General features: G+C 41.3%; 52 protein-coding genes and 2 pseudogenes (1 of these 54 cut by a window edge). 48 read left to right on the top strand and 6 right to left on the bottom strand.

Annotated elements, in window-relative coordinates; all coding sequences use genetic code 11:
• On the bottom strand, nucleotides 1-90 hold the 5' end (the start) of the coding sequence (locus HSISS3_RS09815) for a magnesium transporter CorA family protein (RefSeq protein ID WP_021152575.1). Its footprint begins 855 nt before the window's first position; 90 of the gene's 945 nt are visible here — the first part of the coding sequence; its start codon is at nucleotides 88-90; its stop codon lies beyond the left edge, outside the window.
• 303 nt (nucleotides 91-393) lie between these two features.
• On the opposite strand from HSISS3_RS09815, the gene uvrA reads away from it, so the two are divergent.
• The 13 genes from uvrA to nusB all read left to right on the top strand — a co-directional run bounded on the left by uvrA (nucleotide 394) and on the right by nusB (nucleotide 9,592).
• Nucleotides 394-3,219 (top strand): excinuclease ABC subunit UvrA, encoded by a 2,826-nt coding sequence (uvrA, locus tag HSISS3_RS09810; protein ID WP_021152574.1) that lies wholly within the window; start codon nucleotides 394-396, stop codon nucleotides 3,217-3,219.
• Between the two features lie 94 nt (nucleotides 3,220-3,313).
• The gene (locus HSISS3_RS09805) at nucleotides 3,314-3,556 is read left to right on the top strand and encodes a DUF3923 family protein (RefSeq protein WP_021152573.1); all 243 of its coding nucleotides are present in this window, start codon (nucleotides 3,314-3,316) and stop codon (nucleotides 3,554-3,556) included.
• 241 nt (nucleotides 3,557-3,797) lie between these two features.
• A complete protein-coding gene (locus tag HSISS3_RS09800; protein WP_021146487.1) occupies nucleotides 3,798-3,998 on the top strand; it encodes a hypothetical protein in 201 nt (66 codons plus the stop codon).
• A 205-nt stretch (nucleotides 3,999-4,203) separates the two neighbouring features.
• Nucleotides 4,204-4,338 carry a bacteriocin gene (locus tag HSISS3_RS11825; RefSeq protein WP_021152572.1) on the top strand — a complete coding sequence of 45 codons (135 nt, stop codon included), beginning with the start codon at nucleotides 4,204-4,206 and terminating at the stop codon, nucleotides 4,336-4,338.
• A gap of 37 nt (nucleotides 4,339-4,375) precedes the next feature.
• A complete protein-coding gene (locus HSISS3_RS12045; protein ID WP_021152571.1) occupies nucleotides 4,376-4,525 on the top strand; it encodes a hypothetical protein in 150 nt (49 codons plus the stop codon).
• A 12-nt stretch (nucleotides 4,526-4,537) separates the two neighbouring features.
• Complete coding sequence (locus HSISS3_RS12040; protein ID WP_021152570.1) at nucleotides 4,538-4,690, top strand: hypothetical protein; 153 nt, start codon at nucleotides 4,538-4,540, stop codon at nucleotides 4,688-4,690.
• Between the two features lie 137 nt (nucleotides 4,691-4,827).
• A complete protein-coding gene (locus HSISS3_RS09790; RefSeq protein WP_021152569.1) occupies nucleotides 4,828-5,649 on the top strand; it encodes an ABC transporter ATP-binding protein in 822 nt (273 codons plus the stop codon).
• The gene (locus tag HSISS3_RS09785; protein ID WP_239499722.1) at nucleotides 5,639-6,361 is read left to right on the top strand and encodes a hypothetical protein; all 723 of its coding nucleotides are present in this window, start codon (nucleotides 5,639-5,641) and stop codon (nucleotides 6,359-6,361) included. The genes HSISS3_RS09790 and HSISS3_RS09785 overlap by 11 nt, the downstream gene beginning before the upstream one ends.
• A gap of 132 nt (nucleotides 6,362-6,493) precedes the next feature.
• Nucleotides 6,494-7,555, top strand: a complete 1,062-nt coding sequence (locus tag HSISS3_RS09780) for a M24 family metallopeptidase (protein ID WP_021152567.1) — start codon at nucleotides 6,494-6,496, stop codon at nucleotides 7,553-7,555.
• Nucleotides 7,556-7,573: 18 nt separating this feature from the next.
• Nucleotides 7,574-8,029: a deoxycytidylate deaminase gene (locus HSISS3_RS09775; protein WP_008535587.1), complete on the top strand. Its 456-nt coding sequence runs from the start codon at nucleotides 7,574-7,576 to the stop codon at nucleotides 8,027-8,029.
• A 115-nt stretch (nucleotides 8,030-8,144) separates the two neighbouring features.
• Entirely contained in the window at nucleotides 8,145-8,705 is a 561-nt protein-coding gene (gene efp, locus HSISS3_RS09770; protein WP_002889261.1) for an elongation factor P, read from the top strand.
• Between the two features lie 70 nt (nucleotides 8,706-8,775).
• Entirely contained in the window at nucleotides 8,776-9,165 is a 390-nt protein-coding gene (locus HSISS3_RS09765) for an Asp23/Gls24 family envelope stress response protein (RefSeq protein WP_021152566.1), read from the top strand.
• Entirely contained in the window at nucleotides 9,158-9,592 is a 435-nt protein-coding gene (gene nusB, locus HSISS3_RS09760) for a transcription antitermination factor NusB (protein WP_002889259.1), read from the top strand. Before HSISS3_RS09765 ends, nusB begins: the two co-directional genes overlap by 8 nt.
• Nucleotides 9,593-9,683: 91 nt before the next feature.
• On the opposite strand, the gene HSISS3_RS09755 is transcribed toward nusB, so the two are convergent.
• Together HSISS3_RS09755 and HSISS3_RS09750 are read right to left on the bottom strand one after the other, a co-directional pair.
• A complete protein-coding gene (locus HSISS3_RS09755; RefSeq protein WP_021146484.1) occupies nucleotides 9,684-10,649 on the bottom strand; it encodes a LacI family DNA-binding transcriptional regulator in 966 nt (321 codons plus the stop codon).
• A gap of 8 nt (nucleotides 10,650-10,657) precedes the next feature.
• Nucleotides 10,658-12,099, bottom strand: a pseudogene (locus tag HSISS3_RS09750) (sucrose-6-phosphate hydrolase).
• Nucleotides 12,100-12,286: 187 nt separating this feature from the next.
• Between HSISS3_RS09750 and HSISS3_RS09745 the strand changes: the two are divergent.
• The 13 genes from HSISS3_RS09745 to HSISS3_RS09685 all read left to right on the top strand — a co-directional run bounded on the left by HSISS3_RS09745 (nucleotide 12,287) and on the right by HSISS3_RS09685 (nucleotide 26,970).
• Nucleotides 12,287-14,188 carry a sucrose-specific PTS transporter subunit IIBC gene (locus tag HSISS3_RS09745; protein ID WP_021152565.1) on the top strand — a complete coding sequence of 634 codons (1,902 nt, stop codon included), beginning with the start codon at nucleotides 12,287-12,289 and terminating at the stop codon, nucleotides 14,186-14,188.
• A gap of 175 nt (nucleotides 14,189-14,363) precedes the next feature.
• The gene (scrK, locus tag HSISS3_RS09740; protein WP_021146481.1) at nucleotides 14,364-15,257 is read left to right on the top strand and encodes a fructokinase ScrK; all 894 of its coding nucleotides are present in this window, start codon (nucleotides 14,364-14,366) and stop codon (nucleotides 15,255-15,257) included.
• 234 nt (nucleotides 15,258-15,491) lie between these two features.
• On the top strand, nucleotides 15,492-15,842 hold the full coding sequence (locus HSISS3_RS09735) for a hypothetical protein (protein ID WP_021146480.1): 351 nt from the start codon (nucleotides 15,492-15,494) through the stop codon (nucleotides 15,840-15,842).
• 177 nt (nucleotides 15,843-16,019) lie between these two features.
• Entirely contained in the window at nucleotides 16,020-18,569 is a 2,550-nt protein-coding gene (gene secA / locus HSISS3_RS09730; protein WP_008535577.1) for a preprotein translocase subunit SecA, read from the top strand.
• A gap of 23 nt (nucleotides 18,570-18,592) precedes the next feature.
• Nucleotides 18,593-19,627, top strand: a complete 1,035-nt coding sequence (locus HSISS3_RS09725; RefSeq protein ID WP_002889248.1) for a 3-deoxy-7-phosphoheptulonate synthase — start codon at nucleotides 18,593-18,595, stop codon at nucleotides 19,625-19,627.
• Between the two features lie 81 nt (nucleotides 19,628-19,708).
• A complete protein-coding gene (locus HSISS3_RS09720) occupies nucleotides 19,709-20,734 on the top strand; it encodes a 3-deoxy-7-phosphoheptulonate synthase (RefSeq protein ID WP_021152564.1) in 1,026 nt (341 codons plus the stop codon).
• 9 nt (nucleotides 20,735-20,743) lie between these two features.
• Nucleotides 20,744-21,097: a holo-ACP synthase gene (acpS, locus tag HSISS3_RS09715; RefSeq protein ID WP_008535572.1), complete on the top strand. Its 354-nt coding sequence runs from the start codon at nucleotides 20,744-20,746 to the stop codon at nucleotides 21,095-21,097.
• A gap of 27 nt (nucleotides 21,098-21,124) precedes the next feature.
• The gene (gene alr / locus HSISS3_RS09710; protein WP_021152563.1) at nucleotides 21,125-22,228 is read left to right on the top strand and encodes an alanine racemase; all 1,104 of its coding nucleotides are present in this window, start codon (nucleotides 21,125-21,127) and stop codon (nucleotides 22,226-22,228) included.
• A gap of 124 nt (nucleotides 22,229-22,352) precedes the next feature.
• Nucleotides 22,353-24,371, top strand: a complete 2,019-nt coding sequence (gene recG, locus HSISS3_RS09705) for an ATP-dependent DNA helicase RecG (RefSeq protein ID WP_042772006.1) — start codon at nucleotides 22,353-22,355, stop codon at nucleotides 24,369-24,371.
• A 218-nt stretch (nucleotides 24,372-24,589) separates the two neighbouring features.
• Nucleotides 24,590-24,889, top strand: a complete 300-nt coding sequence (locus tag HSISS3_RS12445; RefSeq protein WP_237705769.1) for a hypothetical protein — start codon at nucleotides 24,590-24,592, stop codon at nucleotides 24,887-24,889.
• Between the two features lie 619 nt (nucleotides 24,890-25,508).
• Entirely contained in the window at nucleotides 25,509-25,946 is a 438-nt protein-coding gene (locus HSISS3_RS09695) for a hypothetical protein (protein WP_021152561.1), read from the top strand.
• Between the two features lie 193 nt (nucleotides 25,947-26,139).
• Nucleotides 26,140-26,748 (top strand): DUF2975 domain-containing protein, encoded by a 609-nt coding sequence (locus HSISS3_RS09690; RefSeq protein ID WP_021152560.1) that lies wholly within the window; start codon nucleotides 26,140-26,142, stop codon nucleotides 26,746-26,748.
• A gap of 9 nt (nucleotides 26,749-26,757) precedes the next feature.
• A complete protein-coding gene (locus HSISS3_RS09685; RefSeq protein WP_002889236.1) occupies nucleotides 26,758-26,970 on the top strand; it encodes a helix-turn-helix domain-containing protein in 213 nt (70 codons plus the stop codon).
• A 40-nt stretch (nucleotides 26,971-27,010) separates the two neighbouring features.
• Here HSISS3_RS09685 and HSISS3_RS12035 read toward each other — a convergent pair whose 3' ends face one another.
• The gene (locus tag HSISS3_RS12035) at nucleotides 27,011-27,163 is read right to left on the bottom strand and encodes a hypothetical protein (protein ID WP_021152559.1); all 153 of its coding nucleotides are present in this window, start codon (nucleotides 27,161-27,163) and stop codon (nucleotides 27,011-27,013) included.
• Between the two features lie 3 nt (nucleotides 27,164-27,166).
• Nucleotides 27,167-28,123: an asparaginase gene (locus HSISS3_RS09680; protein WP_042772005.1), complete on the bottom strand. Its 957-nt coding sequence runs from the start codon at nucleotides 28,121-28,123 to the stop codon at nucleotides 27,167-27,169.
• 83 nt (nucleotides 28,124-28,206) lie between these two features.
• Here HSISS3_RS09680 and HSISS3_RS09675 point away from each other — a divergent pair, with 83 nt between their 5' ends.
• From HSISS3_RS09675 to addA, 15 genes are all read left to right on the top strand, one after another.
• Nucleotides 28,207-29,592 (top strand): Cof-type HAD-IIB family hydrolase, encoded by a 1,386-nt coding sequence (locus HSISS3_RS09675; RefSeq protein ID WP_008535564.1) that lies wholly within the window; start codon nucleotides 28,207-28,209, stop codon nucleotides 29,590-29,592.
• A 192-nt stretch (nucleotides 29,593-29,784) separates the two neighbouring features.
• Complete coding sequence (locus HSISS3_RS09670; RefSeq protein WP_021152557.1) at nucleotides 29,785-30,942, top strand: DUF6574 domain-containing protein; 1,158 nt, start codon at nucleotides 29,785-29,787, stop codon at nucleotides 30,940-30,942.
• A gap of 49 nt (nucleotides 30,943-30,991) precedes the next feature.
• A complete protein-coding gene (locus tag HSISS3_RS09665) occupies nucleotides 30,992-32,722 on the top strand; it encodes a zinc ribbon domain-containing protein (protein ID WP_021152556.1) in 1,731 nt (576 codons plus the stop codon).
• A 218-nt stretch (nucleotides 32,723-32,940) separates the two neighbouring features.
• Nucleotides 32,941-33,387: a LytTR family DNA-binding domain-containing protein gene (locus tag HSISS3_RS09660; protein ID WP_008535556.1), complete on the top strand. Its 447-nt coding sequence runs from the start codon at nucleotides 32,941-32,943 to the stop codon at nucleotides 33,385-33,387.
• 18 nt (nucleotides 33,388-33,405) lie between these two features.
• On the top strand, nucleotides 33,406-34,086 hold the full coding sequence (locus tag HSISS3_RS09655) for a hypothetical protein (RefSeq protein WP_042772004.1): 681 nt from the start codon (nucleotides 33,406-33,408) through the stop codon (nucleotides 34,084-34,086).
• A gap of 346 nt (nucleotides 34,087-34,432) precedes the next feature.
• Nucleotides 34,433-36,031 carry an Hsp70 family protein gene (locus HSISS3_RS09650; protein WP_021152554.1) on the top strand — a complete coding sequence of 533 codons (1,599 nt, stop codon included), beginning with the start codon at nucleotides 34,433-34,435 and terminating at the stop codon, nucleotides 36,029-36,031.
• Nucleotides 36,028-36,540, top strand: coding sequence for a hypothetical protein (locus HSISS3_RS09645; RefSeq protein WP_021152553.1), 513 nt, complete (start codon nucleotides 36,028-36,030; stop codon nucleotides 36,538-36,540). The genes HSISS3_RS09650 and HSISS3_RS09645 overlap by 4 nt, the downstream gene beginning before the upstream one ends.
• A 9-nt stretch (nucleotides 36,541-36,549) precedes the next feature.
• Nucleotides 36,550-37,335 carry an ATP-binding cassette domain-containing protein gene (locus HSISS3_RS09640; protein WP_021152552.1) on the top strand — a complete coding sequence of 262 codons (786 nt, stop codon included), beginning with the start codon at nucleotides 36,550-36,552 and terminating at the stop codon, nucleotides 37,333-37,335.
• An 8-nt stretch (nucleotides 37,336-37,343) separates the two neighbouring features.
• Entirely contained in the window at nucleotides 37,344-38,159 is an 816-nt protein-coding gene (locus HSISS3_RS09635; RefSeq protein ID WP_042767130.1) for an ABC transporter permease, read from the top strand.
• Nucleotides 38,160-38,420 carry a hypothetical protein gene (locus HSISS3_RS09630; RefSeq protein WP_021152551.1) on the top strand — a complete coding sequence of 87 codons (261 nt, stop codon included), beginning with the start codon at nucleotides 38,160-38,162 and terminating at the stop codon, nucleotides 38,418-38,420.
• Nucleotides 38,421-38,429: 9 nt separating this feature from the next.
• Nucleotides 38,430-40,184: a DUF6287 domain-containing protein gene (locus HSISS3_RS09625; protein ID WP_021152550.1), complete on the top strand. Its 1,755-nt coding sequence runs from the start codon at nucleotides 38,430-38,432 to the stop codon at nucleotides 40,182-40,184.
• Nucleotides 40,185-40,696: 512 nt separating this feature from the next.
• Nucleotides 40,697-42,007 (top strand): Sensory transduction protein kinase, encoded by a 1,311-nt coding sequence (locus tag HSISS3_RS09620; RefSeq protein WP_021152549.1) that lies wholly within the window; start codon nucleotides 40,697-40,699, stop codon nucleotides 42,005-42,007.
• A 36-nt stretch (nucleotides 42,008-42,043) separates the two neighbouring features.
• On the top strand, nucleotides 42,044-43,417 hold the full coding sequence (locus tag HSISS3_RS09615; protein ID WP_042772003.1) for a GHKL domain-containing protein: 1,374 nt from the start codon (nucleotides 42,044-42,046) through the stop codon (nucleotides 43,415-43,417).
• A 250-nt stretch (nucleotides 43,418-43,667) separates the two neighbouring features.
• Nucleotides 43,668-46,988 (top strand): ATP-dependent nuclease subunit B, encoded by a 3,321-nt coding sequence (rexB, locus tag HSISS3_RS09610; RefSeq protein WP_021152547.1) that lies wholly within the window; start codon nucleotides 43,668-43,670, stop codon nucleotides 46,986-46,988.
• Complete coding sequence (gene addA / locus HSISS3_RS09605) at nucleotides 46,978-50,631, top strand: helicase-exonuclease AddAB subunit AddA (protein ID WP_021152546.1); 3,654 nt, start codon at nucleotides 46,978-46,980, stop codon at nucleotides 50,629-50,631. The genes rexB and addA overlap by 11 nt, the downstream gene beginning before the upstream one ends.
• Nucleotides 50,632-50,984: 353 nt before the next feature.
• Here the strand turns inward: addA and HSISS3_RS09600 are convergent, their stop codons facing one another.
• Nucleotides 50,985-51,716 (bottom strand): DUF554 domain-containing protein, encoded by a 732-nt coding sequence (locus tag HSISS3_RS09600; protein WP_002889226.1) that lies wholly within the window; start codon nucleotides 51,714-51,716, stop codon nucleotides 50,985-50,987.
• Nucleotides 51,717-51,989: 273 nt separating this feature from the next.
• Between HSISS3_RS09600 and HSISS3_RS09595 the strand changes: the two genes are divergently transcribed.
• The 7 genes and pseudogenes from HSISS3_RS09595 to HSISS3_RS09565 all read left to right on the top strand — a co-directional run.
• Nucleotides 51,990-52,721: an ABC transporter ATP-binding protein gene (locus tag HSISS3_RS09595; RefSeq protein ID WP_021152545.1), complete on the top strand. Its 732-nt coding sequence runs from the start codon at nucleotides 51,990-51,992 to the stop codon at nucleotides 52,719-52,721.
• Nucleotides 52,722-52,723: 2 nt separating this feature from the next.
• Entirely contained in the window at nucleotides 52,724-54,313 is a 1,590-nt protein-coding gene (locus HSISS3_RS09590) for a hypothetical protein (RefSeq protein WP_021152544.1), read from the top strand.
• Nucleotides 54,314-54,430: 117 nt separating this feature from the next.
• Nucleotides 54,431-55,234, top strand: coding sequence for a glutamate 5-kinase (gene proB, locus HSISS3_RS09585; RefSeq protein ID WP_008535530.1), 804 nt, complete (start codon nucleotides 54,431-54,433; stop codon nucleotides 55,232-55,234).
• Between the two features lies 1 nt (nucleotide 55,235).
• Complete coding sequence (locus HSISS3_RS09580; RefSeq protein ID WP_021152543.1) at nucleotides 55,236-56,486, top strand: glutamate-5-semialdehyde dehydrogenase; 1,251 nt, start codon at nucleotides 55,236-55,238, stop codon at nucleotides 56,484-56,486.
• A 94-nt stretch (nucleotides 56,487-56,580) separates the two neighbouring features.
• Nucleotides 56,581-56,973 carry a DUF805 domain-containing protein gene (locus HSISS3_RS09575; RefSeq protein ID WP_021152542.1) on the top strand — a complete coding sequence of 131 codons (393 nt, stop codon included), beginning with the start codon at nucleotides 56,581-56,583 and terminating at the stop codon, nucleotides 56,971-56,973.
• Between the two features lie 98 nt (nucleotides 56,974-57,071).
• Nucleotides 57,072-57,215 (top strand): annotated as a pseudogene (locus tag HSISS3_RS11820) (DUF805 domain-containing protein); the annotation flags it as partial.
• 70 nt (nucleotides 57,216-57,285) lie between these two features.
• Nucleotides 57,286-57,671, top strand: a 386-nt coding sequence (locus HSISS3_RS09565) for a helix-turn-helix domain-containing protein (protein WP_167546247.1), incomplete at its 3' end; no start/stop codon positions are given.

The following is a 57,671-nucleotide window of genomic DNA, read 5'->3' as shown; positions in this document are numbered from 1 at the left end:
AGAAGGGTTTACCAAATGAATCCAAGCACCCGGCTCGAATGTCTCAATTTCTTTGAATTCTTTTCCAGTGGATAAGAACATTTGTTTCAATGGGAACCCCTCCTTTGTCATTCGTTAAGTGTTGGCATGTTTATCTCAAAATGTCTTGTCCGTTCTTGGACCAGAAAAAGTCAGATAAATCAGCAGCACTTAGCTTTTTAGTGATGTCAATTGAGGCCTAGAGACGATGTTCTTTGCCTATTTTACATACTCAACCATTATACTACATTTGAAACATTTTTGGGCTGGATAAATTGAAATTTTGTTATAATATGAGAGAAAGTCGGGATGGCGTTTCCATCCGTCTGTAGAAAGGAGTGGCAGTGGCTTTAGGGCTGGGGCCTCTTGAAAAATATGCAAGATAAGTTAGTGATTCATGGAGCAAGAGCTCACAATTTAAAAAATATTGATGTGGAGATTCCTCGTGACAAGCTCGTCGTCGTAACGGGGTTGTCGGGGTCTGGTAAGTCTTCTTTGGCTTTTGATACCATTTATGCAGAGGGTCAACGCCGTTATGTGGAGAGTCTTTCAGCTTATGCCCGTCAGTTTTTGGGAAATATGGAGAAACCTGATGTGGATTCGATTGACGGTCTTAGTCCTGCCATCTCCATTGACCAGAAAACAACGAGTAAGAACCCTCGATCAACTGTAGGGACAGCAACGGAGATTAATGATTATCTTCGTCTTCTTTATGCTCGTGTGGGTGTTCCCTATTGTCCTAATGGACACGGAGCTATTCAGTCATCCTCTGTGGAACAGATTGTAGATGAGGTTTTAGCCCTTCCTGAACGGACACGTATGCAGATTTTGGCGCCGATTGTTCGTCGCCGAAAGGGGCAACACAAGTCTATTTTTGAGCGCGTGCAAAAGGATGGGTATGTTCGTGTTCGTGTGGACGGTGAGATATATGACGTGACGGAAGTCCCTGAATTATCTAAGTCTAAGATGCACAACATCGAGGTGGTTGTAGACCGCTTGGTGAATAAGGATGGTATCCGTAGCCGACTCTTTGATTCAGTAGAAGCAGCCCTTCGTTTAGCAGATGGCTACTTGATTGTGGATACTATGGATGATAATGAGTTGCTTTACTCAGAACATTATTCTTGTCCGGTTTGTGGCTTCACAGTGCCTGAGTTGGAGCCTCGTCTCTTTTCATTCAATGCGCCATTTGGCTCTTGTCCGACCTGTGATGGTTTAGGTAATAAACTAGAAGTTGATATGGATTTGGTTATCCCTGATGCTAGTAAGACCTTACGTGAAGGTGCTCTGGCGCCTTGGAACCCTATTTCGTCCAACTACTATCCAGCCATGCTTGAGCAGGCTATGGAGCAGTTTGGCGTGGATATGGATACGCCATTTGAAAAACTGAAAAAAGAAGAACAAGATTTGGTCCTCTACGGATCTGGGGATCGTGAATTCCATTTCCATTATGTTAATGATTTTGGTGGGGTGCGTGATATTGACATTCCTTTTGAAGGGGTTGTGACTAATATTAATCGTCGCTACCACGAGACCAATAGTGATTTCACTCGCAATGTCATGCGAGGTTATATGAATGAGCTGTCATGTCCAACTTGTCATGGCTATCGTCTCAACGAAGCGGCTCTCTCGGTTCGTGTTGGTGGTGAGAATGGCCTAAATATTGGTCAAATCTCTGATTTGTCTATTTCAGATCATCTTGAGGAAATCGATAGCTTGGAATTGGGTGAAAATGAAGGAATGATTGCCCGTCCAATTATCAAGGAAATCAAGGATCGTTTGACCTTCCTAAATAATGTCGGCCTTAATTACTTGACCCTTTCTCGTATGGCTGGTACCCTCTCAGGTGGTGAGAGCCAACGTATCCGTTTGGCGACACAGATTGGTTCTAACCTTTCTGGAGTCCTATATGTTTTGGATGAGCCTTCTATCGGGCTTCATCAGCGTGATAATGACCGCTTGATTTCAAGTCTTAAGAAAATGCGTGACTTGGGCAATACCTTGATTGTGGTAGAGCACGATGAAGATACCATGCGTGAAGCTGACTGGCTCATTGACGTGGGACCTGGTGCTGGTGCCTTTGGTGGGCAAATCATGGCCTCGGGAACCCCAGAGGAAGTGGCTAAAAACAAAAAATCAATTACTGGTCAATACCTGTCAGGTGCTAAATCAATTCCTGTACCGACGGAACGCCGTGTAGGGAATGGTCGTTTTATCGAAGTTAAGGGTGCCAGTGAAAATAACCTTAAAAATGTGTCGGTCAAATTCCCACTTGGGAAATTAATCTCAGTGACAGGTGTCTCTGGTTCAGGAAAATCGACTTTGGTTAATGGTATTCTCAAGAAAAAAATTGCCCAAGAGCTGAATCGAAATAGTGAGAAACCTGGAAAACACAAATCCGTGACTGGCATCGAGCATATCGAGCGCTTGATTGACATTGACCAAAGTCCAATTGGCCGTACACCTCGTTCTAATCCAGCCACTTATACAGGTGTTTTTGACGATATCCGTGACCTTTTTGCTCAAACCAATGAGGCCAAGATTCGTGGTTACAAGAAGGGGCGTTTCTCTTTCAATGTCAAGGGTGGCCGTTGTGAAGCCTGCTCTGGTGATGGTATTATCAAGATTGAGATGCATTTCTTGCCCGATGTTTATGTGCCTTGTGAGGTTTGTCATGGCACACGCTATAATTCTGAGACTTTAGAGGTTCGTTATAAGGGAAAAAATATTGCTGAAATTCTGGATATGACAGTTGATGATGCGGTTGATTTCTTTGCGGCTATTCCTAAGATTGCTCGTAAGGTGCAGACTATCAAGGACGTGGGACTTGGCTATGTGACCTTGGGACAACCCGCAACAACCCTATCAGGTGGTGAAGCCCAACGTATGAAGCTGGCTAGTGAGTTGCACAAGCGTTCTACTGGGAAGTCTTTCTACATTTTAGATGAACCTACGACTGGTCTTCATACCGATGACATCGCACGTCTTTTGAAGGTGCTTGAGCGTTTTGCGGACGATGGTAACACAGTTCTCGTGATTGAGCATAATCTGGATGTTATCAAGACCGCAGACCATATCATTGATTTAGGTCCTGAAGGTGGTGTTGGTGGCGGTACCATCGTAGCTACAGGTACCCCCGAAGAAGTAGCAGCTGTTCCAGAAAGCTACACAGGACAGTATTTGAAAGAAAAATTGAAATAAAAGAAGAAGGCTCTCTGAGTCTTTTTTGCTTTAGGCTGGTTTAAGTTGAGTTTGCTATTCTCTTGTTAAGAAAAAAACATACAGGAGTCAGACTATGGTAAAAAAGCGTTTTTTCATAGGGTTTAACGGTATTCTTCTAGCTCTATTTTTGGATATTTGTCTTTTAATCAGTATTCGCACAGTGGATCATCATGGTCATTTTCAATCAACTACGGATAAATGGGAAACCTTACTTTATGTTATAGGTATTTATGTTAGTTTCCTCCTTTTTGAGATGATTTTGTTTCTTATTATGAGATACCGTAAAAGTAAACACATTTTAGGACAAGTCTTATAGCGACTGGTCCTTATCATGTCTGATTATGGTGACATTTATGTCACTATTTTTTTGAAACAGGAGGTTCTATAATAGAGGCAAGCCCTGTAAAGCTAACTGCTAAAGGTTAGAAAATTAAGAGAGTAGCCGTATCTTTCGGCTTCAAATCTTATCTAAAAAATTGCTCAAGAACAGCTGTTTTTAGAGTTATTAGGGGTTAGAATGACCAGCTTTGAAAGGACCAGATATGGAGAAGAAAAATATGGATAAACAAAAAGCAAATCTTATTAATGGGTTGACCCTTGTTATTGTGATTGTATGGCTATTTATTGTAATGATGAACGCTACTTTAAGTTTTACAGAAGGCATCGCTTTTATTGACCATAGCCTTGTCTGGGCAACTCTTTCATTGGCTGTCTCTTTGTTTGCACTTAGACTAGCTAGTAAGGACAAAGAAAGATGATTTTCGCTAGTTACCTCTATAAGCTTAGACTGAGCTCATTGGCTCAGTTTTTTTGTGTCTTGCATTATTCTAGTGGGATGGTGACATTTATGTCACTATTTTTTCTTTGGATTCGCTTATATAATGAATTCATAGCTTAAACAAGGTTGTAAAGGCCTTGATGAAAGAGCTAACTTTATGGTTTAAATTAGAAAGGAGTTTTGCAATGTTAGAGGAAAAACAATTATTTAAGGTGTTATCCGATGCCGACTTGGAGCAAATTACCGGTGGTTTTAATCCGGTAAAATATGGCAAGTACGTTATTAATGAATTTGTAAAAGGTTTTCGTCAAGCGTGGTAGGTAGTCGAAGTCAATTAAATAAAGAATAGGAGAAAACATGAAAAATACATTTCAAAAAATTGATATTAAAGATTTAGCAATTGTAGTTGGTGGAAGTATTTACTCATCTGTGGGATATGGAGTCGGAGTAGTTACTCACACGGTTTATGATTTTGGTCGTGGATTTGTAGATGGATTTAGAGGTTAAGGGGAATTTTATATGGATGTAATGACAATGAATAGATTTGATTGTTTGTCTATTGATCAGCTTTCTGAAATTGTTGGAGGAAATGTAGCATATGACATTGGTTATGGAGTTGGACAAGTAAGTTATATTGCAGTTGAGATTTTAAAACTGAGAAAAATAAGATAGCAGGTTATTAAATAACTCTTATTTTCATGAGAGTCAAAAAGAATTAGCGTTATAAGTTTTCATCGTCCAAGTGAACTATTCACTTGGATGTTAAAGATTTATATTAGAAATATATTTAAACAAAGAAAGGTAAATACATGACAGTACTAGAGGTGATAGGGTTAAACTATAGTTTTGGGAAGCAACCTGTCTTGGATGATATCTCGTTAACCTTGGAAAAGGGGGATATTGCTGGGCTGATTGGCAATAATGGTGCAGGAAAGACGACCTTAATGAAATTAATTTCGGGTATCTTAGAGAGGACTAATGGAACTATTGACTTAAAAACCCAAACTGTGGGTGCCTTGATTGAGGCTCCAGCCTTATATCCCAACATGACGGTTGAAGCTAACCTTAAGTTTTATTGCAGACTTTATCATAAAGATTATTCATTGATTGATTGCTATAAAGAAGATTTGGAGGTAGCAACCTATCTCAAGCGTAAGGCTTCAAAGTTGTCCTTGGGGATGAAGCAACGTGTAGGTTTGTTTATCACTTTAATTGCATCAGACGAATTTATCCTTCTTGATGAACCTACTAACGGTCTGGACCCTAATGGTATCAATAGTCTTCTGGCCTTGATTGAAAGGTTAGCTAAAAATCATGGTCTAACTTTTATCATTTCTAGCCACATCCTATCCAATCTAGAACAGGTTTGTACAAAAAACTATTTGTTGAAGAATCACAAATTGACTTGTTTGGACGATGATGCAAATGCCAAATATAAAATTTACACTGAGGATTTAAGTTTGAAGTCATTAATATCTCTGTTCAAATTAAATGGTATACCTTTTGAACGACAAAAGCATGACATCTTAGTCAAAGGATTAGCAGCTGTTAAGCAGGTTATGGATCGGGAGGGAATTCCTTTTACTTATGAAAAAGAAGGATTAAGTGAGGTGCTATTCAATGAAAAGTAAATTGAGAACGGTATTTTTAAAGCAGGAATGTGTGACAAGGAGTGTCTTTATTTGTCTTGGATTGGTAGCCTTGATTGGTGCAATTGTAGTCTTATGTGATGGCTATAAGGGAGATTACCTTGGGCCATCAGCGATTATAGCCAGTTATTCCTTTATCGTGGATATCGTCTTTGCTTATCTAGCAGTATCTAGTCTTGGACGAGAATTTCAGAATCGAACAATTAATATGATTCGTGTGTCTTCCTTATCTGGACGCGAGGTTATTCTTCGAAAACTCTTAAGTTTCCTTGTGTTGTCTATAGTTGCTGCTACTATTTTGGTTTTGGAGTTGGCCTTCTACAAATATTCTGTGCAACATGTAGATTTTCCTTTGTGGGATTATATTAGAAACATCTATATTGATTTCCTACTCTATGGAGCCTTTATTTATATGATTTCCTCTTTGCTTGTTTTGTTTGTGAAGAATACCTTAACTGCCTTTGTAACGGCTTATTTTGGAGTAACAGGAATGACTTTCTTCACGCTCTATTTGGCTAGTTTAGGGGATACCATGACTAAGCTGATGACTTATGTGCCATTTAGTTTTATGCGAGCAGTCTTTACTAGTGGTCAAGAGTTCTTTAATCTTCGCGAAGCCCTTGTTTTGTTTGTTTGGACTTTGGTTTTGCTCCTTTTTATGCCAACTATCTACGAAAAGCGAGCCTTTGTGTAATGCTAATAAAGTCAGAGTTTGATCTGGCTTTTTCTTTATGACCTCAAAAAAACAAGCTAAAATGTCAATTTAATCCTTTAAAATCTGAAAATTTGGTATAATTAACCTAAAATACCAAAGGAGTAATTCATAATGCAACGTAGACTTGAACGATTTGATGCTAAACTTGCCCAATCAGGGCTTGATGCCTTGCTTGTGACAGGACAAAATAATATTTACTATTTGACGAATTTCTGGGGAACAAATGCGACTGTTTTCATTACGAAAAATCGTCGTCTCTTTTTAACAGATTCACGTTATACGCTTATTGCTAAACAATCTGTGCATGGTTTTGATATTATTGAAAGTAAAGACCCCCTTAAAGATATTGTTAAACTGATTGAAGCTGACAAACTTGAAACAATCGGTTTTGATAATCAGGTGTCATTCGCTTATTATCAAGGGCTCCAAGCTATTTTTGAAGGTTACACTTTGTCACCACAAAATAACTTTATGGAAGAGTTACGTATGATTAAGGATGATAAAGAATTGGCGACTATACGTAAGGCTTGTTCTATTTCAGACCGTGCTTTCACAGATGTTCTTGATTTTATTAAGCCGGGTCAAACGACTGAACTCCAAGTGGCTAACTTCCTTGATTTTCGTATGCGTGAGTATGGGGCTTCTGGAACTTCCTTTGAGTCTATCATTGCTTCAGGCTATCGTTCAGCCATGCCTCACGGTGTAGCTTCAGAAAAGGTTATTCAGTCAGGTGAGACCTTGACGATGGACTTTGGTTGTTACTACAATCACTATGTTAGTGACATGACTCGTACCATCCATATTGGGGACACGACTGATGAGGAGCGTGAGATTTACGATATTGTTTTACGTTCTAATCAGGCTTTGATTGATGCTGCTAAGGCTGGTATGACACGTCGTGACTATGATAAGGTTGCGCGTGACGTTATTGTTGAAGCGGGCTATGGTGCCCACTTTACACATGGTATCGGACACGGTATTGGCCTTGACATTCACGAAATTCCTTACTTTGGAAATTCTGATGAGACCATTAAGGCTGGTATGGTCTTGACGGATGAACCAGGTGTCTATTTGGCTGATAAATATGGTGTTCGTATTGAAGATGACATTATTATCACTGAGAATGGTTGTGAGTTGATTACACTTGCACCTAAGGAATTGATTGTGCTCTAAGATTTGGAGGAAAGATTTATGCCAAACCGTCTTTCTTGGCAAGACTATTTTATGGCTAATGCTGAGCTAATTTCTAAACGTTCTACCTGTGATCGTGCTTATGTTGGGGCTGTTTTGGTCAAGGATAATCGTATTATTGCTACTGGTTATAACGGTGGGGTTTCTGAGACTGATAACTGTAACGAAGTAGGTCACTATATGGAAGATGGCCACTGTATCAGAACGGTTCACGCAGAGATGAATGCCCTCATTCAGTGCGCTAAAGAAGGTATTTCAACTAAAAATACAGAGATTTATGTGACGCATTTTCCTTGTATAAACTGTACTAAAGCTCTCTTGCAGGCTGGTATCGTTAAGATTACTTATAAGGCCAACTATCGTCCTCATGGCTTTGCTATGGAACTGATGCAGCAAAAGGGTGTTTCTTATGTCCAACATGATGTTCCAGAGGTTCGTTTGGGAATGGATGACTAGTTCTTTTCTTTGTAAAGAGCTTAGGGCTAGGGCCTGATTCTATAAAACATTTGAGCCCTACTGTCATTTATGGTAGAATAAACTGATAATAATTTTTACAAAGAGGTATTTAATAATGATTGAAGCAAGTAAACTCCGTGCGGGTATGACTTTCGTAACTAATGATGGCAAATTGATCAAAGTTCTTGAAGCTAGCCACCACAAACCTGGTAAAGGTAATACTATCATGCGTATGAAATTGCGTGATGTGCGTTCTGGGTCAACATTTGACACTAGCTACCGTCCAGAAGAAAAATTTGAACAAGCAATCATCGAAACAGTACCAGCACAATACTTGTACCAAATGGATGATACTGCATACTTCATGAATACTGAAACATATGACCAATATGAAATTCCAGTAGCTAACGTTCAAGAAGAATTGAAATACGTCCTTGAAAACTCAGACGTCAAAATTCAATTCTACGGAACAGAAGTTATCGGTGTTCAAGTACCAACAACTGTTGAATTGACTGTTACTGAAACACAACCTTCAATCAAAGGTGCGACAGTTACAGGTTCAGGTAAACCTGCAACACTTGAAACTGGTCTTGTGGTTAACGTTCCAGACTTTATCGAAGCTGGTCAAAAATTGGTTATCAACACAGCTGAAGGTACTTACGTATCACGTGCCTAAGCCTAACTAAGTCTTTCAAATCACTGGTTTGAAGGCCTTATTTTCCAAACTAACGGAAAGGAAACATGGGATGACTACAGAAAATATCGGTGAAATCGTTATTGCCCCTCGTGTGCTTGAAGTGATTACAGGTATCGCTGCAACTAAAGTGGAAGGTGTTTACGCCCTTCAAAACAAAAATGTCACTGACAGTCTTAGCAAAACAAGCTTGGGCCGTGGTGTTTACCTCCAAACGGAGGAAGATGGTACAGTAAACGCTGATATCTACGTTTCTCTTCAGTATGGCGTTAATGTTCCTGCGGTTTCGATTGAGATTCAAAAAGCAGTCAAAGCCGCTGTCTATGATATGGCCGAAGTGGCAATTTCAGATGTTAACGTCCACGTTGAGTCTATTGTCACTGAGAAATTACAAAAACCAGACTTGGCTGAATTGTTTAACGAGGATTTTTTGAATGACTAATATCTTTAAAGATTCACGTCGTGACCTTCGTGAGCGTGCTTTTCAAACGCTCTTTGCTCTGGAATTTGGTGGTGAAGTCCTAGAACAAGCGCATTTTGCTTATACCTTTGACAAACCAATTGGGGAAGAAACTGAAGTTGATGTACCAGCTTTTCTTCTTAACTTGGTTACTGGTGTTCGAGGAGATTTGGCTCAACTTGACAGTCAGATTGAAGCAAAATTGAAAGAAGGTTGGAGTCTCTCACGTCTGATTGTGACTGACCGTACCCTTCTTCGTTTGGGACTCTATGAAATCACGTCTTTTGAAGAAACACCAGGACGTGTGGCTATTAATGAAATTATTGAAATTGCTAAAAAATACTCTGATGAAACATCTGCTAAGTTCATTAACGGTGTGCTTAGCCAGTTTGTGACAGATGAAGCCTAAGACAAGGAAGTTGAAGCACTGTTTCAACTTCTTTTTTCTACAAATTAGACAAGAAAAAAATCGCAAGTGGAGATTTCTTGCGATTTTTTCTTTATATACTACCACCAGAAATGAGGTTTACTGGTAGTACATAATCACGATTAACGGGTTCGCCTTTAATTTTCTTTAGGAGAATTTCCACACACAACTTGGCGATTTCTTCCAAGGGTTGCTGGATAGTGGCCAGTTCGGAGTGGAAGTGACGGATAAAGGCAGTACCGTCATAACCAATGATTTTTAAATCATCTGGAATAGAAAGTCCTAGATGCTTCGCCACCTTCATAACTAGGATAGCTGTTAAATCATCAGAAACAAAGATGCCATCTGGTTTTTCACGAGAAATAATCGATTTGATTTCCATCTCACGACGCATGAGCGACAAATCATTTGGAACAGGACAGATAATACCTTGTTTGTCCAATTTATAATTAAAACCAAGCTGTCGAAGTCCCGTTGGAGAGTCAGAATTATCATAGCCTGTAATCATGACAATACGCTGACAGCCAGCCTTTAGCAGAGCTCTTGCGGCTAATTTTCCCCCTTCAAAGTTATCGGATGAGATAATGGGGATCTTTGGAGCCAGATTACGGTCGAAGGCGACAATAGGAGCTTCAACCTTCTCATAATCTTCGATACCAAGATTGTGACTGGACGAGATGATGCCATCACATTGGTTGGCGGCAAGCATCTCCAAATAGTCTTTTTCCTTGTTAGGATCATGCTCACTGTTACAGATGATTGTTTTGTAACCTTGTTTAAAGAGTTCGTCCTCAAGGCGTTCGATAAGCTCAGCATAAAATATATTGGAAATATTTGGGAAAATCAAACCAACAAGTTTGGCCGACTTTCCTTGAAGACCTCGAGCTAAATTATTAGGTTTATAGTTGAGTTCTTGCATAGCAGCGTGAACCTTGTCAATGGTCTTTTGTGAGAGGTAGCCCTTTTTGTTTATGACGCGGGAAACTGTGGTTGGGCTTACACCAGCAAGTTCGGCAACGTCAGTAAGCTTTGCGACCATAAATCACCTTAGTATTTTAAATCGAAGTAGTGACCAGAAACCTTTCCTGATACCACTTTGATACCAGTTTGTTCTGCACTTGGGAAGACACGGCTGGTGAAGACCTTTTCACCTTTGTTAAAGAAGATTTCAATGATTGAATTATCTACAAAGATGTTTGCTGTTGCAGCTTGACCGGCCTCAAGAGTACATTCACGGCTTGTGCCAAAGTCTGTAGCATACTGTTCACCAGCTTTAGAACGGTCAAGAATAACTTTTCCGTTTTCAGTATCAACGATAAGTGACAAGCCATTTCCTTCTTGGTCTGCGAAAAGAACAAGCTCGGTTTGACTATTAGCTTGGAAGTTAAGTTCAAGCTCGTAAGTATTAGTTGTAGCTGTTTTTTCAGCGAAATCTTCTTGGTTAGCACGTAAGCTTGTAATAGCTTCTACTGGGTATTGGTAAAGTTTGCCATCTTTAATAGACAACTCTTTAACCAAGCTCATAGCACCTTGGTAGTCGTATTTGTCAGTTGGATAGTCCACGTCTGGGAGACCAATCCAGCTAACAATAAGGGCACGACCATCAGGAGTGTTAAATCCTTGAGTAGCATAAGCTTCGAACCCGTAGTCCAAGTTAATAATTGACGTACCATCAACAAGGGCAGGTTTCTCAGGGTCGAAATCTTGGAAAATCTTATAAGTATTAGGGTAAATATTGCCATAGTCAAGTTCTTCTTTATCAAGACCTTGTGGGCTATAAAGAAGAACAGGTTTGCCATCTACAAAGACAAGGTTAGGACACTCAATCATGTACTCTGACCCAGTGCCACCAAAGTCAAGATTACCAACCTCAACCCAGTTTTCGACATCATTGTCTACTGCCTTGTAAAGTTTGATATAACCTTGTTTATCGTGGTTTTGAGCACCTACGATAGCGTAGAATTGTCCCTTGTAATCGAAGATTTGAGGGTCACGGAAGTGCCCAGTAGCGTCAGCAGGTTGTTTGATAAGAACCTTGTCGAATTTTTCGATTTTGCCGTCTTTATCCATCCAAGCGCCGATTTGACGTGGGTCACGAATCCAGTTTTCATCACGAACGTTCCCAGTATAGAAGATAAAGAGTTTATCACCGATTTGATAAGCAGAACCTGAGTAGGCACCGTGGCTATCATTTTCATGGTCTGGCAAGAGTTTGACACCAGTTTCTGTAAAGTGAACCAAATCTTCAGTTTCAGTATGCACCCATTGTTTCAAACCATGAGCAGCTCCAAATGGCCAACTTTGGTAGAAAAGTTGGAACTTACCATTAAAGTAAGAAAAACCGTTTGGATCATTAAGAAGCCCTGTTTCTGGTTCGATATGGTAACTTGCACGCCAAGGTGATTTAGCGACATTTTCTCTAATCTTTGTTTTTCTTCGTCTGTCCAATCTGCGTATGGACGGTAACGAACTTCTGTTGGTAGATTCATATTTAGTAATCTCCTAATCTATTTGTTAATAATATAGTAAACGTTTTACCTATAAAAATCAACGATTTATAACAAAAAATAAAAAATATGCTAAACGGTTGACATATGGCAGAAAGATGCTAAAATAGTTATCGTAAAGAAAAGCTAAACGCTTTCATACCAAATTTTATTAAGGAGAATTTTGCAAATGGATAACAAACAAATTGCAAAAGAAGTCATCGATGCCCTCGGTGGACGTGAAAACGTCAACAGTGTTGCTCACTGTGCGACTCGTCTACGTGTGATGGTCAAAGATGAAAACAAAATCAATAAAGAAAAGGCTGAGAACATTGAAAAAGTTCAAGGTGCTTTCTTTAACTCAGGTCAATACCAAATGATTTTTGGTACAGGTACTGTTAACAAGATTTACGACGAAGTCGTTGCTCAAGGTCTTCCAACAGCATCTAAAGACGAACAAAAAGCAGAAGCTGCTAAACAAGGGAACTGGTTCCAACGTGCTATCCGTTCATTCGGTGACGTTTTCGTTCCATTGCTTCCAGCAATCGTAGCGACTGGTCTTTTCATGGGTATCCGTGGAGCAATCAATAACGATACAGTTCTTGGTTTGTTCGGTACAACATCAAAAGCTTTTGCTGCTACTGATTTCTATACTTACACAGTTGTATTGACAGATACAGCCTTCGCCTTCTTCCCAGCCTTGATTTGTTGGTCAGCCTTTAACGTATTTGGTGGTTCACCACTTCTTGGTTTGGTTCTTGGTTTGATGATGGTTAACAACGCCCTTCCTAACGCTTGGGATGTTGCATCAGGTGCTGCTAAACCAATTTACTTCTTTGATTTTATTCCAGTAGTAGGTTACCAAAACTCAGTGCTTCCAGCCTTCTTCGTAGGTTTGCTTGGTGCTAAGTTCGAGCAATGGGTTCGTAAATGGGTTCCAGACGTTCTTGACCTTCTCTTGCGTCCACTTATCGTCTTCGCAGTAATGTCAGCTTTGGCCCTCTTTATCATTGGTCCTGTCTTCCATACTGTTGAAAGCTATGTTCTTGCTGGTACAGAGTGGATTCTTAACTTGCCATTTGGTCTTGCAGGTCTTGTTCTTGGTGGAGTTCACCAAGTTATCGTCGTTACAGGGGTTCACCACGTCTTTAACTTGCTTGAAGCTAACCTCATTGCTAATACTGGTAAAGACCCACTTAACGCTATCATCACAGCTGCTATGACTGCCCAAGCTGGTGCGACACTTGCAGTGGGTGTTAAAACTAAAGATGCTAAATTGAAAGCACTTGCTTTCCCTGCAACTCTTTCAGCGGTACTTGGTATCACTGAACCAGCTATCTTCGGGGTTAACCTTCGTTTCGGTAAACCATTTATCATGGGTCTTATCGCTGGTGCTGCTGGTGGTTGGTTGGCCTCAATCCTTAACCTCGCTGGTACAGGATTTGGTGTAACAATCGTTCCTGGTACTCTTCTTTACCTTAACGGTCAAGTGCTTAAGTATGTGATCATGGTACTTGTAACACTTGCTCTTGGTTTTGCTCTTACTTGGATCTTCGGTTACAAAGAGGAAGAAGTTGAAGCTCAAAAAGAAGTTGTTGCTGAAGATATTGCATCTGCAGAATCAGCTCCAGTTGCATTGCAAGCCGAAACAATCGCTGCACCACTTAAAGGTGAAGTTGTAGCTTTGGAAAATGTTAATGACCCAGTCTTCTCATCAGGAGCTATGGGTAAAGGTGCCGCTATTAAACCTTCAGGAAACCAAGTAGTCGCACCATTTGATGGTGAAGTGCAAATCGCCTTCCCAACAGGTCACGCTTACGGTCTTAAATCTGATAAAGGTGCTGAAGTGCTTATCCACATCGGTATCGACACTGTCTCACTTGACGGTAAAGGATTTGATGCTAAAGTTCAAGCAAATCAACGTGTTAAAAAAGGTGATGTCTTGGCTACCTTCGATAGCTCAGTTATCACAGGTGCAGGACTTGACGATACAACTATGGTAATCGTTACAAATACTGCAGACTTCGAAGATGTTTCATCAGTAGCAACTGGATCAGTTGCTGAAGGTGCAGACTTCATCGCAGTTAAATAATAATCTAGAAAAGTCGAAGCTATTTCGGCTTTTTTAGTTAAATATCAGATAAAGAAAAGAGATAAGTTCGGGTGTCTAAGACTGGTGAATCGAACGGAATATAGATTGTCTTTTGCGCCACTTTTCTTTATATTAGGATAGTAATTTATAGATCACAAAAGGAGATAGCTTGCATATGGCTAAACTTTACGGAAGCTTGGAAGCTGGTGGTACAAAATTCGTTTGTGCTGTTGGTGATGAAAATTTCCAAGTCGTTGAAAAGACCCAATTCCCAACCACTACACCATACGAAACAATCGATCGTACCGTTGCCTTCTTCAAACGTTATGAAGACCAATTAGCTGGAATCGCCATTGGTTCATTCGGTCCCATTGATGTTGATCCTAACTCAGAAACATACGGTTATGTTACCTCAACGCCAAAACCACACTGGTCAAACGTTGACCTTCTTGGTTTGATTGCAAAAGAGTTTAATATTCCTTTCTATTTTACGACGGATGTTAACTCATCTGCCTATGGTGAGACACTTGTTCGTAAAGGTGTTAAGAGTCTTGTTTATTACACTATCGGAACTGGTATCGGTGCTGGTGCCATTCAAAATGGTGAATTCATTGGTGGTGTAGGTCACACGGAAGCAGGTCACGTTTATGTGCCTCTTCACCCTAATGATGTTACTAATGAATTTAACGGAACTTGTCCTTTCCACCGTGGTTGTTTGGAAGGATTGGCTGCTGGTCCATCGCTTGAAGCTCGTACAGGTATTCGTGGAGAATTGATTGAGCAAAATTCTGAAGTGTGGGATATTCAAGCTTACTATATTGCTCAAGCTGCTGTTCAGGCAACTGTTCTCTACCGTCCTGAAGTTATCGTCTTTGGTGGTGGGGTAATGGGTCAAGAGCATATGCTTCGTCGTGTTCGTGAAAAATTCACAGTTCTTTTGAATGGATACCTCCCAGTACCAGATGTGACTGAGTATATTGTTACCCCTGCTGTTTCAGGTAATGGCTCTGCGACACTTGGTAACTTTGCCCTTGCCAAAGATGTGGTTGATAAACAAGCAAACAAGTAAGAATTGTCGAATCGCTTTAAGAGATAATCTTAAGGCGTTTTGTGCTATTCAGGAAGAGTTATAAGGTCGGTGGTTTGACACTTGCCCGGGTTTAGAAAATCTAGGTAGGGTCGTCTGAAGACGGCCGTGGTATATGATATTTTAAGTGATTATATCGGTTAATAATGATGTTGCAGTTTGGAGAATTGATGGTCAAATGGAGGGTGCTGTCAATCCATCTAAAGAGGCTTAAATATGAGTAGAGAACAAGTTTTAGCAGACCTTTTTAAAGGCATCGAAGTTGGAGAGACCTATTATTTTGAAGGAGCTTATTACCGTTTGAAAGATTATGGCGACCACATTTATGGCTTGCAACGAGCGGTTCCAGGCATGTGTGGTGAAAAGACGGCCTCTCCCAGCCTTAAATTTCACTGGGAAAATGGGGCTTTGGACTATCAATTTTATGTGGATTTTGAAGCTAGTCCAATGCTTATGACGGCTTATAGCAGTTCTGACCGAGCTTTCTTTGATCGAGCCTTTGATAAGCTCTTGCAGGATTTTCAGAAAATCCAAGAGAAGCAAGAACTATCTGAGGAAAAATTCTAAAGTGATATTGTCGTTATTTTCAGTGAATCTAATAAAAAAGTTTTAGTTTATTTGTCAATCCGTTGTGAAAGGCTTTAAACTAGGGCTTTTTTCTTTTGTCAATCCTTGTGTGATTTCTTGTTTAAAGGGTGTTTTTGTGGTAAAATATGGAGATAAAGACTGTCGAAAGGAAATAAGATGGCAAATATATTACGCAAAATCATTGAAAATGATAAAGGCGAAATTAAGAAACTAGAAAAAACTGCCAAGAAAGTTGAGGGCTATGCAGATGCAATGGCAGCCCTTTCAGATGAAGAACTTAAGGCAAAAACAGATGAATTTAAAAAACGATATCAAAACGGAGAAAGCCTAGACCAACTCTTGCCAGAGGCATTTGCGGTTGTTCGTGAAGGGGCAAAACGTGTCCTTGGACTTTTCCCATACCGTGTGCAAATCATGGGTGGTATTGTTCTTCACCATGGTGACGTACCAGAAATGCGTACAGGGGAAGGGAAAACCTTGACGGCGACAATGCCTGTTTACCTTAACGCTATTTCAGGTGAAGGTGTACACGTTATTACCGTTAACGAATACCTTTCAGAGCGTGACGCAACTGAAATGGGTGAGCTTTATAGTTGGCTTGGCTTGTCAGTAGGGATTAACCTTTCTGCCAAATCACCAGCTGAAAAGCGTGAAGCCTATAACTGTGATATCACTTACTCAACCAACTCAGAGGTCGGTTTCGACTACCTCCGTGATAACATGGTTGTTCGTAAGGAAAACATGGTACAACGTCCTTTGAACTATGCCTTGGTCGATGAGGTTGACTCAGTTCTTATTGATGAAGCTCGTACACCATTGATTGTATCAGGTCCTGTAAGTTCAGAGACTAACCAGTTGTATCATCGTTCAGATGCTTTTGTTAAGACATTGACTGAAGATGATTATGCTATTGATGTTCCAACCAAAACCATTGGTTTGAATGACTCTGGTATTGATAAGGCCGAAGAATTCTTCAACTTGGACAACTTGTACGATATTGACCATGTAGCCTTGACTCACTATATTGATAATGCTCTTCGTGCCAACTATATCATGTTGCATGATATTGACTATGTGGTAAGTCCGGAGCAAGAAATCCTTATCGTTGACCAATTTACTGGTCGTACCATGGAAGGTCGTCGTTTCTCTGATGGACTTCACCAAGCTATTGAAGCTAAAGAAGGCGTACCAGTTCAAGAGGAAACCAAGACATCTGCCTCAATCACTTACCAAAATATGTTCCGTATGTACAAGAAATTGTCAGGTATGACTGGTACAGGTAAGACTGAGGAAGATGAGTTCCGTGAAATCTATAACATGCGAATCATTCCGATTCCAACCAACCGTCCAATTCAACGTATTGACCATGATGACCTTCTTTACCCAACCTTGGATGCCAAATTCCGTGCGGTAGTGCAAGATGTCAAACGTCGTTATGAAAAGGGTCAACCAGTTCTTGTTGGTACCGTTGCCGTTGAAACATCTGACTTGATTTCTAAAATGTTGGTTGAAGCAGGTATTCCTCACGAGGTGCTTAATGCCAAGAACCACGAAAAAGAAGCCCATATCATCATGAATGCGGGTCAACGTGGTGCCGTTACGATTGCGACCAACATGGCCGGTCGTGGTACCGATATCAAACTTGGTGAAGGTGTTCTGGATCTTGGTGGACTTTGTGTCATTGGTACAGAGCGTCACGAAAGCCGCCGTATTGATAACCAGTTGCGTGGTCGTGCGGGACGTCAAGGGGACCCAGGTGAATCTCAATTCTACCTCTCACTTGAAGATGAATTGATGCGTCGTTTTGGTTCTGATCGTGTCAAGCATGTCTTGGAACGCTTTAATGCTGATGATGAAGATATTGTCATCAAATCACGTATGTTGACTCGTCAAGTGGAATCAGCTCAAAAACGTGTTGAAGGGAATAACTACGATACACGTAAACAAGTCCTTCAATACGATGACGTTATGCGTGAACAACGTGAAATCATTTACGCTGAGCGTTATGATGTTATCACAGCAGAGCGTGATCTTGAACCTGAAATTAAGGCTATGATTAAGCGTACAATTAATCGTACGGTTGAAGGTCACAGTCGCAATGATCAAGATGAAGCTCTTAGGGCAATCTTGACGTTTGCCCGTCAGGCCTTGGTTCCTGAAAATGCCATCTCACTTAAAGACTTGAAAGAAGTGGGTGAAGTCACTAAACGTAGTGTTAATTATGAAGCTATTAAAGTTTACTTGAATGAATTAGCAGATGATGTTTATGATCGCCAAATCAAGAAATTACGTTCAGAGGAAGCTATCCGTGAGTTCCAAAAAGTTTTGATTTTGATGGTTGTTGATAACAAGTGGACAGATCACATTGATGCCCTTGACCAATTACGTAACGCTGTTGGTTTGCGTGGTTATGCGCAAAACAATCCAATTGTTGAGTATCAATCTGAAGGGTTCAAGATGTTCCAAGACATGGTTGGAGCGATTGAATATGATGTGACACGTACCATGATGAAAGCACAAATCCACGAACAATCTCGTGAAAATGTGAATGAACGTGTTTCAACAACAGCAACAGGTAATATCCAAGCACAACAGACAGATGCGAATGGTCAGGATATTGACTTTAGTAAAGTTGGTCGTAATGATTTCTGTCCATGTGGCTCAGGTAAGAAATTTAAAAATTGTCACGGTCGTAAGCAATTTTAGGAAAAAAGAAGTAGGTAATTATTATGGTTTTTAAAGCAGTAAGTAAAAAAATTGATTTTGATGCAGTTAAAGAATCAACTACATTGACAGGTGAAGCTCTTGCCAAGAAACAAGCACGTGATAAAGAACTTGAAGCAATCATTAAGGGTGAAGATGATCGTACGCTAGTGGTTATCGGTCCATGTTCATCTGATAATGAAGAAGCCGTTCTTGATTATGCTCACCGTTTGGCTAAACTTCAAGAAGAAGTTAAAGACAAGGTCTTTATGGTGATGCGTGTTTATACAGCTAAACCTCGTACAAATGGTGATGGTTATAAAGGGCTTGTGCACCAACCTGATGCTGAAGGAAAACCAAACCTTATTAACGGAATTAAAGCTGTGCGTAACCTTCACTACCGTGTTATCACTGAAACTGGCATTACGACTGCCGATGAAATGCTTTATCCAGAAAACCTTACATTGGTAGATGATCTTGTATCTTACATTGCCGTTGGTGCACGTTCTGTAGAAGACCAACAACACCGTTTTGTGGCTTCAGGTATTGATGTTCCAACTGGTATGAAGAATCCAACATCAGGTAACCTTAACGTGATGTTTAACGGTATTTATGCTGCACAAAACAAACAAGATTTCCTCTTTAACGGTGAAGAAGTGCAAACTTCAGGTAACCCATTGGCACACGTTATCCTTCGTGGTTCAACGAACGAATATGGTAAAAACGTGCCTAACTTCTACTATGATGATGTTCTTGATACAATTGAACATTATGAAAAAATGGGTCTTGAAAATCCGTTCATCGTTATTGACACAAACCATGATAATTCAGGTAAACGTTACTTGGAGCAAATCCGTATCGTTCGTCAAACCTTGATTAACCGTGATTGGAATGAAAAAATCAACAAAGTTGCACGTGGCTTCATGATTGAATCTTACCTTGAAGATGGTCGTCAAGATGCACCAGATGTTTATGGTAAATCAATTACAGACCCATGTCTTGGTTGGGCTAAGACAGAAGAATTGGTTCGTGAAATTCACGACACTTTGTCAAAAAAATAAGATAACAGAAACCATATGTGGGGAGTGAGCCGTTTGGGTGACCAAACGGTTCGCTCTCTTTTCGCAAAGAGAGGGAATTAAATGGGAATTCACCAAAATAGTCCGCTTATTGATGCGGCGGAAGTTAGAAAATTGCATGCCCTTACAGGAGATGCCTTAGCAGCCAAACAAGCTAATGATGAGGCTTTGGCAAAAATTATCAAGGGGGAGGACAAACGTCTCCTCTTGGTTATCGGTCCATGTTCATCTGATAATGAAGAGGCTGTTCTTGATTATGCCCATCGTCTGGCTCAGCTTCAGGAAGAAGTGAAAGACAAGATTTTCATCGTTATGCGTGTTTATACAGCTAAACCACGTACTAATGGAGATGGTTATAAAGGTCTTATTCACCAACCAGATGCAGAAGGTGACGTAGACCTTCTTGCAGGAGTTAAGGCTGTTCGTCACCTGCAATCACGTATTATTATTGAAACAGGTTTGCCTATTGCAGACGAGATGCTTTACCCATCAAACCTTGACTTTTTTGAGGATTTACTTAGCTACCATGCTATTGGCGCACGTTCGGTTGAAGACCAAGAACACCGTTTCGTGGCTTCTGGTATTGACGTACCAACCGGCTTTAAGAATCCAACATCAGGTAATTTGAATGTGATGTTTAATGGTATCTATGCTGCGCAGAACCAACAGCATTTCATTTTTAATGGAGCTGAAGTCAAGACAGATGGGAACCCATTGGCGCATGCTATTTTGCGTGGGGCTAACAATGAAAATGGTCAGAATCTTGTCAATTACCACTATGAGGACTTGGTTAAGGCTTTGGATAAATACAGTACCTTTGGTTTGGAAAATCCATTTATTCTTGTTGATACCAACCATGATAACTCTGGTAAAAACTTTATTGAGCAGGTTCGAATTGTGCGTGAAGTCCTTCTTAACCGTGAGTGGGATGAGCGTATTGCAGATACTGTGCGTGGCTTCATGATTGAGTCTTATCTTGAGGATGGTCGTCAAGATACGCCTGAAATTTACGGAAAATCAATCACAGATCCGTGTCTTGGTTGGGCTAAGACAGACAGTCTTATTCGTGAAATTCACGACCGACTATAGTAAGCAGCTATGATTATTGGACATGGTATAGACTTGCAGGAAATTTCAGCTGTGAAAAGGGCTTATGATCGCAATCCACGTTTTGCAAAGAAGGTCTTGACGTCAAAAGAATGGGAGCGCTTTGAGTCTCTTTCTGGGAGTCGTCAGATGTCCTATTTAGCAGGACGTTGGGCCGGTAAGGAAGCTTTTTCAAAAGCTTGGGGAACTGGAATTGGAGCGGTCGGTTTTAAGGATATTGAAATTTTGAACAATGACAAAGGAGCTCCTGTGGTAACCCAGTCACCTTTTGAGGGGAAAGTCTTTATCTCGATTTCCCATAGTGGTGATTTTGTTCAGGCAAGTGTCATTTTAGAAGAAAATTAAAAGATAGGTGTTGTAAGAGGATAGCTTATGATTTCAAGTTTACATCGACCAACCTTGGCAAAGGTTGATCTATCAGCAATTTCAGAAAATATTGAACAAGTGGTTAGTCATATTCCTAAAAAGGTGAAGACTTTTGCAGTGGTTAAGGCAAATGCTTACGGTCATGGAGCAGTCGCAGTGGCTAAGCAGGTGTCTGAACAGGTAGATGGTTTTTGTGTGTCCAATCTGGACGAAGCGCTTGAACTCCGTCAAGCTGGCTTAGAGCAGCCAATACTCATTTTGGGAGTGGTTTTGCCGGATGGTGTTCCCTTGGCTATTCAAGAAAATATTACTCTAACGGTGGCTTCACTTGATTGGTTGGAAATAGCCAAGGAACAAGGACTTGATTTGACAGGCTTGACCTGCCATATTAAGGTTGATTCAGGTATGGGTCGCATTGGGGTACGTAGCCTAGAAGACGCAGATAACTTGATTGCTGGTCTGAAATCACTTGGTGCCGATGTTGAAGGTATTTTTACCCATTTTGCAACGGCTGATGAGGCGGACGATAGTAAATTCAAGTGCCAATTGGCCTTCTTCACAAATTTGGTGGAAAATTTGGCTGACCGTCCTCGTCTGGTACACGCAAGCAACTCAGCGACAAGTATCTGGCATGCCGAAACCGTCTTTAATGCGGTACGTTTGGGTGTTGTCATCTATGGTCTCAATCCTAGTGGTAGTGCTTTGAATCTTCCTTATAAGATTCGTCCTGCCCTAAGTTTGGAAACAGCTCTTGTTCATGTTAAAACCTTACCAGCAGGTCAAGATGTCGGTTATGGTGCCACTTACACAACGACGACTGACGAGGTTATTGGAACGATTCCAATCGGATATGCGGATGGTTGGACTAGAGATTTACAAGGTTTTCACGTTATTGTGGATGGTCAATTTTGCCCGATTGTTGGGCGCGTGTCTATGGACCAAATTACCATTCGCTTGCCTAAAGTCTATCCCCTAGGTACTCCTGTTACGCTTATTGGCGAAAATGGGAGAGCAAGCATCACTGCGACAGAGGTGGCTGAAAAACGTGGTACTATCAACTACGAAGTTCTTTGTTTACTTAGTGATCGTGTCCCTCGCAGTTATGAGTAAAAAAGAGGAATCCAGCTTTCGGCTGGATTTTTTGCTTTTCGTGAAGACTCATCCCATGTGATATAATAGCTGGTAAGACTTCCTCTTTTACGAGGGACAGAACACGATAGAAATGATAGAGGATATGATTCAATTAGATTCACCAATTGCGGATTTGAAAGGGTTTGGGCCTAAGTCCGCTGAAAAATTTACCAAATTAGATTTGCACACGGTTGGGGACCTCTTGCTTTATTTTCCTTTCCGATATGAGGATTTTAAGAGTAAATCTATTTTTGAACTGATGGATGGCGAGAAGGCTGTTATTACGGGAACAGTGGTGACGCCTGCCAATGTGCAGTATTATGGCTTTAAACGTAATCGTCTGAGCTTTAAAATCAAGCAGGGTGAGGCTGTGATTGCCATTAGTTTCTTTAATCAGCCTTATCTTGTGGACAAGATTGAGATGGGGGCAGAAGTGGCTATCTTTGGCAAGTGGGACCAGAAGAAGTCGGCTGTGACTGGTATGAAAGTCTTGGCTCAAGTTGAGGACGATATGCAGCCGGTTTACCATGTGGCTCAAGGTGTCAGTCAAGCTCAGCTGATAAAGGCTATAAAGGCGGCTTTTGAAAGTGGGGCTATTGAGTTGTTGAAGGAAAGTCTTCCTCGGGTGCTGATGGACAAGTATCGTCTCATGGGACGTCAAGAGGCTGTGCGTGCCATGCATTTTCCGAAAGATTTAGCTGAATATAAGCAGGCCCTACGCCGAACAAAGTTTGAGGAACTCTTTTATTTTCAAATGAACTTACAGGTGTTAAAGGCTGAAAATAAATCGGAGACTAATGGTATAGCAATCGCTTACGATGAAAGTAAAATCAAAGCCAAGATTGCTGCCTTGCCTTTCCCCTTAACAGAAGCCCAACAGCGCAGTTTATCGGAAATCCTAGCTGATATGCAATCTGGAGCTCACATGAACCGTCTCTTACAAGGAGATGTGGGTTCAGGGAAAACAGTTATCGCTAGCTTTGCCATGTATGGGGCTTACACGGCAGGATTTCAGTCTGCCCTTATGGTACCGACGGAAATCTTAGCAGAGCAGCATTATCAGAGTTTGCAAGGCCTTTTTCCTGAGCTAGAGGTGGTCCTCCTAACTTCTGGGATGAAGGCAGCGGATAAGAAAGTAGCTCTTTCCAAAATTGAATCTGGAGAGGCTCAGATGATTGTAGGGACTCACTCCTTGATTCAGGATGCTGTGACTTATCATAAACTTGGGTTGGTTATAACCGATGAGCAACACCGTTTTGGGGTTAATCAACGTCGTATTTTCCGTGAGAAGGGAGACAATCCCGACGTTCTCATGATGACAGCGACCCCTATCCCTAGGACCTTGGCTATCACTGCCTTTGGGGAGATGGATGTATCTATCATTGACCAGATGCCAGCTGGTCGTAAACCCATCATTACTCGTTGGGTTAAACATGAGCAGCTGGACACCGTACTGACTTGGATCAAGGGTGAGTTGGAAAAAGATGCTCAGGTCTATTTTATTTCTCCTTTGATTGAAGAGTCTGAGGCACTTGACTTGAAAAATGCCGTTGCTCTTCACCAGGAACTCACAGAGTTCTTTGGGGATTCAGCTACAGTAGCTCTGATGCACGGACGCATGAAAAATGATGAAAAAGACCAAATTATGCAAGATTTCAAGGACAGAAAATCTCAGATTTTAGTATCAACCACAGTTATCGAAGTAGGTGTTAACGTGCCAAATGCTACAGTTATGGTTATTATGGATGCGGATCGTTTTGGACTTAGCCAGCTTCACCAGCTTCGAGGACGTGTAGGTCGTGGCGATAAGCAGTCCTACTGTATTTTGGTGGCTAATCCTAAAAATGATACTGGTAAAAAACGCATGCAGGCCATGTGTGAGACCACGGATGGCTTTGTTCTAGCTGAGGAGGATCTTAAAATGCGTGGCTCAGGTGAAATCTTTGGGACACGTCAGTCAGGTATTCCTGAATTTCAAGTGGCCGATATTGTGGAAGACTACAATATCTTAGAGGAAGCCAGACGGGTGGCTAGTCAAATTGTCTCTGACCCTAACTGGCGAGAGAATCCTGAATGGCAGGTGCTAGGAGCTTATTTGAGAAGCCAAGGAGAGTTTGATTGAGGAGAAAACTAATGAACAAAAGACGGTTAAAACTAGATTTTTTTGTTATCTTGCATCCCTTGTTTCTTATAATGTTAGGTCTCTTATTTTATTTGTTCGCCTTCATCTTGATTTGGTTTATTACTGGATTGGTAGAGATGATACAAGGAAAGATGGACTTTCATACCTTATATTTTTATTCACTTTTGATCTCTCTACTGTGTTCAGTACTATTCATTATGTATGTAGCTGGTTTCATAGCTCAACTCATTATTCATCTTTGTCATCAAAGGGAAAAAACGCTTCTACCGGTTTGGTGCATGCTTACGGCTGTCCTAGTGCTAGTGCCAGTCTTTGAAGAATTTAGTCTTCTAGGTTCCACTTTGAATTTTAAAGGTTATTTTCTTTCCATAGTTGCCTACATTGCCTACCTCTTTACAAAAATACCTAAGGTTATCGAAGGTTATCGCTACCATGCGACAATTCGTTATGCTGTCTGGGTGGCTTTGGTGCTGGGCATTATCTTATCGATGTTATAGACATATCAACTCTCAGTAAACAACTGAGAGTTTTAAGTTTCCTTCAAGCTTATTAAAAGCTTTTTTTAAGTTAGGGAACCTATAATAAAACCATCAAAACGAGATAGGTTTTGAAAATAAAAGGTTTTGGCTAAGCCAACTCATTCCTAAAATGGAGGACATCATCATGACAGTAAAAATTAAAGTAACCTACAATCCAAATTTCCAAAAGCATCCTCAAGACTTTAAGGTTTATCAAGACTAGTATTGAGCTAGGAAGAGGCAATATTTTCCACTATTCTACGGCTTTCATTCCTCAGTTTCCCAAAATCCCTTTTTTCTTTTTTCATAAACGTAGAATCCCTTTTCCTAAAAACGAAAAAGCCTAGACGTATGAACGACCAGTCTAGGTGACTAAAATAAGAAGTGCAACCAGTTAAGATTTTCTTAACTGGTTTTAGTGTTTTTATGGATTTTGGTTAAAAAATATCGAAAAACGATAAAAATGTGTTGACAAGGAGAAATAAAGAGTGTAATATATAATTATCGAAAAACGATAATAAGTTTTCGATAAAGATAACCTTATTCGCGAAAAAGAGAAATTATTTACTAAAACTATTTAACAAAGGAAATACTTATCATGAAAACACTTAAACCAATCATCAACGCTCTTCTTATTCTTCTTATGGCAATCTACGGTCTTGCAATGCTTGCTTTACTTATCCTTCCTTTTGTGAACGTGGCCAATCTTTTCCCAGGTGCAGAGGTTCAATACCTTTCTGGCTGGGGTTACTGGCTGGTCGCAGAGCTACAATTTGCCTTCTATCTTGCCTTGATTTGGCTCCTTCGTAAAGAGCTTAAAGACTTTACTTGGAAGGCACTTTGGACAGAAGATTTCTCTCTTTTCTTGAAAAAGTCTGCCCTTCTAACTTTTGTGCCATCAGCCTTGAATATCTTCTTGCAGTTGGGAACGACAGATCACCTAGTAATGGACTTTAGTACATCAGTTTGGCTCTTCTTGGTCTCTCTAGCTTGTGATGCTATCCGTCTTCGTAAGGGACAAACAGCTGTCAAATAATTGAATGTATCTTAGTTGAAAAGTAGTAAAATCTTATCTATAAACTAGTATTTTATATTGATATTCGATATAATTGATACTGTTAATAGTTAGCTACTGATTTAGTATAAGGTCAAGGGCTCCTAGAGGCACCTTGGCTTTTTATAGTCTATGCTCCTAAAAAATCAAAATGTCTTTACAATAGAGGTAACACATGACAACTATCTTATTCTATTTTTTAATCGTCCTAGCCTTGGCTGGCTCTAGTTATTATGGTTGGAAATCGGCTAAAAGTGCTAAAAATCGTCAGGAGACGCAAGAACAAAAACGTCTGCGTAGTGTTCTTCTGTTCGTTAATGTCCTCCTTTTTGCGGGCTTTTTAAGTCTTGTTATTACCATTCTTAATGACGCCTTTATTTTGATTGGTCACGAAGGACTCTTACAACAAGGTTTGCGTATGCTTCTTGGGTCGGGAGTTACCGTGAAAAGCAAGGGTCCTAGTCTGACGCTTTTTGCAGCAACCATTGATTTCCTTCGTATGGTAGTCAACATAGGTTTCTTGTTGTGCCTACGTGCCTTTCTGATTAACCTTTATCGTTCTGATATTTTCATCGCTAAAAATGCTAAGTTGGTTCGTTGGTCAGCGCATTTGCTAGTTCTTGGGGCTTTTATCAATAATGGTATCTTTACATTTGGAACTGGCAACCAGAGTTATAGTTTCTTTAACATCAGTTATTTGCTAGTTAGCTTTGTCCTCTATGCTGTCGCTATGATTTTGACTAAGGCTAATGCCGTTGCTGAGGAAAATGAGTACACGATTTAGGAGGGGCTTATGATTATTGTCAATTTAGACGTTGAACTTGCCAAGAAGAAGATGCGCTCGGGTGAGCTGGCAGAACGCATTGGCATTACCCCAGCCAATCTCTCGGTTCTTAAAACAGGCAAGGCCAAGGCAATCCGTTTTACGACTCTGGATGCCATTTGTAAGGAATTAAATTGTCAACCAGGGGATATTCTTGAATATAGACCAGACGAAGAAAACTAAAAGCCTGAAGCAGTTAAATCACCTTTCTAGTGACCATGCTTCAAGCTTTTTTATTTTTCTTCATCCATGCAATCAGGGCTAGACTGGCTAATACAGTACCACAGACCATGGCGACATGTGTCTGTGAGACGGTTAGTTCATAGTGGAAATCTTTATTTTCCAATTTATCGGTTGCTTCAATGCTAAGTTTCATGTCTTATCCCTCAATATAATCTTTCAATTCTTGGCCTTCTAGTCCTGCACTAAGTGCAATGAGGAGTTTGAGGCGAGCCTTTGGTGCATTGAGTTCCTTAACAAACATAACGCCTGCTTCTTGGAGTTTAACGCCACCACCTTCATAGGCATAGACAGGTTCGGCGATACCGTTAAAGCAACGGGATACGAGTACAACTGGCACTCTCTTGTTCATAAGTGACGTAATTTCTCTTGCAGCTAGTGGTGGTAGGTTTCCGGCGCCTAGTGCCTCAATGACTACCCCGTCAATTTTTTCAGGATCTAGGAGGCTGATGATGCCATCGCCAATTCCCATACCAGCGTAGGCCTTAATGATTGGCACAGTTCCTGAAATTTGTTGCAAGTCAAAGCGAACACGAGGTTCAGCCGTCTTGAACCAAAGAATGTCGTGTTTCATGATGATTCCTAGAGGGCCATGAGTGGGCGTGTGAAAGGTTGCTACGTTTGTGGTATGTGTCTTGGTCACATACTTGGCTGCATGGATTTCATCGTTCATAACGACTAGGACGCCTTTATCGGCAGCCTCGTCATTGCTTGCGACACGAAGGGCTGAGAGATAGTTGTAAACGCCATCGCTTCCCAGTTCGTTTGATGAACGCATGGCACCTGTTAGGACGACTGGAATCTCAGGAACAGCCATAGTATCTAGAAAATAGGCTGTCTCTTCAAGGGTGTCTGTGCCGTGGGTAATGACCACACCATCATATTGTCCAGCTGTTTCCTTGATTTTTTTATAAATATCAAGCATGTGGTAGGGGGTGATATGTGGACTAGGAATGTTAAGAAAATCCAGAACGGTCAGTTCTAGGTTGTCCAAATCAAGTCCAACATGGTTCATGGGATTATCAGTGTTTTGACTGACCTTGCCATCGTCATCTGATGACATGGAAATGGTTCCTCCAGTATGAAGGACGAGAATTTTTTTGTCATTTGGATACTACTCACTATCATATTTATGTTATAATTTATTTTAGCATAAATGTTAGACGGAGGGGGAGCCAAGTGGCGATTAAAGCAGTCTTTTTTGATATTGATGGGACTTTTTTAAATGACCGAAAACGTGTGTCAACTTCAACCAAAAAGGCTATCAGTCAGATGAAGGAAGATGGCATTTTGGTTGGTTTGGCGACAGGCCGTGGGCCAGGATTTGTTCAGCCTTTCATGGATAATCTAGGTCTGGATTTTGCGGTGACGTATAATGGTCAGTATATCCTTACTCATGACAAGATTCTCTATCAAAATCAACTCCCTAAATCAACGATTTACAACTTGATTCGTTATGCGACCAAGCAACGTAGAGAAATTTCTCTAGGTACAAGTACGGGTCTTGTCGGTTCTAACATCATCAGTATGGGGACTAGCAAGTTTGGTCAAATAGTGAGTCGTATCGTGCCCAAATCTTGGGCTAAGATGGTGGAACGTAGTTTTAAGTCTCTCATTCGTCGTTTTAAACCACAGAGCATGGAAGCTCTCAAAACCATTATGCGTGAACCGGTCTACCAAGTAGTTATGGTAGCGACAGTGGGTGAGACTCAAGCTATTGAGGAGAAATTCCCACACGTTAAGATTACTCGCTCAAGTCCTTATTCTGCGGATATTATTTCTGCTGGGCAATCTAAGCTCAAAGGGATTGCTCATTTAGGTGAGGTATTTGGTTTCGAGCTCAGCGAGGTTATGGCCTTTGGAGATTCGGAAAATGACCTGGAAATGTTGTCTGGTGTCGGTATCGGTGTTGCCATGGGAAATGGTGAAGATGAACTGAAGGATCAGGCGACCCATGTCACGGACACCAACAACCAGAATGGGATTGCCAAAGCCCTATCACACTATGGCCTGATTCACTTTGAAACAGAAAATTCATTTACCAGTGATGATGACAACTTTAACAAGGTTAAGGATTTCCATCACTTGATGGATGGCTCTACCAATGATATGCCTCGTGTCTATAGTATTGAGGAAGCTAGTCATCGTTCGGATTTCAAGTTGGAAGAAATCGTCGAATTCCTTTATGCTTCATCAGGTGGGGACAAGCGTGTCTTTGGACAGGCTGTTTTGGACCTACATGCTGCTCTTGATAAGGCAGCTCTCAAGGTTAGCTCTAAAGAACATTCAGAGTCAACGATGGTTGGTCAGGTCGATGCTTTGACGGATTTGCTTTACTTGACTTATGGCTCCTTTGTCCTTATGGGTGTGGATCCTAAGCCTTTCTTTGATACGGTTCATGAGGCTAATATGGGTAAAATTTTCCCAGATGGTAAGGCTCATTTTGATCCAGTGACCCACAAGATTCTGAAACCAGATGACTGGGAGGAACGCTTTGCGCCAGAACCACATATTAAACTGGAGCTGGATCGTCAGATTCAAAAATCTCTCCAAAGAAACAAGTAAAATGATTGAGTCTTAGTAGAGGTCTACAGATATTTTTGCCTGTGCTAATAAGGTTACATAAAGAATTTTATATCGTATTTAATAAAGGTTTGGACAACTTGTACCAAACCTTTTTCTAATGAAAATGGCATTTAATAATGTTGCTATTTGTGATAAAATAGAATCATTCTATGTATTTCTAAGGAGATTATTATGACTAAAGCAGATTGGTTAGATTTTTTTGAAGCCATCAATGGTCGTTCAGCGACTGAAGAAGAAATTGCTGCAGCACTTGCAGCTGGAGAATTCCAAGACGATGCCCCAGCTCAGGGAGCTCCAGCGCAACCAGCATTTGCCAATGTACAAGAAGCGCCAGTTCAAGGAGCTCCAGCCCAACCAGTCTTTGCAGCTGCTCAAGAGACTCCAGCTCAAGAAGCGCAACCACAACCAGCATTTGCTGGCACTCAGGAAGCTCCAGTTCAAGGAGCTCCAGCTCAACCAGGTTTTGCAAGTGCTCAAGCAACCCCAGGACAAGCTGTACCGAATCAAGCATTTCAACCTCAAGCAGGTTTTGCGAATGCGCAAGCTGGTCAACAAGCAGCCTTTGCTAACGGTCAACCTCTTCAACCAGGTCAAAATGTTCAATTCATTAATGGTCAAGCAGTAGTTGTTCCAGCCCAACCATCAGCATTTGGAACAACTTTCAAAAACTATTGGACATGGTTGCTTAATGCATGGCGTCGTCCAGCAGATATGACAGATTATGGTAAGCACAATGGTTGGCTTAACTACATCTTCTTGTCACTCTTGACTGGACTTGCATTCTTTGCAATTTTGAGCGCAATGGCACGTAAAGTGGTCAACACTTTAGAGTCAACAGCGAGTGCCTTCAGTAGTGTCTTTGGATCTTTCGGATCAAATGATTACTCATCATCCGTTTCAAGTCATGCCTCTAGTATTGGTTTTGCGGCTTTCTTTGCAAGTATTTTAGCTGCCTTCCTCTTTATCTTTGCCTTCATCTTGGCAGGATTTGTGACACGTAAGGCCATCTTCCGTGACCCTGCAACAACTTTCTTAAATAGCTTTGACCGTTTTGGTCGTTTGACATCATTAGCCTTGCCAGTATTGCTTGTAACTATCTTGTTGGGAGCTATTGGACTTGTTGTCTTCCCAGGCTTCTTGTTCTATGTTGTTTACTTCTTGTTTGCACTTGCTAACCTCTTTACAATTGTTCCTGTAACAACTGCGTGGAAGGCTGATAAGTTCTATCAAATGATCTTGGCAGCACTTTTGAATGGTGTCATTTTGTCTATCTTGTTTGCAATCGTATTTACTATCATGTCTTCATTTACGGTAGGTCTTCTATTCTAAGTAAACCTTTAGCATTTTTTGAAAAAGCAAGTTTATAGGAGTAGTCCTTATGGCAACAAAAGAAAAGTGGATTAATTTGTTTGAAAAGGCAGTTGGTCGTCCGCCTCATGTTTTGGAAATTGAAGAAGGTCAAAAAGCAGACTTTGATTTAAAGGCTATTAAAGGCATTGCGGCTATGGGTCTAAATCAAGAAGTTGCCGCTCCCGAGCCAACAGAAGAAGTTGATGAGTTCGACGTTGCTGAGGAAGTGTTTGATGATGTCTCACTTGACGATCAAGAGGAAGCGTCTCCTTCAGAAACGGAAGAGTTTACACCAGTATCTCAAGTAGGTCAGAATCAATCTGAAGAAAAGTCAGAGTCTGCTTCTAAAGAAGCACAAGCAATTTGGATGAAGGCTTTTAAGACCTATGTTGGTCGTCAGCCTCTTCCAGAGGAATTTCTTCTAGGTAAGTCTTCGGGATATGATGTGTCAACCATCCATAAATTCATCTCAGATGGCAAGGCAGCCAAACCAGCTAAGCCAGCCATGGCTAAGAGTAAAAAAATCTTGATGATTGCTGGTATTGTTGTTGCAGTCTTGGCCCTTACTGGCTACAGCTTTGGATCTTATTATTACTCACGAGGTCAAGTAGCAGAGCGTTATGAAACAGCTGCTAAGAAGAGCTTTAAGGATAGTTTGGAATACCAGGTGTGGTCTGATACTAAAAAAGAAATTAAAACATCTGAAGTTAAGTATACAGACACCAAAAACACAACAACCTATAGCAAGAGCCAACTCATGTCTGGTGAACGTATGCAAAAGGTTGGACGCCAGTTCCTTATCTTTCCAAAGTGGAGAGTCGTGGTTGATCCTGGAACAGTTGATTTGACGGTTAATACAGCTGATTTGAATCTGACAATCAATGGTGTTTCTTATGGTACTACAGATGGAAATAACTACACCGCTGAGCTGAAACACCTCTATCCAGGAACTTACAATTTTGTGGCTTCTGGTAAGGTCAATGATCAGGATATCACGGTGTCATCTGAAGAAAATGTCACATCTAGGACCGAAGTTAACCTTTCAGTGAAGTATCTCAGTTTTACTGTTAAATCTAATCTTAAAGATGGGGACCTTTATGTTGGTGGTACCAAGGTTGGAACCCTCAGCTCAGGAAAATTGGATGTCAACAAGGTAGCAGTAGCTGGCTCTTCAGCTGTTTACGTTAAGAAGAATTTCGACGATGGTAGCTCTATCAAGACTGAGACACTGTCTATTAAGAAAATCTCTGAAGGTCAAACAGTTACTCTTGATGCTGATGGAGTTCTTGACCGTGATACGGCAGACCGTCTTTTGACAGCAGCCTACGGTAAATTTGGCAGTTATGCCTCAAACCATAACACGACTCCAGATGGTGTTTCCGACATTTTCCTTAATGGTACTGATGATACCATGTATAAGGATGTTATCGCTGATATTGATAAAAATACTACGGGAGCCAAAAACCGTTCCGCTGATAGTATTACCTTCTCAGATGTTGATGTGACCGATGTTGTTCAGACTGGTGAAAAGACCTTTAAAGTAACTTTCACGGCAGTCTATGATTTCTATTATGGCTATGATTCTAAATTCAAATCATCAGGAGATATTAAAGATAAAATCTCTTGGACATGTAATGTGGAATACGTTGGCGATGATGATAGTGATTCTAGCAGCAGTAGTTCTGACTACAGTGATTATCGTATCAACGGTAAGGCTGGCGAATCACAACATGTGAGCCGTGAAGATACCGTGAAATAGCAACTTCTTTTGCGGTTGACTAGTCAACCGTGAACTAGAAAATGATTAAGGCGTTCGAACCTCAATCTAACAAGTGGAGAACTTGGCTATTGCCAAGTTCTTTTTGCTTGCCTTAACTAACCTCTTAGGGGTAAAACTGAGCCACTTACCTAAAAAGCCTTGTTTTGTTGAAAGCAGCTGTTATAATGAAACCATCAAAAGGACAGGAAAGGAGTATTATGAAAGTTAGCATCGAACTGGACCCATCCATGGATGAGCCTGAAATCTTGATTCGAGCTCCTCAATTAACAGAAGAAATAGCGCGGCTCCAGGAGTCCATTTTAAAGCAAAAGTTGACCCCTTTAGCTTTTTACAAGGATCGTAGTGAGTACTTTCTAGATTTGGAAACGATTCTCTTTTTTGAAACAGATGGGGAGAAGATTTATGGGCATACCAGGGACGAGGCCTATGAGGTCAAGCAGAAGCTCTATGAGCTAGAAGAACTGCTTCCGATTGCCTTTTGTCGGATTTCCAAATCAACCATTGTCAACGTAAAGCAGATTTATTCTTTAGAGAAGTCTTTTTCAGGGACCAGCACGGTTAATTTCTATCAGACCCATAAGCAGGTTCATGTATCAAGACGCTACTATCCGGTCTTAAAAGAACGATTAAACGAAATGAGGTAACATGATGAGAAAAAATTAATTGGGGTTTTCTTAATCCTTTTAGCAGCTTTGGTAGTTTTACAGGGCTATTTTGTAAAATGGGAAATTAGCATTTGGATGCTGGCTTGGGTGGTCTTGTTGGCCGTTCTTTCCCTTTCTAGTTTTTTGAAACGCCACTTTGGTTGGGGCTTCATCTATGGTGTTTTGGCCCTCTTTTCACTCAATGGACAGTTTCATTTTCTTCCAGTATCCAATTCTGTCGTTATCCTTTCTTCTATCCTTGCAGTTATTGGCTTGAATATTCTCTTCAAACCTTCAGGTAAAGCGAAAAACCGTTTTGGTTCTTATGCCGCCGGCTCAGACGCTCAAAATGGTGGTAATGATATTGATGTGACTTTTTCAACGGTGACCAAATATCTCAATGACCAACACTTTACTCATGGAAGTGCGGATGTAAGTCTGGGAGAAGCATCGGTCTATTTTGATAACTGCCGTATTGAAGGGCCGTCTGCCCAGTTTGATGTGGACGTTTCTCTGGGAAGTCTTAGTCTCTATGTGCCTAGTGATTGGCGAGTTCATGTTAATGTGGACAACTCGCTTTCGGCTATTCAACACCAGGAAAATCCAAGCAATTTGACTAGCAAGGATTTCTATATCAAAGGAGATGTTTCCTTAGGTAATCTAGAAATCATCTATGTTGGAGAGAATGTGATTGATTAAGTTAGGAGAGAAGTTGCGACTAGTAAAACCATTCCGAACTATAAAGCAAGACAATTAGTGAGATAATATCTCCTATATTTCTAATTTCATCCAGTCTATCAGATTAATTGACACTCAAGGGGAGTGGGACAAGGAACAATTTTTGAAAAGTTGTTCGGTCTCACTCCCCTTTTCCTATTTTATAGTCTCTTTATTTGTGATAATATAGTATAGTGAAAAACTAGACTGGAATGACTATACTCTATTGGCGTTTTATGTGACGAAAATGACATTAAAAAATCTAGGCGAATACCTGCTAAGACTGACAGTCAGATAAACTCAAGATGAGACTAGAAGGGAAATTGTTATGAGAAAAAAAGCAATTGGTATTGATTTGGGAACAACCAACTCGGTCATGGCTGTTGTTCGTGAAGATGTACCAGAGATTATTCCGATGGGAACGAATGACGATCAGGTCTTGCGTTCAGCGGTCTACTTCTCAAATATCGGTGGTAAAAACCATGTGTCCTTTGGTAAGGAAGCTATCGAGCGTGGAACAGAAATCGGAAGTACAGAAAACTTTAAATTTGACTTCAAACGTGATATTGGTCGTCCGATTGCCAGTGACACACCGGATCATACACGTGTTAATTCTATTATTCTTTCAGCCTTGGTTTTGAATGAATTCCGTAAACGTGCTTATGTGGTTGGTCAAGAAATAGGTCAAGCAGACGGCATCAAGGATGCTGTCATCACAGTTCCTGCCTACTTTACGTCAGACCAACGTGCGGCCACTAAGAATGCTGGTCGTATTGCAGGATTTAACGTCTTGCGTATTATCAATGAGCCTACGGCTGCGGCTATTGCCTATGCTCACACTAAAAATGCTCAAGGAAATGTCTTGGTCTTCGACCTTGGTGGGGGAACTTTTGACGTTACCATCATGCGCGTGGCTGATCATGCTTATGATATTTTGGCAACTGACGGGAATTCACGTCTTGGTGGGATTGACTTTGACAAACGTCTTGTTGGCTACATCATGCAGGAGTTGGAAAAACAAGGGGTCAATATGACCAACCTTTCTGAGAAGGAAAAAATCCAACTTCAGTATAAGGCTGAGCAAATTAAGACTAGCCTATCTGTTAATGACCAAGCTCTCTATGAGCACTATGTCAATGGTCAAGGTTATGGTGTCTTGATTACCCAGGCGATTTTCAATGAACTTACCTTGGACCTCCTCAAAGATACTGAAATTAAGGTACAGTCTACCCTTCAAGCGTCCGGCTTGAAGTGGGAAGAGATTGACCATATTCTCCTTGTGGGTGGGTCAACACGGATGCCAATGATTCGTCAAATGATCCGCTTAATGAGTGGTTTGGAACCTAAGTTTGACCTTAATCCAGATACTATCGTGGCACAGGGAGCATCTATTCTAGCCGATCTTATTGTCAACAATGAGGTTAGTTTCTCTGAGCATCAGGACGGTAAGACAACTGAGACAGATAGGGTTGTTGTCAAGGATGTGACCTCTCAGGGAATCGGTCTGCTCTTCAAGAAAAACCCTAACAGGAACTATAGTTTTGTGGGTGACTACTACAATAGTGTCGTGGTTCCTCGTAACTCTGTCTTGCCTTTGGCCGTTACTAAGGATCTCTTTGCGGTTGTAGACGGACAGAATAAGTTCAAGCTACGTATCACAGAAGGTAATTATGAAAATCCTTTTGCCGTTAAGATTTTAGGAGAAGTGAAAGGCCAGGTTGCACAGCCACGTCAGAAAGGTGAGCTCTTGGCTCAAGTTACTTATGCCTTTGACTCAGAACAAATTGTTACAGTGACAGTGTCTGATCCGAGAAGCAAGACTGTTGTGGCACGCTTCTCAGTCAACGCACAAGTCAGTCAAACCCAAGAAGTGGTTGAGGAAGACTTGTCAGAACTTCAAGCTATTTTTGCTAAATTCATCTCATGATAGACTATTACAAAGCAATTGATACAGAGACAGGACAAGAATTGTCCTATTTGAGAGCGGTCAGCAATCGTATTTCTCCCGAAATGTCGGCCCAAGACTGTTTCGTGGCCCTATCCTTTCTACGTGAGGAACTAGAGGAGCTTTGGACCAATGGAACTCTGGACCAAGAGGGAGAACGTCTGCGCAACGAACTTTACACGATTCGCCAGCTCTTTTTCTCAGATTATGAGAAATTTCAATACGATCGAAAACTCAAACAAGCTAGAAGAAAGGTTTTAGAAGTTGAGCAAAAGCCGATTCCTAAGAGGGTAGAGGTGTCTGCTAAAAAGGAAATTCCTTTTGCACCTGTTAGGGTGACTCAGGCTAAAGAGTCATCTTTAAACAATTACCTATTTGCGGCCCTATCTTTTGTGATTCTATTAAGCTTGATTCTCTTCTTCAACATCAATGTTATCGTTCTTATCATCGGAGCCGTCCTTATTGTGGCCCTGATGTTACTTATGTCTTAGGAGATTTTAATGGAAACCAATCAATTAACATTTGAACATATTTGTTTTAAATATAAGGGAAATGATAACCAGCTCTTTACAGATTTGGATGTTACGATGGAGACTGGTCAAGTTGTCGGCATCCTTGGGGCCTCTGGTTCTGGGAAGACAACTTTAACGGAGATTCTCCTTGGTCAGCTCAAACCGACTTGTCAACAATTTCGTATCTTGGAAAATGGAAAACCTGTGACAGCAGGCTCACGTTCCTGGTCTTATGTGCCCCAACAGAATCTGCTTCGGGAATATCTTAAGGTGTCCGAGACTTTTGATTTTTATGCGGCCCACCATCTTAAAGGAAGCAGTAAATCGACTAAAAGGCAACGCATCGCTGGCATCATGGAAGATTTGGGCTTAACGGAATTTGCCAACAAGAGAATTTCCGAGCTTTCTGGTGGGCAAAAACGCCGTGTATCCATTGGTATCGAGCTTCTTAGCCCTAGTCCTTACTTTATTCTGGATGAGCCGTCTTCCGGCTTGGATGCCCTTAGTGACCGTAATCTCTTACGGACCTTGAAAATCTTGGCTAAATCAGCCCACAAGTCTATTGTGGTTATTACCCACAATACGGAAAATTTGGCTATTTTTGACAAAATTATTTTCTTGTCTAAGGGACGTCCGACTTTTGCAGGGACTTATGAAGAGTTGCTTTTGGAATATAAGACCAGCGATCCTTACATGATTCGTAAATACATGGACATGAATATCGCAGATGTCTATCAAGAGCTCAATGCTTCAACACGCATTTACAAAATTTAGGGAGACTTATGAACGCAGCATTACGATTAAGTTGGTATAAATTTAAACACCACTACATGGATTTTGTTAAGGTTCTTCTAGGCATCATTGCTTTTGAAGGGCTAATCCTCTACATTCAAGATAAGGGATTCTTGAAAGATTTCGAAACAACTCGAATGACGCTCTTTCTCTTACTTTTTTCAACCAGTCTTTTGATTGTGGTTCAAAACAGTATTTATATTTCCAAGGAGCGATCGGTTCTCAACCGTGACTTTTTCTCAGGCCTGAGTCGTTCGGCCTTTGCCATAGCCAGCATGGGGATTCATGCTTTCTTTGCTGTTTTGGAAACCATTGTCTTTATCCTTTCTTACTCTATCTTTAGTAAGTACTTTGACAAGGAGTTTCCAGATGCTGGTCATATCTTTTCTTCCTATCGTTGGGAAGTTGGCATTACAGTGCTCCTGGTTTTCTTGGCCTCGCACTTTATTGCCCTCTTCATCTCAGCCTTAGTTGGAAAATCTGAAATTACCTCTGTTATCCTAGCAGTTGTTGTGGGTATCATGCAATTTTCATTGTCAGGGACTATCCTATCATTGCCCAAAGCCATTGATTGGGTGCAAAAATTTATCTATCTGGGTTATGGCCACAAGCTGTTTGGGATTTCTAGTGATTTGTCAGACCTACCATCTAGCTTGGCTAAGTACGGTGTCCCTGTATCCAAGAGTCAGCTAGAGGCCTTTCAAGGGTCTACAGGTGATTTCCGGGGTCAATGGTGGGCCTTGGTGCTTCATTGTCTGGTTTATGCCCTACTCTTTTTCGTCACACTTCAGAAGAAGGAGAAATAAATGCAACAATATGATGAATGGCTGATTGATTTCCAAGTGCAGCATGGTCGCAAGCCAAGTGATAAGGAAGTGGCAGAAGCTGCTAAGTCTGGCTTTGCCCTCTCTAGTGGTTTGAGCAGACAGAAACAGTCCAAATTCAGACAAGTCTTGTCTAAGATTGGTTTGGGGGATCTCAAGTTTAGTTGGTTTTTAGTTTTAGAAATTTTGCTTTTGATTTGTATCGCTCTTTTTGGCTATGTTGTCGGCTATCTGTTTATCTAGGAGGACCTTATGAAACAATTTAAACATAAAAAGTTTATCGGTTTGGCCTTACTTGTCTTTTTGGTCTTCATGGTACTTGGAAAATACACTCAGAGCACGGCTTTTACGTCTTCTTCTAGGGTTTATGCCACAACCGTGGTTGACAAGAAGACAGGAAATAAGATACGTTTTGAAGTTCGCAAGGTCAAGGGGGACAAATACGAAGTCAAAAATACGGAGACTGGGGATACCTATCAGGCTAATGCCCAAGCTGGCGAAGACCGTTCTTTGAGCTTTAAGTTGGCCGGAAATGACGGAAACTCAGACGGCACTATCCGTATCACACCAAGTATGGTGCCTGGGGGTGACGCTAAGGTTGAAATGACCGATTCAGATACCTATACTCAGGTTGAAGGAGGCTCTGAAGTCATTCAGTCTAGCGAGGCTTCATCAACTTCTTCAAGTAGTGAGGTTAAGAGTATCATTAAGGATATTTTGGAATCAAGCAGTTCCTCTTCAGGTAGTGATGCCAGCTCAAGTACGTCTTCGAACGATACCAGCAAGCCAGATGCAGATATCAAGACCAAGACTGATGTCAACGGTGATAAGGAAACCACTTATGTTGCGGACTATTCGACTGAGGACATCAAGTCCATCACGGAAGCCTTTGGGAAATGGCTTTATCAGTCTGACTATGCTAAAGATGCCGTCTTGGTTCAAAGCAGTTTTGATAGCATCACCAAGGTCAACGATGGTAGCCCGACCTTCCTTTCGTTTAAGGCACCTAAAGAAGAAGGCAGTAGCCAAAACATCATTATTTTAGCCAACCTCATTAATGCGGATGGTTATGAAAATATCTCAGGTGTTCCTAGTGGTATCGTCAATGGTAAAGAAGCTTCAAACTATGATTTCAAGGACTATAAAAATAGGGTTGATTCCTTTGCCCTTGGAATTAATGAAAATAGTGGTAAGACTGCAGACTATAGCCCAACGTCATCCTTCCGTCTCTATACCTTGAAGGATAAAAAACATGCCATGTATGAGGACAATGATGCGGAACAAAAAGCCCTCTTCAAGGACTTTTCAGCTGATGACAAGACGGGTGGCAATTATAACGGCTATAACAAGCTCTATAAGGATTTGGTTGATCAAGACAAGGACTCTTACCAAATTGTTCTAGGTTCTAATGGTACCGTTTATTATGTGACTAATTACTGGATTGGCAATTACGATAAGAAGGCTGTTCAGACCTATAAGGTAGCACCAGATGATATGCAAGAGGCCTACCAAGAGTTGCTCAAGCATTATTCTAGCGCTGGTAAGTCTGAAAGCTCAGAGTCATCAAGTTCTTCACAAAGTTCAACAACATCATCAACATCAACTTCGTCAAGCTCCTCAGAAGCTAAGACAGAATCAAAGACAGACGCTAAGACTGAGCAAACTGGCATGGATGTTACTGCTATTAAGGACAATAACTTCCAAAGCCTTGAAGGTACTTGGAAGAATGGAAATGGACAAAGTTTAACGTTTTCGAAGGATAATTTAACAGCTCCTGAAAGTTATGTTGTTGAAAATACGAATGTTAAACTTGAGAATGGCTATGTGACATCAAGTTTGAGGATGGGAATCTCGGGCGCAGCAATTGTTTTTGTTCCTAAGGGGGTAACTCTACCGACAGTACAGGGATTTGTGGATGGTTCGGACAAAACTAAGGATCGTATCTTGATTACTCAGTCAGCCTCACCACAATCAGATGCCAAACAATTCTACTATAAGGCTGACTAGGTCTATTAAAGCTACAAGCTTGAGATAAGATTGAAAACGTAGACTGACTGTCTATTAATTACAATTGGCGATGGCACATGATTAAAAAACGTCAATTATCATGGTTTATGCCAGCAAAGCAAGCATTCTAAGAAACTTTCTGCTGTGAGTAAAGTGGCTGAAATTAGATTTTTTCAGCCACTCGGAATTATTGAGATCTTAGGCTCAAAAATTAGTCTTGGAACTTCTAAGAAGGTCGCAGACGTCCGTACTCATTTAAAAAAGTTTCTAAAGGAATATGTCAGGGATTAACAGGTTGAGATAAAATTATCTCAACTTTTTATGTTACATTTGTAACTTTAATTTAATAAGCCAGCTCTTTTTACATGAATAATTGGATTATTAGATGTTTCATAGACTTTCTTTAAAAATTAATTATTGTGAAAACTTCTAAAAAGCTATATAATGAGTAGTGTTGTATTGATGCTTTCTGAGAAAGCTTCTTAATTCATGTTAAGGGAAGGGGAAAAAGAATGACTTCTATTGTAGAAGGGCTGCTTGCTGTCTTAAAAGACTTACAATGGTTGATAGTTATTGATACACTCTTGGTTTTCTTGGTGAATTACCTGATGTTCAATGTGGCCGGTCGAGTTAAGGTTTCTTGGCGGCTACTTTTAGTTGGTGGCCTTATTTCAGTTGTTCTGACACCAATTCTTCCTATAGGATTCAAATTTTTGCTTAATCCTCTCATTCTATTTTGTTTTAGTTATTACAAACGTCCTGATTTGCCGTGGATTGAGCCAGTATTTAACAGCTTCTATGCCTGGGGAACGACTAACATCATCATGCGGGGACTCTCGTTTTTTATCCTCCCTCTGCTTTTAGGGGATGATTTGGTCAGTCGTATTCCAGAGCCTCTAACGACCTTCATGTGTGTGGTAGCTACCTACCCACTCTATCTTTTGATTCACCGTTTTATTGGTTATGACTATTTGCAAGTTGAAGATAAGGAACGCTTACGTTTGCACTTTACTCCGATTGTTATCGGGGTTAGCTTTGCTTTTCTGTCATATGGCCTTTTAAATGATTTTTTGCCTTATTTCGCTACTATCTGGCCTGTGGAAGTGGTTAACAATTATGCTAAGCTGGTTGTTTTATTAGCTACAGGGGCCTTCTTCCTAGTCGTGTCTTATGCCAACCAATGGGTTAAGGATGAACTTTTTATAGAGTTGAAGGAAGAACAGGAACGTCATTTCCAAAGTTTGCAGGAGTCTAGTAGGCATATCCTTCACCTTTATCAGGAACTTTACCGTGATGGTGTTCCAAAGGTAGCTGTGCCTAAAAAGGTTAAGACTGTTCTGGCAACTAGTCAAGAAGGGGATTCTCAGAGTCTATCTGAGGAGGAAGTTCCTTTCAAAAAAGTTATACCAGATATTTCCAATATCCATTCTCAATTGCTACGGTCTGTGATTGAGAGTAAGTATATGGAGTTTCACGCTGTGGGACTTGAGTTTATCCTAGAAATTCCGGATCCTATCTCACCAGTTCATATTGATGTGGTGGATTTATCGGGGGTTTTGTCAACTTTCTTGGACAATGCCTTGCTAAAAGCGCATGGTCAAGAAGAGTGCTTAGTTCGCCTGTCGTATTTTCAAAAAGGTGAGGAGCAGGTTCTCTCTGTAGAGGTGACTCTTGGTCAAGGTGAAGCAAGGGGAGCTTATAAGGAAGGTGAAGAAGGCTTGTCAATGAATGAACAACTTGAGGATATTATGGAACGTTATCCTCAATCTAAGTTTAGTTTTAAGGATGACAAGTTGATTTATAGACAGCAATTTGAATACTAAACGAGTCATTGGAAATTTTTTTGGGGAAGAGATTAAATGTTTGAATCGTTTTTAGGAATTAATTTTTTAAATCTTTATGATACAGATGCCTTTTTGGCTGTCCAGATTATTCTGACGCTGACAATTAACTGTATCATTTTCAGGCGGATGACGGATATTCGTATCTCCTGGACGGTATTTTTGACTTTGGCCCTGCTTGATGTGGCTATTCAATACAATATTACGAATCTGACGACTGTTGTGGATGTCTTTCTTCTGATGATTTTGGCAGTTCTTGCCAAGGGGAAGACCTGGTCGTTAACGCAGTATGCCTTTCATACCTTGTTTCCGGTGGTGACATCGGATTTACTCTTTCGTTTATTGGGACTTTTCTTTTTCCCGCTTCTCTTGAATATTCCTATAGCTGAGGTGGGGAGTAATGCTTTCTTTTATCTCTTGACCTATAGTATGATTCTGCCACTCTATTTCATTTTTAACCGTTTTTTGGGCTTGGATTTGAAACGTTGGAAGGTCTATAGCGATGATTCTCTCCACAATATTCAGATTTCTCGACGTGTTGCCTTGGCAATGGCGATTTATTTGTTGGGCATCTATCTTTGCATGAATTTGGATGTTTGGTTTCCGTTCTATTCTCCAGAGTTGGAATTGCGGCTGCGTATGTTCTGGGTTCTCTTGTCAGCAATAGCCTTTATTTTTCTTATTGCCCACCTCAATCAATTGTCTAGGCAATATCTGGAAGAGAGCTTGGCTATGGAGGAAAAAAGGCATTTGAATAGTTTGACCAAGGCTAATCAGAAAATCGATGTTCTCTATAATGAGTTGTTACAATACAGGCAGTCTTATCAGACGGTTGTGGAACAATTTTCGGAAGAAGTACGTGATCAGGAAGAGGCTCTTGCTGAACAGGTTTATCAAAATGTTTTAAGAGAGAGTGCCAAGGAGTTTGAACGTTTCCGTGTCGTTGAGAATCCTAAGCTGGAAAATATTCATTCTCTACCTCTGCGTAGCCTTCTTTCGGCTCGTATGATGGAGGCTAAACGTAATAATATTCCAGTGACCTGTGACATTCCTGAGGAAATCAAGGGATTTGCTATGAATGTGGTTGATTTAACCTTGCTAGTGTCTATTTTCTTTAGTAATGCGATTGACGAGAGCAAGCAAGTACCAACCGCTCAAATCAGTTTTAGTTTTCACCAACACGATAAGGATGGAAGCTACCACTTCGTCATGGAAAATCGAACGCAGGAAGAAAGAGTTGACCTTGACGCTATTATGCAGGAGGAAAATCAGAAGAAGACCTCTGGACTTAACCTCCACTCGGCCAAGGATATTCTTAAGAAATATGGGGATGCCAACTTGGTAACAAGTAGTGGTGATTACCTCTTTAAACAGGAATTAATTTTTAAATAAAGATTTTGAGTCAAATCAAAGGATTTGGCTCTTTTTTTGGCTATAGGATCATAAAGGAGGGCTCTTTGCTGTCGTGCTTGTGCTTATGTCTGAAGCTTAGGACATTGGAGGAGAAAGGTGACAAGGGAGGGTTCTGATTGTTGCTTGATTCTGTGTTATAATAGCAAGGATTAATGGTTGTTAGTGCTAAGTAAATGATAATTTTTGCTTAGCCCCAACGACTGGCAGATAGATAAGAAAGGGACGTCTTATGAAATTACTTTATACGGATATGTCTCAGGATTTAACAGAAATTCTGACGGAGCAGGCGACCAGCCATGCTCAAAAGGGAAAGAGAGTCTTTTATATTGCTCCTAATGCCCTGTCATTTGAGAAGGAGCGTAAGGTCTTGGAGTACCTGCCTCAATCAGCATCCTTTGAGATTACGGTGACTCGTTTTACACAGATGGCTAGGTATTTTATTCTCAATACGAGTAATCCTAAAACCCAGTTGGATGATACCGGTCTGGCCATGATTTTTTATAAGGTGCTGTCGCACATGGGTGATGATGAGCTCAAGGTTTATGGTCGTTTGCGTAAGGATAGTAATTTTATTAACCAATTGGTGGATCTTTACAAAGAGTTGCAACAGGCCAATATGACGATTCTGGATTTGCAGTATTTGGACCAAGCAGAGAAGCAGGAGGATTTGGTAAAGATTTTCAGTGCGGCTCAAGACCTTTTGTTGGCAGGAGATTTTGACAATCAATCCAAGCTTAGCTCCTTCTTTGAGGAAATTAACTCGGGACATTTAGATAAGGCATTGAGCCATATGGTTTTGGTCATTGATGGCTTTACCCGTTTCTCAGCTGAGGAGGAAGCTCTGATTGCCCTCTTGAATGAGAAGTGTCATCAGATTGTTATTGGGACTTATGCCAGTCAAAAAGCCTATAAGGCTAACTTTGTCTATGGCAATGTTTATCAGGCCTCAGTGGATTTTTTGAGGACTTTAGCTCAGACCTATAAGGTGACACCAGATTATGTAACGACGGACAAGGAGGGCAATCCTTCTTTTGCACGTATCAGTCACCTTTTGGAGAGTCGTCATGATTTTAGTACCATAGATGAACAGCTGACTGATCAGGACAAAGAAGCTCTGCAAGTTTGGGAAGTGGTCAATCAAAGGGAAGAAGTGGCTCAGGTTGCCAAGAGTATTCGTCAGTTACTAGCGGATGGCAAACGTTACAAGGATATCTTAGTCTTGCTTGGTGATGAGGAGAGTTACAAGCTTCAAGTGGGTCAGATTTTCCGAAAATTTGACATTCCCTATTATTTTGGTAAGGAAGAAACCATGTCCAGCCATCCTTTGGTGCAGTTTGTGGATTCGCTAGAGCGTATCAAGCGCTATAATTATCGTGCTGAGGATTTGCTTAACCTTGTAAAATCTGGTCTTTATGGTGGATTTACTCAGGAGGACTTGGACCTTTTTGAATATTATGTCAATTTTGCAGATATCAAGGGGCGTCACAAGTTCTTGTCTGATTTTACGGCCAATAGTCGTGATAAGTATGATTTGGATCGTATCAATGCCTTGCGGTCACAACTGGTAGCGCCTCTGGACAAGTTGCTTAATAGTCGTAAACAAAAGGGTTCTAGTCTACTCAAGAAACTTGTGGCCTTTTTAGAGACTGTGCAAGTGCCAAGTCAGATGGCTGCTTTGACCGCCAAGGCCAGTGAGGCTGAAAAAGAACAGAATGAACAGGTCTGGAAGGCTTTCACCCAACTCTTGGAGCAGGTTGAGACCATTTTTGGAGAAGAAACACTGTCAGTGGACGACTTTTTGTCTATTTTGTGTTCGGGAATGTTGGCCTGTGATTACCGTACGGTTCCAGCCACTGTTGATGTGGTCAATGTGAAGAAATACGATTTGATTCAACCACATTCAGCTCCTTATGTTTTTGCCTTAGGCATGACTCAGTCACATTTTCCTAAGGTCGGGCAAAATAAGAGTCTCTTGTCTGATGAGGAACGCAGTCGTATCAATGAGGCAACGGATGAGCACAGGAGTTTGGATATTGTCACGCAGAGCAACAGTCAGAGAGGGCATTTCGTGGCCATGTCGCTTTTCAATGCCGCTAGTGAACAATTGGTGCTCAGTCAGCCACAAATTCTTAATGAGACGCTGGATGACATGTCGGTTTATTTGAAGGAAATCATTGACCTTGGTCTTCCGTTGCTTGAGAAGGGACGCAACCGTTTTGAAGCTAAGGGTGACCAGATTGGGAACTATAAGGACCTACTATCGACTGTTATTGCCCTTAACAGTAGTCATTTAGATACTGATTTGGACAAGGAAACGCAGACGTTTTGGTCAGTTGCCGTGCGTTATCTCCGTAAGCGACTTGATAAGGAACAGGTTTTGATTCCAAAGGTAATTGACGATGTGACGACAACCAAGGTCGATGATCAGGTCATGCAGCTGGTCTTTCCGGGAGAAGAACCACTTAAATTGTCAGCTTCGGCTCTGACGACCTTCTATAACAACCAGTATCTTTATTTCTTGCGCTATGTTTTGGAACTTGAAGAGTTGGAATCTATCCATCCGGACGCCCGACACCACGGAACTTACTTACACCGTGTCTTTGAGCGTGTGATGGGTGATTCTTCGTCAGAAAACTTCGACGAGAAACTGGAAAAGGCTATTAGTCAGACCAATCAGGAGCAACCCTTTGAGATTCTCTATACGGAGGATCAAGAGAGCCGCTTGTCTCGTCAGATTTTGGAAGATATCGCCCGTTCAACTGCCAGTGTTTTGCGTGACAATGCAGCGGTTAAGGTTGAGCGTGAGGAAGCCAAGTTTGACTTGCTTTTAGCAAATAGCATCAAGATTACAGGGATTATTGACCGAGTGGACCGTTTAACGGATGGGGCTCTGGGTGTCGTTGACTACAAATCAGGTAAAAATGTCTTTGACATTCAGAAATTCTACAATGGCCTTAGTCCGCAATTGGTGACCTATCTGGAGGCTCTCCGCCAAACCTATAAGGTTGATGCTGACCAGCTTTTTGGGGCCATGTATCTTCACATGCAGGATCCACAGCTTAATCTGGCCCAGTTTGGTCTGGATAAGCTAGCAGCTCAGGCTCATAAGGAATTGACCTATAAGGGGCTCTTTGTAGCTTCAGAAACAGAGCATCTGGCTGGTGGAAACTATGATTTACAAAAGACTGTCACCTATGACAAGGAGGACTTAGAGACCTTGTTGGATTATAATCTTAAACTCTTTACAGGTGCTGCGAAGATTATCCGAAGTGGGAATTTTGCAGTCAATCCTTATACTGAGGATGGCAAGTCTGTTCAAGGGGATCAGATTAAGGCTATTACTCATTTTGAGGCTGACCGCCACATGGGACAGGCTAGGAAGCTCTTACGTTTACCAAAAAAGGGTAAGAAGGAAGCCTATTTGGAGTTGATGGCAAAAGCTGAGGATAAGAATCAGATGCAAGTTGCTGAAAATACCATCCTTTTTTCAGCCGCTGATAAAGCTGTAAAAGCAGACAAAAAAGACCAGGAGGACAACCATGTTGACTAAAGCTTTTTTAAGTCCAGCAGAGATTAAGGAACGTATTGCCCAAGAAGCAGCTTCTGACAAGGAACGTAAGTTAACACCTGAGCAGATTGAAGCCATTTACAGTAATGGTACTAATATTTTGGTATCAGCTTCGGCTGGGTCAGGAAAAACCTTCGTCATGGTTGAACGTATCCTTGATATGATTGGACGTGGCGTTGGTATTGATCAGCTCTTTATCTCAACCTTTACGGTAAAGGCTGCAGGTGAGTTGAAAGAGCGTCTGGAAAAGCGTTTGACAGAGCAGCTGGGACAGGTAGAGACAGATGAAGAACGTGCCTTTCTTTCAGACCAGATTGCCAAGATTGGGACGGCTGATATTGGAACCATGGATGCCTTCACCCAGAAGTTGGTCAATCAGTTTGGCTATCTCCTCGGTGTGTCACCTATTTTCCGCATCATGACGGACCCTGCCGAGCAGACACTGATGAAAAATGAAGTTTATGCCGATCTCTTCAACGATTACATGCAGGGAAAGGATGCCCAGCTTTTCCAAAAATTAGTCCGTAACTTTGCTGGAAGTGGCAAGACCAGTAAGGCCTTTCGTGAGCTAGTTTACGATGTCTATAGCTTTTCTCAGGCTACTGCAGGTCCTGAAAAATGGCTACGTCATAATCTCTTGAAAGGACAAGTAGAAGCTAACCCAGAACAAGCTAAAGCCGATCTTTTAGAGGGTCTCAAAGATGGCTTGATTGCTGATTTTCTAGCTTTTTTGAGTGACCATCTAGGCCTAGCTCAGCGTGAATTTGCCAAGGCCAAGTATCTGAATAATGTATCAGATGCCATTAGCCTTCTGGAGGGAGCCTTGGCCAATGACCAAACCGATATGGAGGACTTGCTCAAACAACTCTTGACTCTGTCAGGAGGGACTGGCTTGACAAATATGACCCGTCCTAAAGACGAGGAACTCAAGGCCTACAAGGAAGCTTACAACAAGACCAAAAATGAGTTTGTGGCCCAGTTGCGTGAGATTGATACCCAACTAACGGTCCTCGAGGTTTTGACCAAGCATAATGATGACATCCTGCCTCTGTTAGAGCTGCTTCAGGCCTTTGTACTTGATTTTTCAGACCAGTATTTACAGGCCAAGATTCAGGAAAATGCCTTTGAATTCTCAGATATTGCCCACTTCGCCATCCGTATTTTGGAGGAAAATCCTGAGGTGGCAGCCAGCTACCGTGACCGTTACCATGAAGTGATGGTGGATGAGTACCAGGACAATAGCCATACCCAAGAGCGCATGTTGGGGCTCCTCTCTAACGGTCACAACCGATTCATGGTGGGAGATATCAAGCAATCCATCTATCGTTTCCGTCAGGCAGACCCTCAGATTTTTAATGGCAAGTTTCAGCTCTTCCTTGACAATCCAGATGCTGGTAAGCTGATTCTCCTTAAAGAGAACTTCCGTAGCCAATCTGAAGTTCTTGATGCGACCAATGGTGTTTTCAGACACCTCATGGACCAGGAAATCGGGGATATCCTTTATGACAAGACGCATATGTTGGTAGCGGGTAGCGAGAAGCAAAAAGAGCCCCATCCTGAAAATGAGACTGAGGTTCTGATTTACAATAGTGATGAAACCGGTGCAAATCCTGACGAGGAAGGTCCTGATCAACCTATCAGCAGTGGTGAGATTTCTTTGGTTATCAAAGAAATCATTAAACTTCACGAGCAGGGAGTCCGTTTTGAGGACATTACCCTCCTAGCACCAACCCGTAACACCTATCTGGACTTGATGGCGAGCTTTGAGGAGCACGGAATTCCCTTGGTTCCTGACGAGTACAAGTCAAGTTATCTTGAGTCACTAGAAGTCATGATTATGTTGGACACCCTTCGTGCTATCAATAATCCTCTTAACGATTATGCCTTGGTTGCCCTCCTTCGTTCACCAATGTTTCATTTCAACGAGGATGATTTGGCTCGTATTGCTGTCCAGGCTGACGAAGGACAATTCTATGACAAGCTTCTTGTAGCTTGCACTAAAACAGGGCTTCATCCGGAAGTCGTGACGCAAGGACTTGATGCCAAGTTGACTCTTTTCACTGAGACTCTGGCAGATTGGCGTGATTACAGTAAGTGGCATTCGCTCTATGACCTCATTTGGAAGATTTACAACGACCGTTTCTATTACGACTATGTTGGTAGCCTTCCACGAGCCGAGCAACGTCAGGCTAATCTCTACGCCCTTGCCTTGCGTGCTAATGCCTATGAAAAGACCGGCTTTAAGGGACTTTCTCGTTTTATCGGTATGATTGATAAGATCATTTCTAGCGGTAACGACCTAGAAGAAGTGACAGACTTGGTTCCTAAAAATGCCGTTAGCCTCATGACTATTCACAAGGCTAAGGGACTGGAGTTTAAGTATGTTTTTGTTTTGCAGATGAATCGCAAGTTCATCGGTCACAGCAAGGATGGACTGAGTGGTAAGTACATTATCAACCGTGAAAAAGGACTTGGCATTAAGTACCTAGCTGACCTTAAAGACCAGATAAACACCAATTTGCCCAAGTTAAATGTTGTTCTGGAGACCCTAACCTTTCAGGAAAATCGTAAGGAAGAGCGCCGAGCAAGTATCTCTGAAGAGATGCGTCTGCTCTATGTTGCAATGACTCGTGCAGAGCAAAAGCTCTACCTAGTTGGGAAGGGTAGTAAGGAAAAATTAACCCAGCAATATGGCACTGATGTTGAAAATAATCGCCTACCAGTAGTTCTGAGAGACCAACTATCTACTTATCAGGACTGGATTATGGCCCTGGATACTGCTTTTATGAGAAAGGACCTCAAGTTTACTGTTAGCTTTGTTGAGGCTGAGGAGTTGACCCCAGAAGCTATTGGACAGGTTGAAGTTCAAGCAGCAGTAAATGCTGATGATTTATCTAACAATCGCCAGACGGAAGACATTAAGCGTGCCCTAACGGTCTTAGAAAGCGTTGAAAAACTCAACCAACTCTATGCACCAGCAATTGACCTACCATCGGTGCGTACTCCAAGTCAGCTGAAGACTTTCTACGAAACAGTTATGGATACAGAAGGTGTAGATATCATGGACAAGAAAGAGGAAGTCCAACCTCTTGAAACATCCACTACTTTTGAGCTACCAGACTTTGGCCAAAAAACGAAAGTTACAGGAGCTGCGGTTGGTTCTGCTACCCATGAACTCATGCAACGCTTGATTCTTTCTGATACTGTGACCCTCCAAGACTTGACTCAAGCTCTTGGGCGAGTATCTGCTGATGACCAAGTCAAGGCGCGTGTGCAGTTAGAAAAGCTACTAGGCTTCTTTGACACCGAACTTGGGAAGCTCATTCTAGCTAACCGTGGTAAGTTGCGTCGTGAAGCACCATTTGCCATGTTGGCAGAAGATCCCGCTAGTAAAGAAGATTTTGTTGTCCGTGGTATCATCGATGGCTACCTCCTTCTTGAAAATCGAATTGTCCTCTTTGATTACAAGACGGACTACTTTACTCACCCAAGTGAGATTAAAGAGCGCTACACAGGCCAAATGAGCCTCTATGCCAAGGCTCTCAGTCAAGCCTACCAGGTGGACAAGGTCGATAAATACCTTATTCTTCTAGGAGGCAAAGACTTGGAAGTAGTAGAAGTATAAGTATAAGTTATTGCATAACCATTCTTTCATAGTGAGAGAATGGTTTTTGTCTCCCAAACCAAGTAAAAAAGACCGGTGTCTCCACCAGTCTTTCCGATAAATTTCCATCAGTATTGTAAGTTCATTAAAATATTAGAGGATGGAAACGGTTATGAAAAAAGTATCTTGTAGGTCGCTTAGACCTACGAAGGTTATTATAACAAACTCATCTTAATCTAAACAAGGTTAGAAAAATTAGAAATAAACAGCATAAGTGTTACTAGTTTTTAATAGATGAACTCCATAATGACAGTAAATACAGACAAAAACCGCCGGTACTAGACTGACGGTATTTGTTCCTTTTAATCGTAACATCAACTAATCAAAGGCACTACCCAATTCACCCAGGCCCAGGAAATCGGCATGACCAGTATCATGGCTGGAATCATATCGGCGGTTGGAAATTGACGAAGTTTCATAATACGAAAACCAGTCGCAATCATAAGGAAGCCTCCACAAGCTTTAAAATCTCCAATCATAGCCTTTGTCGTCAAAGGGAGAATGAAACCAGCACTCACAAAGAGGAGGAAAAAAATGATGAATTGTGGAATGGCAATCATGGAAACAATGTAACCCAGACTACAAGAGAAAATCATAGCCGTGAAGAAATCTAGGATAGACTTGGAAATTAAGATAGAAGCATCGCCTGTCATCCCAGACTCAAGGCTCCCGTAAATCCCTGTCCCACTTGCACAAAAGAGGACGATTACTGTCAAGAGTTGCGCATAAAACTCATCGTGAGCCAGTCCGGTTTGCTTACTTGGCGTAATTTTGGACAAGCCTTTTTCCATAAGCCCAGCTCCCTTGTTGATGAGGTTTCCGAACTTTAGGGCCAGTCCAATAATAGTACCGATAACTACCGCAAAGATAACGGCAGGCATGTTAACCATATTCATAATAGCACTAATCCCCATAACCATAGAGGCTAGACCGAAGATGAGATTAAGGTTTTCCTTGAAGTCTTCTCTGAGATAGTCGCCGAAGAGCCCTCCAGCGATTCCTCCTAATATAATTGATAGCGAATTGATGATAATTCCAGTTGGCATTAGTGCTTTACCCCTCTTGATACTAAATACTATAAGTCTATCATTATCAAAGGATGAATGCAAAAACAGGAAGTAATATCAAAGACTTTCTTGAAATTGTACCTTTGAAATGATACAATAAATGAGAAATTAGTGGAAAACGCTATCCAATCTTTTATTTAGCGGTTTTTAAGTTATTGTTTATGAAAAATAAGCTTATAAATCTAATTTTAACCCTAATAAAAACAACAAAATGGCATTATGATTAAATAAGTGCTCAAGGAAGGATAAAAGATGATTCGATTTGAACAAGTGACTAAGCGTTATGAGGATAAGGATGCCCTCTCAGATCTTAATCTAGAGATTCGTGATGGGGAAATTTTTGGCCTGATTGGCCACAATGGTGCTGGAAAGACCACGACCATTTCTATTTTGACATCTATCATTGAGGCCAGCTACGGAGAGGTTTATGTTGACGATATGGCTCTTAGTCAGCACCGAGATGCTATTAAGAAAAAAATCGCTTATGTACCAGATTCACCGGACCTATTTCTAAATTTGACTGCCAATGACTACTGGTACTTTTTGACACGTATCTATGATTTGGAAGCTAGTCAGGTTGAGGAACGTTTAACAGCCCTTATGACGACCTTTGATTTGACTGAAAATCGCTATAATCTCATTTCTTCCTTCTCACACGGTATGCGTCAGAAAGTTGTTGTTATTGGTGCTCTTTTGGTTAATCCACAGATTTGGGTTTTGGATGAGCCTCTGACAGGTTTGGACCCACAGGCATCCTATGATTTGAAAGAAGCCATGCGTCATCATGCCAAGGAGGGAAATAGCGTCCTTTTCTCAACCCATGTCCTGAGTGTAGCTGAGCAACTCTGTGAGCGCATTGGTATTTTGAAGAAAGGAAAACTCATCTTCCAAGGTTCCTTAGCTGAGCTGAAAGCTAAGTACCCTGACAAGGATTTAGAATCCATCTATCTAGAAATGGTTGGACGCAAGGTCGAGGAGGTGTAGTCATGAACTGGAACCACGTTTGGGAGCTTTTTAAAATCAATCTCCTCTATGCGAATCCTCAAGCTGTCACTAGCCTTCAGAAACGTCAGGAGAAAAAGAAAAAAGCTAATTTCTCCATTGTAAATGCCATGCTCAGGCAGCAACTCTTGATTTTAATTCTTTTTACGGTGCTCTATAGCTACCTTTTTATCGGTGTTGATTACAAGGCCAACCCTGGTGTCTTAACCTTGTATCTTTTGACCTTTACGGTTATGGGACTAGTTCAGACTTTCACCGCCCTTTATAGCACCTTTTATGACAGTAAGGATAGCAAGGTCTATCTGCCCTTACCTTTGAAACCATCGGAAGTCTTTTTGGCCAAGACCTTATCAGGTTTTATGACTGGGATGACTTTTATGGTTCCACTTCTTAGCTTGCTCATCTTAGCTTACTGGCAATTTATTGGTCCACTGGGGATACTTGTAGGGCTATTTGCCTTTGTCCTTTGTCTTTTTGTCAATCTCGTTCTGTCAGTCCTTCTCGCCAACAGCATTGGGACTTTGATTGTTCGTAGCTCTCGTCAAAAGCTCTATTCGACTATCCTGATGACCCTATCAACCCTATTACTCATGCTGCCTATTATGTTGGTTAGTTTTATAAATGGTTATATTAAGGGTGCTGGACATGCCGATTTTCCTTTATCCCCTTACTTGCGAGGCTACTATGATCTCGTAACTGCCCCGCTGTCTATGGAGGCCCTCCTAAATCTTTACCTTCCTCTTGCCTTGGTGCTCCTCTTAGCCTATTGGTTTTATAAGGTCAGAATGCCTCGCTATTTCCACGAGGCCCTCTATAGTCAAAAAGCTAGTAAGGTAAAGACCAAGACTGTGACTCGTAGCCAGCGACAGGTCCTGGTTCGTCACCATTTATCTACCTTGGGAAATCCAACCCTTATTATTAATACCTATATGGTGCCAATCTTATATATGGTTATGATGGGTGGTGGAGCAGTCTTTTTGAAAGATTTAGGACCGGATTATTTTGGACTCCTGCTTTTAATCGGGATGGCCTTTGGTTTCTTTTCAGCACAACCAACCAGTTTTCTAGGGGTGGCGACTTCCTTGGAGGGGACAAACTTTGATTTTATTCGTAGTTTGCCAATCAATACGGGTGACTACCTTCGTCAGAAGTTTTGGCTATTTTATAGCTTGCAAGTTGGTATTTCCCTCTTGTTAGGAGGACTTGGCTTGCTTTTCCTTGCTCACCTTCATCCCGTTTTAGTCCTTAGTTTCATCCTTGGATTCCTTGTCTCGACCTATCTGCTAGGAGGCTATTTCTTCGAGAGGGACCTTAAACTGTTGGAATTGAATTGGCAGGAAGTCACCCAACTCTTTAATCGAGGTGGTGGACAGTGGCTTTTTGTGGGAATTTTCATTTTTACCCTCATCGTTGCTGCCTTGCTAGGAGGTATTGTCTTCTTTGTCAGCAAGGTTTGGATAGCCTTTGCAGTTAATGCGATAACAGCTGTGGTTCTAACCTTAATTGCCCTAATGGTTTACCTTTTTGGAGACCGTAAGCGTTGGAAACGCATTAGAGCTATGTTTTTTGCTTAGACTAAATTGTTTAAAGAGTTTTTCCAAATAGGAGGGACTCTTTTTATGACAATTCCTTATATGCAAACTTATACATTAATATGTTAAAATACCTGAATTTAGTGTATAATCATAAATATGAAACGAAATTTTGACTCAGTAAAACGCCTGGTTATCAAAATCGGGACTAGCTCTCTGGTTTTGCCATCAGGAAAAATTAATCTTGAAAAAATCGATCAACTGGCTTTTGTGATTTCCAGCCTGCATAATAAGGGGATTGAAGTCGTCTTGGTATCTTCTGGTGCTATGGGCTTCGGTCTTAATGTCCTAGACCTTGACAAGCGGCCGGTAGAAGTCGGTAAGCAGCAGGCCGTCTCAAGTGTTGGACAGGTTGCCATGATGAGCCTCTACTCTCAGGTTTTTGCACATTACCAGACTAAGGTTTCTCAGCTTCTTTTAACTCGAGATGTGGTTGAGTATCCTGAGAGTCTCTCTAATGCCATTAACGCTTTTGACAGCCTTTTTGAACTGGGAGTGGTTCCAGTCGTTAATGAAAATGACGCTGTCAGCGTAGATGAGATGGATCATGCGACTAAGTTTGGTGATAATGACCGCTTGTCAGCTATCGTAGCTAAGATTGTAGGTGCAGACCTTCTGATTATGTTGTCAGATATTGATGGGCTTTTTGATAAGAATCCTAATATCTATGAGGATGCAACCCTTCGTAGCTATGTACCAGAGATTACAGAGGAAATTCTGGCCTCGGCTGGTGGTGCTGGTAGTAAGTTTGGTACGGGTGGTATGATGAGTAAGATTAAGTCTGCCCAGATGGTTTTTGAGAATCATAGCCAAATGGTTTTGATGAACGGTGAAAATCCACGTGACATCCTTCGTGTCCTTGAAGGAGCTAAAATCGGTACACTCTTTAAACAGGAAGACTAAGATGACATATATTGATACACTTGGCCAACAGGCCAAAGTAGCAGGTCGTCAGATTGCTAAATTATCAACAGCAGCCAAAAACGACCTTCTAAATCAGGTAGCTAAAGCTCTAGTAGCTGAAAGTGCCTATATTATCACTGAAAATGCTAAGGATATGGCCAATGCCAAGGAAAATGGTATCTCCGAAATCATGCAAGATCGCTTGCTCCTAACGGAAGATCGTATTGCAGGGATAGCAGAAGGTGTCCGTCAGGTCGCAGACCTCCAAGATCCTATCGGTCAAGTGGTGCGTGGCTATACGAATCTCGATGGCCTTAAAATCGTACAAAAGCGTGTCCCTATGGGAGTTATCGCCATGATTTTTGAAAGCCGTCCCAATGTCTCAATTGATGCTTTTAGCTTAGCCTTCAAGACCAATAATGCCATCATTCTCCGTGGGGGACGTGATGCCATTAATTCGAATAAGGCTCTAGTTACAGTAGCCCGTAAGGCCTTGGAAACTGCAGGAATTCCAGCAGATGCCGTTCAGTTAGTTGAAGATACCTCTCACGAAGTAGCAGAAGAACTCATGGCGGCGACTGAGTACGTAGACTTGCTCATCCCTAGAGGTGGGGCCCGTCTCATCCAAACGGTTAAAGAAAAAGCCAAGGTTCCAGTCATTGAAACAGGTGTCGGTAACTGTCATATTTATGTGGATAAATATGCTAATTTGGATATGGCGACACAGATTGTCATCAATGCCAAAACGCAGCGACCAAGCGTTTGTAACGCTGCAGAATCGCTGGTCGTTCATGCTGATATTGCGGAAGACTTCCTACCTCAATTGGAAAAGGCTATTTCTAAAGTTCATGCTGTTGAATTTCGTGCAGATGAGCGTGCTTTGAAAGTAATGGACAAAGCTGTTTCAGCCTTACCAGAAGACTTTGCGACAGAGTTTTTGGACTACACAATGTCTGTTAAAGTGGTAGATAGCCTTGACGAGGCTATTGGCTGGATTAACACTTACACGACATCGCATTCAGAGGCTATCGTGACTCAAGATATTAGTCGTGCTGAGCAATTCCAAGACGATGTTGACGCTGCAGCTGTCTATGTTAATGTTTCAACCCGCTTCACAGATGGATTCGTCTTTGGACTAGGTGCTGAAATCGGAATTTCAACTCAGAAGATGCATGCCCGAGGTCCAATGGGACTGGAGGCCCTTACCTCAACCAAGTTCTATATTAATGGCCAAGGACAAATTAGAGAATAACCCATCAAGCTCCAGGAAGGAGCTTTTTTAGTTAGTTTGCTAGACGACAGGTCTTCTGATATACTGGTGGTATCAAGAATGAGGAGATTTTGCCATGTTTAAAGCTTATAAAAAGTATTGGATGGGCTATGTCGATTTTACAGGACGTTCAAGCCGCTCAGACTATTGGTTGGCAGTTTTAGCGAATGCGATTGTAACTATCATTTTATTTACCGTGGTTATAGTTGCCATTGTATTTGATAGTCCAGGTAGTCATTATCATATTATTTTTAAATTATTGTATGGGCTTGCAATGGTATATTTCTTTGCTAACTATATTCCATCTTTTGCCCTTCAGGTGCGTCGCTTACGTGATGCCGGTTTTCACTGGGCATTGATTTTCTTACGCTATGCGCCTGTTATAGGCGATATCGTTCTGTTGGTTTTGTTTTGTCAACCCACAAAAATAGAATTTCCTTTCAACCAGTTCAATAATCCACAACAATAATAATGACTTAACAGCCTTGCGAGGCTGCTTTTTAGTCAATTTGTCAAATTCTTTTTTATTGCTATACTATAAGTATCAAAAAATGAGGAGATTTTATTATGATCGAAGCTTATAAGAAGTTTTGGAAAGGCTACGTAGATTTTGAGGGACGTTCAACACGTTCAGATTACTGGTTTGCATATTTGGCAAATATGTTAACAGTTATTGCTTTTTATGTGTTGCTAGCAATCTTTGGAGGCATTGTGATATAGTCCTACTTAAGTAGACAGTAAAAATACATAAAGTACTGTTTACGAAAGTAGGATTTTTATTATGTCTAGAAAAAGTAAGGTTTCTTTTGAAGGCAAGCTGAGGGCTGTTACCTGGTATCTTGAAGGTAAAGCCTCCTGTTCTCAACTAGCTCGTCAGTTTGGGGTCAATCCTTGTACTATTAAAGACTGGGCTACAGCCTATCAATATCAAGGGCACGAGGGGCTAAAGTCTCTAAAGCATAACCAAAATTATTCTACAGAGTTTAAGCTAAAATGCATTGAAGCCTATTTAACAGGAGAAGGTTCCCTTCAAGAATTAGCTAGAAAATTTGGGCTAAGAAGTCATGAACAAATCAGACAATGGGTTTTCAGGTATAATAGTCATAAAGAACTAAAGGATTACAATCCTATTCCGGAGGTTTATCATATGACTAGCAGAAAAACAAC

This window comes from Streptococcus sp. HSISS3 (genome assembly GCF_000448605.1).
Taxonomy (GTDB): Bacteria; Bacillota; Bacilli; order Lactobacillales; family Streptococcaceae; genus Streptococcus; species Streptococcus raffinosi.
This window is presented reverse-complemented; position numbering and strand designations above follow the sequence as displayed.

What these genes read in the sequence shown, in the direction of transcription:
- HSISS3_RS09595 (WP_021152545.1), top strand. Translation starts at nt 51,990, where the DNA reads ATGATTCGATTTGAACAAGTGACTAAGCGTTATGAGGATAAGGATGCC.
- scrK (WP_021146481.1), top strand. Translation starts at nt 14,364, where the DNA reads ATGGCTAAACTTTACGGAAGCTTGGAAGCTGGTGGTACAAAATTCGTT.
- HSISS3_RS09775 (WP_008535587.1), top strand. Translation starts at nt 7,574, where the DNA reads ATGCCAAACCGTCTTTCTTGGCAAGACTATTTTATGGCTAATGCTGAG.
- efp (WP_002889261.1), top strand. Translation starts at nt 8,145, where the DNA reads ATGATTGAAGCAAGTAAACTCCGTGCGGGTATGACTTTCGTAACTAAT.
- HSISS3_RS09580 (WP_021152543.1), top strand. Translation starts at nt 55,236, where the DNA reads ATGACATATATTGATACACTTGGCCAACAGGCCAAAGTAGCAGGTCGT.
- HSISS3_RS11825 (WP_021152572.1), top strand. Translation starts at nt 4,204, where the DNA reads ATGTTAGAGGAAAAACAATTATTTAAGGTGTTATCCGATGCCGACTTG.
- HSISS3_RS09635 (WP_042767130.1), top strand. Translation starts at nt 37,344, where the DNA reads ATGAACGCAGCATTACGATTAAGTTGGTATAAATTTAAACACCACTAC.
- rexB (WP_021152547.1), top strand. Translation starts at nt 43,668, where the DNA reads ATGAAATTACTTTATACGGATATGTCTCAGGATTTAACAGAAATTCTG.
- HSISS3_RS09765 (WP_021152566.1), top strand. Translation starts at nt 8,776, where the DNA reads ATGACTACAGAAAATATCGGTGAAATCGTTATTGCCCCTCGTGTGCTT.
- acpS (WP_008535572.1), top strand. Translation starts at nt 20,744, where the DNA reads ATGATTATTGGACATGGTATAGACTTGCAGGAAATTTCAGCTGTGAAA.
- HSISS3_RS09640 (WP_021152552.1), top strand. Translation starts at nt 36,550, where the DNA reads ATGGAAACCAATCAATTAACATTTGAACATATTTGTTTTAAATATAAG.
- HSISS3_RS09685 (WP_002889236.1), top strand. Translation starts at nt 26,758, where the DNA reads ATGATTATTGTCAATTTAGACGTTGAACTTGCCAAGAAGAAGATGCGC.
- HSISS3_RS09790 (WP_021152569.1), top strand. Translation starts at nt 4,828, where the DNA reads ATGACAGTACTAGAGGTGATAGGGTTAAACTATAGTTTTGGGAAGCAA.
- HSISS3_RS09745 (WP_021152565.1), top strand. Translation starts at nt 12,287, where the DNA reads ATGGATAACAAACAAATTGCAAAAGAAGTCATCGATGCCCTCGGTGGA.
- alr (WP_021152563.1), top strand. Translation starts at nt 21,125, where the DNA reads ATGATTTCAAGTTTACATCGACCAACCTTGGCAAAGGTTGATCTATCA.
- HSISS3_RS09695 (WP_021152561.1), top strand. Translation starts at nt 25,509, where the DNA reads ATGAAAACACTTAAACCAATCATCAACGCTCTTCTTATTCTTCTTATG.
- HSISS3_RS12040 (WP_021152570.1), top strand. Translation starts at nt 4,538, where the DNA reads ATGGATGTAATGACAATGAATAGATTTGATTGTTTGTCTATTGATCAG.
- HSISS3_RS09670 (WP_021152557.1), top strand. Translation starts at nt 29,785, where the DNA reads ATGACTAAAGCAGATTGGTTAGATTTTTTTGAAGCCATCAATGGTCGT.
- addA (WP_021152546.1), top strand. Translation starts at nt 46,978, where the DNA reads ATGTTGACTAAAGCTTTTTTAAGTCCAGCAGAGATTAAGGAACGTATT.
- secA (WP_008535577.1), top strand. Translation starts at nt 16,020, where the DNA reads ATGGCAAATATATTACGCAAAATCATTGAAAATGATAAAGGCGAAATT.
- HSISS3_RS09625 (WP_021152550.1), top strand. Translation starts at nt 38,430, where the DNA reads ATGAAACAATTTAAACATAAAAAGTTTATCGGTTTGGCCTTACTTGTC.
- HSISS3_RS09800 (WP_021146487.1), top strand. Translation starts at nt 3,798, where the DNA reads ATGGATAAACAAAAAGCAAATCTTATTAATGGGTTGACCCTTGTTATT.
- HSISS3_RS09755 (WP_021146484.1), bottom strand. Translation starts at nt 10,649, where the DNA reads ATGGTCGCAAAGCTTACTGACGTTGCCGAACTTGCTGGTGTAAGCCCA.
- HSISS3_RS09725 (WP_002889248.1), top strand. Translation starts at nt 18,593, where the DNA reads ATGGTTTTTAAAGCAGTAAGTAAAAAAATTGATTTTGATGCAGTTAAA.
- HSISS3_RS12045 (WP_021152571.1), top strand. Translation starts at nt 4,376, where the DNA reads ATGAAAAATACATTTCAAAAAATTGATATTAAAGATTTAGCAATTGTA.
- proB (WP_008535530.1), top strand. Translation starts at nt 54,431, where the DNA reads ATGAAACGAAATTTTGACTCAGTAAAACGCCTGGTTATCAAAATCGGG.
- HSISS3_RS09630 (WP_021152551.1), top strand. Translation starts at nt 38,160, where the DNA reads ATGCAACAATATGATGAATGGCTGATTGATTTCCAAGTGCAGCATGGT.
- HSISS3_RS09660 (WP_008535556.1), top strand. Translation starts at nt 32,941, where the DNA reads ATGAAAGTTAGCATCGAACTGGACCCATCCATGGATGAGCCTGAAATC.
- HSISS3_RS09785 (WP_239499722.1), top strand. Translation starts at nt 5,639, where the DNA reads ATGAAAAGTAAATTGAGAACGGTATTTTTAAAGCAGGAATGTGTGACA.
- recG (WP_042772006.1), top strand. Translation starts at nt 22,353, where the DNA reads ATGATTCAATTAGATTCACCAATTGCGGATTTGAAAGGGTTTGGGCCT.
- HSISS3_RS09645 (WP_021152553.1), top strand. Translation starts at nt 36,028, where the DNA reads ATGATAGACTATTACAAAGCAATTGATACAGAGACAGGACAAGAATTG.
- HSISS3_RS09780 (WP_021152567.1), top strand. Translation starts at nt 6,494, where the DNA reads ATGCAACGTAGACTTGAACGATTTGATGCTAAACTTGCCCAATCAGGG.
- HSISS3_RS09620 (WP_021152549.1), top strand. Translation starts at nt 40,697, where the DNA reads ATGACTTCTATTGTAGAAGGGCTGCTTGCTGTCTTAAAAGACTTACAA.
- HSISS3_RS09735 (WP_021146480.1), top strand. Translation starts at nt 15,492, where the DNA reads ATGAGTAGAGAACAAGTTTTAGCAGACCTTTTTAAAGGCATCGAAGTT.
- HSISS3_RS09650 (WP_021152554.1), top strand. Translation starts at nt 34,433, where the DNA reads ATGAGAAAAAAAGCAATTGGTATTGATTTGGGAACAACCAACTCGGTC.
- HSISS3_RS12035 (WP_021152559.1), bottom strand. Translation starts at nt 27,163, where the DNA reads ATGAAACTTAGCATTGAAGCAACCGATAAATTGGAAAATAAAGATTTC.
- HSISS3_RS12445 (WP_237705769.1), top strand. Translation starts at nt 24,590, where the DNA reads ATGTATGTAGCTGGTTTCATAGCTCAACTCATTATTCATCTTTGTCAT.
- HSISS3_RS09615 (WP_042772003.1), top strand. Translation starts at nt 42,044, where the DNA reads ATGTTTGAATCGTTTTTAGGAATTAATTTTTTAAATCTTTATGATACA.
- HSISS3_RS09720 (WP_021152564.1), top strand. Translation starts at nt 19,709, where the DNA reads ATGGGAATTCACCAAAATAGTCCGCTTATTGATGCGGCGGAAGTTAGA.
- HSISS3_RS09600 (WP_002889226.1), bottom strand. Translation starts at nt 51,716, where the DNA reads ATGCCAACTGGAATTATCATCAATTCGCTATCAATTATATTAGGAGGA.
- uvrA (WP_021152574.1), top strand. Translation starts at nt 394, where the DNA reads ATGCAAGATAAGTTAGTGATTCATGGAGCAAGAGCTCACAATTTAAAA.
- nusB (WP_002889259.1), top strand. Translation starts at nt 9,158, where the DNA reads ATGACTAATATCTTTAAAGATTCACGTCGTGACCTTCGTGAGCGTGCT.
- HSISS3_RS09690 (WP_021152560.1), top strand. Translation starts at nt 26,140, where the DNA reads ATGACAACTATCTTATTCTATTTTTTAATCGTCCTAGCCTTGGCTGGC.
- HSISS3_RS09665 (WP_021152556.1), top strand. Translation starts at nt 30,992, where the DNA reads ATGGCAACAAAAGAAAAGTGGATTAATTTGTTTGAAAAGGCAGTTGGT.
- HSISS3_RS09590 (WP_021152544.1), top strand. Translation starts at nt 52,724, where the DNA reads ATGAACTGGAACCACGTTTGGGAGCTTTTTAAAATCAATCTCCTCTAT.
- HSISS3_RS09575 (WP_021152542.1), top strand. Translation starts at nt 56,581, where the DNA reads ATGTTTAAAGCTTATAAAAAGTATTGGATGGGCTATGTCGATTTTACA.
- HSISS3_RS09805 (WP_021152573.1), top strand. Translation starts at nt 3,314, where the DNA reads ATGGTAAAAAAGCGTTTTTTCATAGGGTTTAACGGTATTCTTCTAGCT.